Below are 47810 nucleotides of genomic sequence, written 5' to 3'. Positions count from 1 at the left end.
GAAGACCAGTTCCTTTTCGCGGGCAGACTCGAAGACATAATGCAAGACGGTTTCGGGAACAAAGTCGGTAATGCCGAGTTCTTCGCGTACCTCGCGTTTCAGCGCCATCTCTACACTTTCACCTAAATCGACGTGTCCGCCTACGGAGGTGTCCCACTTCCCCGGTTGTATGTCTTTCCATTCGGGACGTTTCTGTAGATACAACTCACCTTTGGAATTGAATACATGAAGATGGATTACCGGATGCAGCAGTTTGCTACCGTTATGGCATTCGCCACGGGTGGCGGCACCTATGATGTTGCCTTGTTCGTCGACAAGGGGGAACATCTCTTGATTGTTATCGTGGTTCATTGTGTTTAGGGTATTAATAATGATGAATCTCCATAGCTCAGAAAGCGGAAATCATGTGCCAGTGCATAGTTGTAAATCTTCGGCCAATCACCGTGTACGAAAGCTGATACGAGCAGCAGCAAGGTACTTTGCGGTTGGTGGAAATTAGTCACCATAGCCTTCACGATTTTGTATTCATATCCCGGGGCGATGATGATTTGAGTGCTGGTATGCAGAGTCTCCATACTATGCTTGTCAAGATAGGCGACAATGGCTTGCAGGGCTTCTACTGCAGGGGTGGTGGCGGCCTTGGCAGACATTTCATAAGGTTGCCATTGGTGGACGTGCAAGTCTTCCTCCGTGGCTTCGGGATTATTCAGTAAGGTGGCTCCGATGTGATAAAGGCTTTCCAATGTGCGCACCGAAGTTGTCCCTACGGCCACTGCCTTGCCGTCGTGCGCTATGAGTTTTTCCAATGTGTTGCGCGAGACGGAGATGTATTCCGTATGCATTTCATGCCCTTCTATTTCTTCACTTTTCACCGGTTTGAAGGTTCCGGCTCCCACATGGAGTGTCAGTTCTTCCAATTCTACTCCTTTATTGCGCAATGCGTCCAATACGCGTGGGGTGAAATGCAGTCCCGCTGTAGGGGCAGCCACCGAACCTTTGATTTTGGAATAGACAGTCTGGTAAGTCTCCTTGTCACTTTCCTGGGTTTCCCGGTTCAAGTAGGGAGGGATGGGCAATTCACCGAAGACCTCGAGAATGTCGGCAAAAGTCACTTCCGGATTATTCCAGCGGAAGTTTACCCAATGGCTGGTTCCGTGGCATTCGCCCCGTTCGGCGGTCAGGGTGAGTGGTTTGCCTTTCACGGTCATCTCACGTCTCAGCATGCCTTCTTTCCATTTTTTCAGGTTGCCGACCATGCAGAGCCAAGCGGTATGCTCGGTTTGCTGGAAGTTGAGGGCATAGTCGTTCGGCTGTATAGGTTCTAGGCAGAATACTTCAATCAGTGCTCCCGTTTCTTTCCGGAAATGCAGGCGTGCTTGGATGACTTTGGTATTGTTGAATATCATCAGGCTTCCCGATGGCAGATACTCCGGCAGTGAAGTGAATCTGTCTTCTGAAACTTCTCCGTGGCGATACAATAACAGTTTGGACTGGTCACGTACGGACAATGGGAACTTTGCAATGCGTTCGTCCGGCAACGGGTAGTTGAATTCGCTGATTCTGATATGTCTGGGGTCTTCTTTCATGATGGCTTTCTCTTTATTATATCGGCTGCAAAGGTACGGATATTTGGGAAGATTTGAAGAATAAGGGAAATAATTCCTAACTTTGCAGGAAGAAAGTAGGAAAAGACAAACTAAAAGATAAGTTACTATGAAGATAGGAGATAAAGTTCGTTTCCTCAGCGAAGTTGGGGGTGGTGTTGTGACAGGATTTCAAGGGAAAAACATCGTGTTGGTGGAAGATGCCGACGGTTTTGACATACCGATGCCCATAAACGAATGTGTGGTGATAGAGACCGATGATTATAATATCCCCACTCCGGCAGCCAAAGCGGCTGCCAAGAAGAAGCGGGAAGAAGAGCAACAATTGCGTACGACCGCTACTGCGGCAAGGCCGTCTGCTATGGAGTCTCAGGTTTCAGAGCCTCAAACGGTCCGTTTGGAGAAACCGCAGATATCTGTTTATCGTCAGCCCGAGATGAAAGGCGGAGATATCCTGAATGTTTTTCTGGCTTTTGTTCCGGAGGATATCAAGGCTGTCAGCACTACACCTTTCGAGGCATATTTGGTGAACGACAGTAATTATTATATGTATTATACCTATTCGAGTGCTGAAGGAAAGTCCTGGACAGTCCGTTCGCATGGTTTGATAGAGCCGAATACGAAACTTCTGCTGGAGGAGTTCGAAAAGTCCGAGTTGAACGACCGTGAACGTGTGATGGTACAGCTGGTGGCATTCAAAGATAACCGTGCGTTCACAATGAAACCGGCTGTCAGTGTGGAAGTCCGCATAGATATGGTAAAGTTCTATAAACTGCATACATTCCAGCAGACGGTTTTCTTTGAAACACCGGCCTTGGTGTATGATATTGTCCGGAATGACCAGCCTGCCAAGCAGGTGTATGTTTCGGCAGAGGAACTGAAGGAGGCTTTGATACAGAAAAAAACGGCAGATACTCCATCCAAACTGCAGACGGTCATCAAACGTGGGGGCAAGAATGGGATTGTCGAGATTGACCTGCATATCGGCGAGTTGCTGGATGACACCTGCGGCATGAGCAACAGTGAAATATTGAATTACCAGCTGGACAAGTTTCGTGAAGTGATGGAACAATACAAGAAAAAGCGCGAACAACGCATCGTCTTTATTCATGGCAAGGGGGATGGTGTACTTCGTAAAGCGTTATTGGATGAGTTGAAACGTAAATATTCCAATTGCCGCCACCAGGATGCTTCGTTCCAGGAGTATGGATTTGGGGCGACGATGGTGACGATTAAATAAAATCAAGTATTTGAATAGTGAATAGGGCAGTTCAAACGTTGGAATGCCCTATTCATTATTTTTGATGGCTTATATAGCTAAATATTGTACTATGATGTGATTTTTTTGTTTCATTTTAATAAAGCGGTAACGTATGCTCTTTTATGGCTGAGAAATACGCCTTATACTTGATGGTATTTCGCAAAAATATTTTAAGTTTGTAGATGTATTGAATAAATAATCTAATTACGGGAAACATGGGAGAGAGGATGGATAAGCGAATTCGATTTTACATTTATTGGATATTAGGGCTTGTGTTTCTAGGGGCTTGTGCGCCCGGAGATAAAGAGGACGTATACACAGAGATGAGAGCTTTTGAGGATTTTTCCCGTATAAATGGAGATTCTGTGGCCATTGTGCCCCGCAAGGTAAGGTTGAAGGCTCTTCAAAAGATGGAAGAGGCAAAGGATAGCTTGGTCAAATATAATTATCTGGCAATGACACTGAAAACATATTTGATTACTTCACAACTTGATTCGGCGCAAATTGTAATCCAACAGATACATGCCTTTATAGAAAGGCAGCATAGTTCCTCTCAAATGGCAGATTTGGAATCCGAATGTTTCAATATGAAGGGAAATATCTTTGCACGCGTTGGGAATATGGATTCTGCCGAAATTTGCTTCCGGAAGGCTTATGAATTACGGATGAGAGGGACTAGGATTGAAGTGGTGCCGGATATTTTGATGAATCTTGCTGATGCGAATAACCGTTTAGGAAAATTGGACATAGGGGCAGCTTGGTATAGGAGAGCTTTGTTGATGTGCGACTCTTTGCATATGGCTTCTACCAAGAAACCTCCCATTTATTATGGTTTGGCACAAGTATATGTTACCATGCGTGATTTTGAACAGTGTGATTACTATTACAATCTTGCAGGGGAAAGCTATGACAATATGCTGCCTTATGAAAAATATATTTATTTGAATAATAGAGGGACTTCTTACTATTATAGGGAGGATTACCAGACAGCGATAAAATATTTCCAAAAGGTTATTGATTTAGTCGAAGGATATGATGATATGAGTTTTGAACTTAATCTGGGGAGGTTGAATTTAGGAGACTGTTATCTTCAACTGAATAAGGTTGATTTGGCTGTTAAATATATAAATGAATGCCAACTTTTTTTTGAGGAAATGGGGGTGAGTACTGCACTATATTATATCGATACGCAGAAAATAGAATTGGCTCTGCTTCAGAAAGACTTTCAAGAGGCACGTCGTTTATTGTCCGAGAGTGTAGTCCCTCCGGGCATCGACCCTGATATGGTACATATCCGTAATAAATACCTTCAGCAGTTTTACGAGGAAACCGGCAACTACAAGAGGGCTTATCACTATCTGCAGAGGAACAACCTGCTTGATGATTCTATCAGGAATGAGCGTGTCCGGATGCGTACGGCAGACTTGACTTTGCGTTATCAGCAGGATTCTACCTTGATGGCACATCGGGTTTTGCTTCAGGAGCAGAAAAACGAGGTGCTGGTGCTGAGGCAGACACAGTTTGTCGTGTTTGCTGTAGCTGTTGTATCTATATTGACGGCGGTTTTCCTTTATCTGTACAGCAAAAAGAAACGTGCTTTGTTGCTTGCACGGAATCATCGCACAGTCTCTACACTTCGTCTGGAGAATATCCGTAACCGCTTGTCCCCTCATTTCATCTTCAATATGCTGAACCGGGAGATGGTGGAGCGGAATGTGGAAGAAAAGCAAGAGCTTTCGTCGCTGGTAAAACTGATGCGTCGCAATCTGGAATTGGCGGAACAACTGTGTGTAACCTTGGCAGAGGAGCTGGATTTTGTGAAAACATATATTAATCTGGAACGCCGTTCTTTAGGTCCGGATTTTCATTCGGAACTGAAGATAGAAAAGGATGTGCAGCCGGAGCAAATAAGGATTCCGTCTATGATGATTCAAATTCCGGTTGAAAATGCAGTGAAGCATGCGTTGCGCGAGAAGGAAGGTGAACGTAATCTTTGGGTTTCGGTCTGCCGCCGGGGAAATGGTATCTGTATAAAGATAACGGATAATGGTGGCGGTTATCGTCCGGACAGTCGGAACCGGGGCACGGGGACGGGAATGAAAGTCATTATGCAGACCATTCGGATTCTCAACAATAAGAACAAGGAGGCCATTGATGTTTTGGTGCACAATGTCTCTCTACAGAGTGGTGAGATGGGCTGTGAGGTGACTTTCTGGCTGCCTGACAACTACGATTACAGAATTTAAAAGAACCGTTTAATCTTATTTTTTGCAAGGATAGGCATATTTACAGACAAATAGTCCGTAAATGACCTTCTATTGCTTTGTATGGGAGTAGGATTATGTATATATTCGCGAGAAGAAAAACATAAAAGGAACATGGATAAATATAAGGTTGCAATAGTTGACGACGATGAGGTGGCTCTTGAGAATCTGAGTTTTGAATTGGGAAAGGATGCACGCTTCTTTTTGAAAGGAACTGCCCGTAATGGTAAACAAGGGAAAAAACTCATTGCCAAGGTACAGCCGGATTTGTTGTTCTTGGATGTGGAACTGCCGGACATGACTGGAATGGAATTACTGCAGGAAATACGTGACAGTGTTTCGTGGAATATGCGGATTGTTTTCTATACGGCTTATGATAAGTACATGATTCAGGCTATCCGGGAGGCTGCGTTCGACTATCTGCTGAAACCTTTTGAAGAGCAGGAGTTGCGGGATATTCTTGCGCGTTTTGTAGAGCAGGCAGAGGCTGGGCAGAGAATGTCATATCCCATTGGTGCACCGTTGCATACCGGACAGACATTTATCGTATTTACGCCAACTAATGATATGCGTGCGTTGCGTCCGGCTGAAATCGGCTTTTTTCGCTATTGTTCCGAGCGTAAACAATGGGAGGTGATACTAAACAACCAGCCGCCGTTGGTGTTGCGTCGCGGAATGACTGCTGAGCAGATTACTCAATATTCATCCAGTTTCGTGCAGATACATCAATCGTATATTATCAATATTGATTATCTGATGATTATAAAGGATAGCAAATGCATGCTTTATCCACCATTTGACAAAGTGACGGAACTGCTGGTTTCCAGAAAGTATAAGAAAGAGCTGCAAGACAGATTCTGCTTGTAAAGTGATAAGAATTATTTGGTTAGGGAGTTGACGCCGCAGGTTTTGGTGGCGTTGACGTAAAGAAAAGGCATTGAACCTCTAAAGTCCAATGCCTTTTTATTTATCAAATACTATTTTCGTATTTATCAGAAGCGAAGTTTATTTCACTTCGATACCTTTGTTCTGCAGTGTGACGTTCAATACTCTGGCATAATCAGCATACTGCTTTTCATTCAGAGTCTTTTTCATCAACTTCAGATTACCATAAACTGCATTACGGAGTAACTTCTCCTGATTCTTCTTGGAATTTGTAGCGCGTTCCATCTGTTCTGTAAAATATTCGCAGATGTTTGCCACTTCTTCATGCTGGTTGGAATCCAGATTCAAATACTTGCTCAACTTTGTTATGTTGATGTTACCTTCCCATTTTGCAGTTGTAGGTTGGTTTCCTGCTGCAAATGTTGTAGCAGTCAGGCAGACTGCTGCCACTAATGTTAATCCTAAACGTTTCATAATACCTACTTTTTAATTGTTATTCCTAAAAACTAATTTCAATCTAATACCTATTGAAAACTCTCTAAGCGCTTAGCTTTTTCTTTTACCTATGCAAATGTAGGTATATGTTTTATAACACAAAAATGAATAAGGGAAAAAGTGTAGTTTATACCTTCATTTCTTGACTTAAATCAATTTTATAGTGTGAAAATGCTTTGTTTAGATGCTTTTTGTAATACGAATGTAATGTGGACTAACTGAATTTATATTTGTAGTAATGGATAAAAGGATTTTTATTAGTCAAAATGTTATTGCCAAATAGTTTCGGGTAATTCTATGATTACTCTGCTTTCAGAGCAGACTCCCACAAAGCCTAATCCGCCTATGACGTTGCAAGGCAGACTGATAGGTTCCATTAAAGCATCGTCGTAATCCCCATCATCCAGGCAGTTTAAGGCTTTTAGATAGCGGTATTCGGCTTCAGTGATGCTAAGCAACCGTACGGTGATGGTTTGTTTGCGGGATATATGGTCGTAGTAGTGTCCCTCTATCGGATAATAATCTTGGTAGAGAGGGGTGTATACTTTCAATGTGGCATAAGAGTTACGGAAAGTGTTATCATTGAATATGTTGTATTTGTTATTTATGGTGGGAAACAATTCATTTTCTTCATCATCATAGTTGCCAGGGTGGCCGTCAGTCAGTATAACATCTTCCCGGTTGATGATTTCGTTCTGTCGGGGAGCAAGGATGGTAGTGTCTCTGGGTATGGAGGCCCAATGCCAAGAGCCGTCCTCGTCTTCCACTTTGATGAGGCTGCCGTTTTCATCTTCCAGGTATTCTTTCCATTTGCAATAGTAACTACGGTCATTCCAAATGTCCAGCCGGTAGTAGTTCTTCTCGTTGGGGCGGTCTTGCAATGTAATTTTGTATTGGCGGTAAAGGGTTTGTCCGCTGTACTCGCGCAGGTAGGCCAAGCAAGTGTCCACGTGCAGGCTCTCTATCGGTTGTGGCACGGTGACCTCGGCACTGGCATGGTATTTCCCGTTTTCGGCAGTGGCTTCCAGACGTATGTTGTCGCCGGGATGCAGTGTGCTGGTCAGACGATATTTCTTGAAACGTATACTTTTCAGTAATGATTCATAAATGTCCTTATCAAGTTCTCCTTCCAGATGCCCATAAATTTCTTCCGGGGAAACCGCTTTCGGAGTTTCTGCTATTTTGCCATTGATGTAGAGGAAAAGAGTTGCTTCGTTCAAATGTTCAATACTATAGCCCTCGCCTAAATGGAGATAGACATCATTCTCAGCTTGTCCGGTTTCGAGCAAGGCGTTCATGATGATTTGCGGATCTTGTTGTCCGGGATTGTAAGGAATCTCGTTTTCGCAGGCTGTTAGGAAGCCTACAATAGTTATGTATATAATAAGGTGTAATTTCATTTTTGTTTTCATATGCCGGATTTGTTTTTAAAATCTATAAGTATAGGTAACAGAAGGAATACAAGGCAGTATTGTTATTTTCTTGATGACAGTTTGAGCTTTCTTCTGCCCGGTATTTCCATGATAAATACTTTCGTAGAAATCATCGTAGTATACGTTGTATCCATTTTTGTATTTGCTGTAAACGATGTTCGGATTCATGGCATTGTATGCATTGTAGATACTGATATTCCAGGTACGCATACCATGTTTGGTCTTCTTGTTGAAGTTGACGCCGAGATTCAAACGATGGCTGGCGGGAAGGCGGTAATTGTTACGCCGGGAGATGTAACCGGTTTCCTCAATAGAGCCATCGGGCCGGATGATGATTGTTGCCTTTTCGGGGATAGTGATACATCCACCGGTATTGAATATCCAGGAAGCTCCTGCATCAATGCGGTCACTGAACTTATGGCTGAGATTGAGGCTGATGCTGTGGCGGCGGTCATATTTGTAGGGGAACCATCGGCCTTGGTTGATGGTACCGTTCTTAAAACGGTGATCGGTCTTGGATAGGGTATATGCCAGCCAGCCGGTAGTCTTGCCCAATGTTTTCTGTACCATCAGTTCCAGACCGAAGGAGCGGCCTTCGCCCATTTCCACTTTTTCTTCCCAGTTGGTAGAGGTGCCGAAGAAGGATACACCGTCTTGATATTCAAGTATGTGTTTCATCTGTTTATAATATCCCTCGACGGAGAACTCCCAACCCGGCAGTCCGGAATAGTAGCCTCCTATGGAGAACTGGTTGGCATACATCGGACTGATGTCTTTGGTAATGGGTACCCAGAGGTCGGTAGGCATAGACAGCGGAGTAGAGGACAGCAGATGCACATACTGTGCCATGCACGTATAGGATGCTTTGGCAGAATATCCTTGTCCGAGGTCATAGCGGGCGGAAAGGCGGGGCTGCAGCGAATAGTAGCTTTTCCCTTGTGTGTGGAACAGCGATGTGCGTACACCTGCATTCAGACTGAGCCTGGCGTTTACATTGAAATTGTCTTCGGCGTAAAGGGAGATTTCTTGTCCGCGCATGGCATGGCTGTTGCTGGTATTGTAAACCGTATCTTCCTGGAGGGCGCCATTATCTATATCTTGTATTTTCGAGGTAGCTATTCCCGGACGGAACGTATGGTGGATGTACTCTGCACCGAACTTGATGTGGTGCTGCGGCATGGGGGTGTAGTCAAAGTCCATACGCGCACTCCAGTCACGGATACCGGAGTTGAACTTGGAGGAGTAATAGTATCTGTCTTGTACTTTATTGGCGACAGTATAGGTATCTTCTATGTTTCCGTCCAGCCCCATCTCATATTTGTTGTATGAGACGGTGGTGTTGCAAAACAGCTTGCTGTTGAATACATAGTTCCAGCGGCCGTAGGCGATGGTGTTTCCCCAATTCAGATGGCTGTTGTCCTTGGAATAATTCTTAATGCTGTTGTCGTAATTGTCACCGTGGTAGTCACTGTCATAATGATAGTGGTCTTTCCCCTTGTAGAAACTGAGGAAGATGCGGCTACGGTCGCTGAACTTATGATTGACCTTTGCATTGACGTCGTAAAAATAGTAGTTGTATTTGTCGGAATAGGTGTCGTCTTTGTCTACAATGAGATTTTTGAAGAATAGGGTGGGGATGGCTCGTGCGCTGAAACTGAAGGAGGTCCGTTCTTTCCAGATAGGGCCTTCGATATGCAGTTTGTCCGTCAACAGGCCTATGCTGAATGCGCCGTGGTATTTATGCATGTCTCCGTCGTTGGTCCGTACATCTACTATAGACGAAAGACGCCCGCCGTAGCGGGCAGGAAAAGAACTTTTGAAGAGTGTGGTGTTCTTTACCGCTTCGGGCGTAAAGATGGAGAATACTCCCAGCAGGTGGTCTGCGTTGTAAACTGGAATTCCGTCCAGCATAACCAGGTTTTGGTCGGGACCTCCCCCTCGCACATACATGCCTGCAAAACCTTCCATACCGGCTTGCACACCCGGCATCAGCTGAATGGTCTTCAGCAGGTCGGCTTCTCCCAATATGGACGGGGTATGCCTGATTTGTGTCATCGGTATCTCATGCGCTCCCATGGCTGTGCTTTCTATGCCGGCCTCCCGCTTGTCCGAGAGCACCACGACCTCTGCCAGCTGGTTATTGCTGTCCAGCCTGACGTTGAGTAAGGTGTCTTTCGTCAGTTCGAACCGGCTATGCCGGCTTTCGTAGCCCAGGTAGGAGAAAACCAGTTCCGTTTCCCCTTCCGGCAGGGTGAGGGAATAGAAACCGAAAGGATTGGTGGCAGTACCTGTGGAACGACGACTCTCAAGGATATTGGCACCAATCAGCGTCTCGGAAGACGCTCCGTCGGTCACGTATCCGCTGATGGTGAACTTACGGCTAACGGGTTTCTGCGGCACGGGCCGCTTATGGAGTAGAATGTGCTTTCCGGATATTTCGAACGTGATGGGTTCGTTTTCAAAGGCACGTTGCAATATCTCACTGATGTTCTTTTGTTTCATCTCCAGTGTGATGCGGTGCGTGAGCTTTACTTCTTCCCCATAGATGAAGGAGAATCCGGTTGCATTTTCCAGTTGCTTCACGAAACTCTCTAAAGTTGCGTTACGGATATTCAGGTTTATACGTGTTTCCTTGTTTTGTGCCTGTGCATGGAGTGAGGCGCTTAAAAGAACCACACACATCAGAAGTACGGTTCTGATGCGGTGGTGCGAACAGATAGTAGAGCTGGTCATTGTCAGTTAAGTTTAGTAGTAAGTATAATAGTGTTGTTTTCTTTTTTATAGGTAAAGTTGCCGGCGTCCTTCAGTAGGTCGAGGATTTCTGTAAGACTCTCCCCTTCGCGGAAGGTAGCTGTCATATGATAGTTCTTCAGGCTGTCTCCTTCGATACGTATATCGGTACGGAACGTTTCGGAAAGTTGACGGACGATTTCCTGCAAGGGTTGCTGATCGAATGTCAGTACGCTATGGATTACTTGGGTTTCCTCGGTAGTATGTATGGCTTCTGTGGGAATGGCTTCCCGTTGTGGTGCTACGTATAAGAACTGATAGGCTGCCCAGCTCGTTACACAGAGCAGGACTACGGCTGCGGCACTGGCTGTACGCATCCAGAACCGCTTCATGCTGCGGCGCTTTAGCAAACGGCTTTCCAGCAGCCTCCAGCTGTTCTCTGCCGTAAAGCGTCCTCGTGGGGAACGGGTAGAAGCAACCAGTTTGTTCAGTACCTTGTCGAAATTCTCGTTATTCACTTTCATTTTTGGCAATTTATTAAGAGCCTATGACTCCTTTTCTGCATGTAAAGACAGCTCCTTTTCAGGAATTCCCTATGCCTATATCCTGAAATAATGTTAATCTAAAGCTCTTTGTCCGTGAAAGTCTGTCCTACCTACGTATGACTTCCTTGTTTCTCTGTTTCAATCAATAGGGAAGGTGTGCTCGAGATGTGCATCTCATGTTGTGCGAGATGTGTATCTCATGCAGCTCGAGATGTATATCTCATACATGCATACGCGGCTTCTTGCAAGGAAGATGAAGCAGAGTTCACTCCGTCAGCAATGCTTCCTTGAGTCTTGTGAGTGCTTTTTGCAGTTGCGCGTCTACTGTCTTTGTGCTGATGTTCAGCTCCTCCGCCACTTGTGCATAGCTTTGTTTCTCTTCGCGCAGGCGGATGAATACTTCACGGCAACGCTCCGGCAGGCGGTCGAGCGCCTTGACATATCGGGCAAACAGTTCTTCGCTGATAAGAGTGTCTTCGGGAGAATCGGCCTGGCCGGAAACTTCGGGAAGCTGTTCGGACGAGAGTGTAGGGTGCCGGTTCTCTTTTTCCAGGTAATTGAGGGAGGCGTTTTTGGTAAGGATAAAGCAGTAATCCTCTATGTTGTTCACTTCCGGCAGCCGGGCGCGTTGTTCCCAAAGCTTCATGAAGACGTCGAGCACAATTTCTTGCGCCCATTCTTCGTGCTTCACGAAATAGCAGGCAATACGGAACAAGCGGTCGTAGCACAGATTGTAGAAACTGTGAAAAGCCCGTTCCGAGTCTTCTTCCTTCATTTGGCGCAAGTAGCGTCTGACTTCTTGTTCGGTCATGCAGTCTCCCGGTTTTGCTGTTAATCAATGAACATCAGGTCGCTTATTATGCCGTCCGAAACAAAGATGCCTTCCCGGGTCAGGCGCAGGCGGTCTGCCTGCATCTCCAGTTTGTGGCTTTGGAGGTAGGGGGCTGCCATTTTCGTGCAATATTGGCACAACTCTGTGCCGAAGGCTTCTTCCGTATATGTCAGGGAGATTCCCCACATGGTACGCAGGGAAGTCATGATGTATTCATTGTAACGGGTCACTTTATCCAGAATTTCTGTTTCGGAGGAACGGTGCCCCTCTTCAATGGACTTTATGTATCCTTCCAGAGAAGCTGTGTTCCATTCCCTTGTCTCCGCATTGAAGGAGTGGGCGGAAGGGCCGCAGCCCAAATACGGAATGCCTTTCCAGTAAGCAGTGTTGTGGCGTGAGTACATGCCGGGCTTGCAGAAGTTGGATATTTCGTAATGCTCATACCCCGCGGCTCCCAGGGTGTCCATGAGCGCCGAGAAGAAGCGCAGGCTACTCTCTTCGTCCACTTCGCTGATACGATGGCTCTGCAGCATTTCGTAGATGCGGGTGCCTTTTTCGTAAGTCAGATGATAAGCGGAGATATGCTCCACATCAAGGCCGACGGCTTGTTGCAGGTCGCGTTCCCACCGTTGGTCTGTTTCATCCGGTAGTCCATAGATGAGGTCGATGCTGATATTCCGGAAGCCGGCTTGGCGGAGGCGGTGTATGGCTGCGATGGCTTGCGCGGCATTGTGCCGGCGGTTCAACAGTTTCAGGGTGGGGGCGTCGAATGTCTGTATCCCCATGCTTATGCGGTTGAAGGGGAGGGTGCGCAGCATGGACACATATTCTTCCGTCAGGTCGTCGGGATTGGCCTCGAGGGTAATTTCTTCGGCATGTTCTGTTCCATACACCTCTTTGATAGTCCGGAATATCTGCTCGAAATCTTCGTGAGCGAGCTGTGAGGGAGTTCCTCCGCCAAAGTAGATGGTCTCTATCGGTTCTTCCTTCAGATAACCCTTGCGGGTTTTCAGTTCAGTGCACAAGGCACGGATGTACTGCTGCTTCAATTCGCTGCGAGTGGTGGAATAAAAATCGCAATAGATACAGCGTGTCTTGCAAAAAGGTATATGAATATAGATGCCTGCCATGGTATGCTTATGGATATTTGTTGCAAAAATAGTCTTTTGGCAGGAGAATATATCGGTTTTCGGGACATTTAATGTAATATGGAAGTAGTCAGTGTCTTGGTGGATATTCTCAGTTTTGTCTGTAATCCGGAAAAATAGAACATTTTTTGAGTCGTATGGAAATTCATTATTCCGAATAAACTCCTTTCCTTTGTTATCAGAAAAAGGAATGGGTGTCTATTAAAATAATGAGTAATATGTTTGAAGGACTTGACTTTTGGTTTGAACAGATTATAGCTTATTGCATTGCCCTCGTACTGGTGCAGTTCATGAAGAAACAAATATAGCGGCAAATACTTTATTCACTTCCGTCGTAGCACGGCTTAATCTTAGGCTTTTTCTTGTGATTTCTGAGCTTTTGGGGTACTAATGACCGATATTTACCCCTTTTTGAAACAATAGTGCCCCCGAAATTACCGGGAATGGGGTAATTTTGCAGTATTGAAAAACAAACTTAAATAATATCATGAGAAAAAGTAACTACTTATGGCTGCTGCTGGTGGCAGTTTTATTGCTGCCCGCTCAGGAAATGGCTGCCAAGAAGAAAAAAGAGAAGGAAGTGACAGACCGCGAACTTTGGGCCGGGGTGTTGTATCAAATGGCTGCTCCGGTACTGAGCAATATGAGTGAAGGGAAGCTCCAGGAAAATATGCAGGTGGAGCTTAGCCCCACTTGGGATGGACGCGACAAACGGGTGACCTATATGGAATGTTTCGGACGTCTGATGGCGGGGTTGGCACCCTGGCTCTCTTTGCCGGACGATGACACTGCCGAAGGCAAGCAGCGCAGGCAGCTCCGCGAGTGGGCATTGAAAAGTTATGCGCAGGCGGTAGACCCGGAAAGTCAGGATTACCTACTTTGGCGGAAAGAGGGACAGCCGCTGGTCGATGCCGCTTATGTTGCTGAAAGCTTCCTGCGAGGATACGATGCTTTGTGGGTGCCTCTGGATAGTTTGACTAAACGGCGTTACATTGAAGAGTTCACCCAGTTGCGCCGTGTGGACCCTCCTTATACCAACTGGCTGCTGTTCTCGTCTACGGTAGAATGTTTCCTGCGCAAGGCTGGTGCCAAGAGTGATGCTTACCGTATTGTCTCCGCTCTGCGCAAGGTGGAAGAGTGGTATGTAGGTGACGGCTTCTATAGCGACGGACCGGGATTTGCCTTTGACTATTACAACAGCTTCGTACTCCATCCCATGTATGTGGAGTGTCTGGAAGTCTTTACGAACAGTGGAAAAAATAAGATATGGAATGCGCCGGATTGCAATTTCCAGCGTGCCCAGAAGCGCATGCAGCGTTTCGGCATGATTCTGGAACGTTTCATCTCTCCCGAGGGGGCCTTCCCCGTATTCGGGCGTTCCATTACCTACCGCACCGGTACCCTCCAACCATTGGCTTTGTTGGCATGGCGTGGATGGTTGCCCAAGGAATTGTCGAACGGACAGGTACGTGTTGCCATGACAGCTGTCATCAACCGTATGTTCGGTGACAACCGGAACTTCAACGAGAAAGGTTTTCTGACATTGGGATTCAATGGTTCCCAGCCTCATATCTCCGACTGGTATACTAACAACGGCAGCCTTTACATGGCTTCCCTGGCATTCTTGCCCCTGGGCTTGCCCGCCGACCATCCGTTCTGGACAGATGCTCCGCAGGCATGGACCTCGAAAAAGGCGTGGGGTGGTGAAGAATTCCCCAAAGACCATGCCTATTATGAGTAAGACTGATTCATTTTTTATAGTATTTATATTAATTGTTTGGGGGATTGGTGGATTTCCGGTGGCACTCTGTGCACAGGGTGCTGCCGGTGTCCTTCCCGAAACGCATCTGGTGGAAGTGGGGAAAGGATACAGCCAGACTTCCGTCAACACTGCCGTATTCCGTAATAATTCGCTGGTGACGCAAGGTGACGAGCAATACATCAGTTACTATGATGCGGAAGGGTTCCTGACTCTTGGAAAACGGAACCTCCATGCCGGACAGTGGACACTGCACCGCACACAGTATAAAGGGAATGTGAAGGATGCCCATAACGTCATCAGCATGATGCTGGATGGTGACGGGTATATTCATGTAGCCTTCGACCATCACGGACAGCCCTTGAACTACTGTCGCAGCATTGCACCCCATTCACTGGAATTGGGTGAGAAGGAGCCCATGACGGGCGTGGATGAAGGCAATGTAACCTATCCGGAGTTTTATCTGCTGTCCGGAGGCGACCTGCTGTTTGCATACCGTTCCGGTTCTTCCGGCCGGGGCAACCTGGTGATGAACCGCTATTCCTTGAAGGAGAAGAAATGGAGCCGTGTGCAGGATGTACTGATTGATGGCGAGAACAAGCGCAATGCTTACTGGCAGCTATATGTAGATGAGCTTGGAACCATCCATCTGTCGTGGGTCTGGCGCGAGACTTGGCATGTGGAAACCAACCATGACCTATGCTACGCCCGTTCCTTTGACAATGGCGTAACATGGTATAAGGCAAATGGCAAGAAATATGATTTGCCCATCCGTCTGGGTAATGCAGAGTATGCCTGCCGCATTCCTCAGAATTCGGAACTGATAAACCAGACCAGCATGAGTGCCGATGCAGGCGGCAATCCGTACATTGCTTCCTATTGGCGCGACCCGGACAGCGACGTCCCGCAATACCGGATTGTCTGGCATGACGGGCAGATGTGGCACAGCCGCCAGGTCTCCGGGCGTACCACTCCGTTTTCCCTGAAAGGTGGAGGCACGAAGATGATTCCGATGGCCCGTCCGCGCATCGTAGTAGATGGCGGGGAGATATTTTATGTATTCAGGGATGAAGAACGGGGGAGCAAAGTCTCTTTGGCGCACGCTACGGATGTGGCAAACAGTAAGTGGAGCATCAGCGATTTGACCGACTTCACTGTCGGTGCCTGGGAACCGTCTCATGACACGGAATTGTGGAAGAGCAGGAAGCGGCTGCATCTATTTGTGCAGCATGCCAAGCAAGGAGACGGAGAGCGGGTTGTGGAGTTTGCACCGCAATCGGTATATGTATTGGAAGTAATAAGATAAAAGAACAGTATTAGTATATGAAAACGACATGCTTATTTTTATTGGGTTTGGCTTTTTGCTGGGGACTGTTCTCATGCACCGCTCAGCAGCCGAAACCGGAAGAAGTGATTGAGATTATCAATCGGGTGAACAACTATTGGCAGGAGACCCATCCGCAACATGGGCGCTCTTTCTGGGACAATGCCGCCTATCATACGGGAAACATGGAGGTGTTCTTCCTGACCGGTAATCCGGAATGCTATGCCTATTCCGAGGCGTGGGCAGAACATAATGAATGGAAAGGCGCGAAGAGTGACAACAAGGAAGAGTGGAAGTACAGCTATGGGGAGAGTGATGATTATGTGCTTTTCGGTGATTATCAGATTTGTTTCCAGACTTATGCGGATTTGTATACCGTGAAGCCGGATTCCGGGAAGATAGCCCGTGCGCGCGAAGTGATGGAATACCAGATGAGTACGGACAAGAACGATTATTGGTGGTGGGCAGACGGACTTTACATGGTAATGCCCGTTATGACAAAGATGTACAAGCTGACCGGCAATCCGTTATATCTGGAGAAACTGCATGAATACTGGACCTATGCCAACAGCATCATGTACGATGCGGAGGAAGGCCTATACTATCGCGACGGCAAATATATTTATCCAAAACATAAAAGTGTGAATGGTAAGAAAGACTTCTGGGCGCGTGGCGACGGTTGGGTGCTGGCTGCCTTGGCAAAGGTACTGAAAGACCTGCCCGAAACAGACCAATACCGCCAGGAGTACATAGACCGCTTCCAGACGATGGCCAAATCCGTGGCTGCCTGCCAGCAGCCGGAAGGCTACTGGACACGCAGTATGCTCGACCCTGAGCATGCTCCCGGTCCTGAAACCAGCGGTACGGCTTTCTTTACCTATGGTCTGTTATGGGGGATGAACAACGGCTTGCTGGACAAGGCTACTTATCAACCCGTAGTGATGAAGGCGTGGAATTATCTGACTACTGTAGCCTTGCAGCCCGATGGCCGCATAGGGTATGTACAGCCGATTGGCGAGAAAGCCATTCCCGGACAAGTGGTTGATGCCAACTCTACTGCTAACTTTGGGGTAGGGGCATTTCTGCTGGCAGCTTGTGAGATGGTGCGTTTTTTGAATGCCGACTGATTGGAGAGATTAAATAAGTGTATATGTTACACAACATATACACTTTCTTTGTATTATAATGTATATAGTGTTAATTTTACACCCGTTAAAAGGTTTAATATAAAAAGATTATGATTGTACGGATGAAAAACACTTTCCGGATGCTTTTGGCGGCAATGTTATTGTCGTTGTTTGCACTTCCGGGATATTCCTGGCAAAAATCCTTTCCCGAAAAAGATTATGTAGCTTATTTGTTCACTTATTTCACTGGGAATAGTGGCGATGAAGAAGCTGTGCGCTATGCTGTAAGCATGGACGGTTATACCTACTGGGCATTGAATGATAATGAACCGGTAATCGACTCGAAAGTCATCAGCTCCACCGGGGGAGTCCGCGACCCGCATATCCTTCGTTGCGAGGATGGCAAGACTTTCTATATGGTAGTGACAGATATGGTTTCAGCCAATGGATGGAGTTCCAACCGTGCCATGGTTTTGCTGAAATCTACCGACTTGGTCAACTGGTCTCACTCCGTTATCAATATACAGAAGCGCTATTCAGGTCAGGAGGATTTGAAGCGTGTATGGGCTCCGCAGACTATCTACGACCCGGAGGTGGGAAAGTACATGGTGTATTGGTCTATGCTGCATGGCGATGGAGCCGATGTCATATATTATGCTTATGCCAATGCGGAGTTTACGGATTTGGAGGGAGAGCCCAAGCCATTGTTTCTGCCGGAGAACGGGAAATCGTGCATCGATGGAGACATTGTCTATAAGGATGGTGTTTTCCACCTTTTCTATAAGACGGAAGGGCATGGAAACGGCATAAAGGTGGCCACCACCCGTTCCCTGACCTCCGGGGCATGGACGGAAGAGCCCGATTACAAGCAACAGACTAAGGAAGCCGTAGAGGGTGCGGGCACTTTCAAACTGATAGGGCAGGATAAGTATATCCTGATGTACGACGTCTATATGAAAGGAAGCTATCAGTTTACGGAAACCACTGACTTGAAGAATTTTAAGGTGATAGACAGCGAGGTGAAGATGAACTTCCATCCCCGTCATGGGACCATTATCCCCATTACCCGCCATGAGCTGTTGCGCATTACCGATGAATGGGGCAAGCCGACAGAACTGGGCGCATTGCCCAACAATCCCGTATTGCCGGGTTTCCATGCCGACCCGGAAATCCTTTATTCCCATCAGACCCAAAAGTATTACATCTATTCTACTACGGACGGACAGCCGGGTTGGGGAGGCTGGTATTTCACCGTATTCTCCTCCACGGATTTGAAGACCTGGCAGGATGAAGGCGTCATGCTGGACTTGAAGTCGGAGCAAGTGCCCTGGGCAGATGGCAATGCTTGGGCGCCTTGCATTGAAGAGAAAAAAGTGGACGGTAAGTATAAATACTTCTTCTATTACAGTGGAAACCCCAAGAATGGCGGCGGCAAGCAGATTGGAGTGGCTACGAGCGATTCTCCGGCCGGCCCTTTCACCGATTTGGGACGCCCTGTCGTTACTGCTTCACCCGTCGGTGGCGGGCAACAGATTGATGTGGATGTGTTTACAGACCCTGTTTCGGGCAAATCCTATCTTTACTGGGGCAACGGCTACATGGCAGGTGCCGAGCTGAACGACGATATGGTGTCCATCAAGGAAAATACCGTTACGGTGATGACGCCGGAGGGAGGCACCTTGCAGGACTATGCTTTCCGCGAAGCAGCCTATGTCTTTTATCGCAACGGGCTCTACTATTTCATGTGGTCGGTAGACGATACCGGTTCGCCCAATTACCATGTGGCATACGGTACGTCCAAGTCGCCGCTCGGTCCTATCGAAGTTGCCAAGCAACCCGTTGTACTGATTCAGAATCCGGAAAAGGAGATTTACGGTCCGGCACACAACGCTGTATTGCAGATTCCCGGTACAGATGAGTGGAGAATCGTTTACCACCGTATCAATAAATGGTACTTGAAAGATGGTCCCGGCGTTCATCGTGAAGTCTGCATAGACCGGATGGAGTTCAATGAAGACGGAACCATCAAGCCGGTGGTGCCTACCCTTTGATTTAATGATGTAACATAATAATTTAATACCATGAAGAATAGATTGAAATTACTGGTTTGGCTGTTTGCCCTCTCAGGTCCGCTGGCAGCACAGAGTGTATCTGTCAATGGTCCGGATGGAAAATTGCAGCTTACGGTATCCTGCCCGTCAGCCAACGGCGAAGTGTCTTACGCCGTCACCTACAATGGAAAGCAAATGCTGGAATCTTCTCCCTTGGGGATGGAGACAAATGTGGGTGATTTCTATAGAGGATTGCAGTTGAAGGAACATAAAGTCACAGCTCTCGATACGGTTTATGAACAATCCCGGATCAAAGCTTCGCGCATCCATTACTGGGCAAACGAATTGCTTTGTTCATTCGTCAACGGTGAGGGGAAGAATGTGCAGATAACTTTCCGCGTCAGCAACAATGACGTGGCTTTCCGTTACACCCTGCCGAGGGAGCAGGGAAAAGGAAGCGTCACGGTGAACAGCGAACGGACCGGCTTCCGCTTCCCGTCGCAGACCACCACTTTCCTTTGTCCGCAGAGCGACGCCATGATAGGGTGGAAGCGTACCAAACCCAGTTACGAAGAAGAATATAAGGCAGATGCCCCGATGAACGAACGTTCGGGTTATGGACATGGATATACATTTCCCTGCTTGTTCAAGGTGGGGGATGACGGCTGGGTACTGCTCAGTGAAACCGGAGTGGACAGCCGTTATTGTGGCTCGCGTTTGAGTGATTGGGATAACGGCGTGTATCGCATTGCTTTCCCCATGCCGGAAGAGAACAACGGCAACGGAACGGTGTCACCTGCCTTTTCCCTGCCGGGCTCCACGCCGTGGCGTACTGTGACGGTGGGGGAAACCTTGAAGCCGATTGTGGAAACCACCGTCCCCTGGGATGTAGTGGAACCACGCTATACCACCACCCATGATTACAAGCCGGGCCGTGGCACATGGAGCTGGATTCTCTGGCAGGACGGCAGCATCAACTACGACGACCAGGTGCGCTATGTTGACTTGGCAGCCGCCATGGGATACGAATATGTATTGATTGACAACTGGTGGGACAACAACATCGGTCGCGACCGCATGGAACAGTTTATCAAGTATGCCCGTAGCAAGGGTGTGGAGGTATTCTTGTGGTATAGCTCCAGTGGTTACTGGAACGATATAGAGCAGAGTCCCGTCAACCGGATGGATAACTCCATTGCCCGCAAGCAAGAGATGCGCTGGTTGCAAAGTCTGGGTGTGAAGGGTATCAAAGTAGACTTCTTCGGCGGTGACAAGCAGGAGACCCTGCGTTTGTACGAGGAGATTCTGAGCGATGCCGACGACCACGGTCTGATGGTTATCTTCCACGGCTGTACCTTGCCTCGCGGCTGGGAACGGATGTATCCCAATTACGTAGGCAGCGAGGCGGTGCTGGCTTCCGAGAATCTGGTATTTAGCCAGCATTTCTGTGATAACGAGGCGTTCAATGCCACGCTGCACCCTTTCATCCGCAATGCTGTGGGATGCATGGAGTTTGGCGGTGTGTTCCTGAACAAGCGTTTGAACCGCAGCAACGATGGCGGAACTATTCGCCGCACCACGGACATCTTTCAGCTGGCAACGGCAGTGCTGTTCCAAAATCCTATCCAGAACTTCGCCTTGGCACCTAATAACTTGACGGATGCTCCGCAAATCTGCCTCGACTTTATGAAACAAGTGCCCACTACTTGGGACGAGACCCGTTTCATTGACGGCTATCCGGGGAGATATATTGTTCTTGCCCGTCGTCATGGCAACACGTGGTACATAGCCGCTGTCAATGCAACGGCGGAACCATTGAAACTGAAGCTTGACCTTCCTGTGCTGGCAGGACAAGAGGTGTCTCTGTATAGTGATGACAAGAAGATGCAGCCTCAATTAAAGCTGCAGAAGATAAAGACTGACGGCTCTCTGCAACTCACGGTTCAGCCGCAGGGAGGGGCGGTAATCGTGGAATAAAGAAGGCATGGAGCAACCCTTGTTTTGTAATGATATATCATAACGGATTACTCCTTTTGCAAATCTTTGATTATCAGAGGTTTATAATTGTCCTGATTCAGTCGTATACTGAATGGCATTCACTATACGACTGAACCCTATTCACTATACGACTGAATGGCATTCAGAATACGGCTGATTGTGACTATCGAACTAAATGTGAATGATTAATACCGACTTAATACCATGAATAGATTCTTGAAATTATTGTCCTTGTGTCTGTTCTTGACACTGACCGTTCCTTTGCAGGCTATAACGAATGGAGTGGCGAATGAACCCGATTCAGTCTATCTCTTTTCCTACTCCCATGCCGACGGCAGTGGCGGTCTGAAACTAGCCTGGAGTCCCAATGGCAACCGATGGTTCAGCGTGGCAGAGGGCAGCTCCTTTGTCAACTCGGACTTCGGCCCCTGGGGGCAAATGAAGCGGATGCTGAAACCGCACTTGATGCAGACCCGTGCCGACGACCGTTGGCACTGTATCTGGGAACTGACGGAAAGCGGAAACTCCCTTGCATACGTCGAGTCTCCCGACTTGCTGCAATGGAAAGCGCAGAAATACTTTGACCGTTCTCGCCTTGCCGAATACCGGCCGGCGGAGGTCTATCCTAACGTGCGGAAGGAGGTTCTGCTGAACGGTACCGTACAGCAGGGTTGGATGCAGCGTGTACCGTATGCCACGGTGCAGCGTGTCATCTCCTTTGCAGAGCATAAGAAGTACCGCCAGGCACTCCATGCCGAACGTACCGAGCAAGACCCCGTACGTTTTGCCGGACTGAAACCGGTGGAGGCGACTATCGAAGTGGAGACGGAATGTGCAAAAACCATCAGCAAGCATCTGATAGGTATTTTCTTCGAAGACATCAACTATGCTGCGGATGGAGGACTGTATGCCGAGCTGGTACAGAACCGCGACTTCGAGTATTCGTCTAAGGACGGTTCACACCAAGGTTGGGACGGCACATATGCCTGGGCGGTGAAAGAGGGGAATACTTCGGCTGCCGTTACCATTGCCGCTGCCGACCCCATGCAGCCCAATAACCCTCATTATGCCGTATTGGAGGCGCGTCCCGGAGTGACATTGCAGAACGACGGTTTCGACGGCATCAGCTTGAAGAAAGGGGAGAAGTACGATTTCTCTCTCTTCGCCCGCGTGGCACCGGGCAGCAAGGGAGGCAAGGTGGTTGTTTGCCTGCTCGACCAGACGGGCCGTGAGATTGCCCGCTCTTCCGTCAATGTGTCCTCCAAAGAGTGGAAGAAACAGCAGACGGTGCTGACGGCGAATGCCGACGTGCGTGCCGCCGTCCTCTCGCTCCAGCCGCAGACGGTGGGGACACTGCATCTCGATATGATTTCCCTTTTTCCGCAAAATACATTCAAGGGCCATAAGAACGGCTTGCGTGCCGACCTGGCGCAGACGCTTGCCGACCTGCATCCACGCTTCGTCCGCTTCCCCGGCGGCTGCGTGGCTCATGGCGACGGCATTGATAATATCTATGACTGGAAAGGCTCTATCGGACCGCTCGAAGCGCGTAAGCCGTTGCGCAATCTGTGGGGGTATCATCAGACACGCGGACTGGGCTACTTCGAGTACTTCCGCTTCTGCGAAGATATAGGTGCCGAACCTCTGCCGGTATTGGCAGCGGGCGTGCCGTGCCAGAATTCGGGCACACACTCGCACTATGCCGACAACTGTCCGCAGGGGGCCAACAAGGAACTGATGCGCTACGGCCAGCAGGGTGGCATCCCGATGGAAGAGATGCCTGCCTATATCCAGGATGTGCTCGACCTGATAGAGTATGCCAACGGCGATGCACGCCGCACCGTGTGGGGCAGGAAGCGTGCTGAGGCAGGCCATCCCAAGCCTTTCAATCTGAAGTATATCGGCATCGGCAACGAGGATATGATTACCGAAGTGTTTGAGGAGCGCTTTGCCATGATATACAAGGCTGTCAGGGAGAAGCATCCCGAGATTACGGTTGTCGGCACCGTAGGTCCCTTCTACGAAGGCACGGACTATGCGGAGGGCTGGCGCCTTGCCACGGAAATGGGCGTGCCCATGGTGGACGAACACTATTACGTGGATCCGGGCTGGATGATTCACAACCAGGACTACTACGACCGTTATGACCGTACCAAGTCCAAGGTCTATCTGGGCGAATATGCCGCCCACCTGCCCGGACGTCCCAACAACATAGAGACAGCGTTGGCAGAAGCCCTCTATCTGACTTCTGTGGAACGTAATGCCGATGTGGTGGAAATGACCTCATACGCTCCGTTGCTGGCAAAGGAAGGGCATACGCAGTGGAATCCCGACTTGATTTATTTCAATAACACGGAGGTGAAGCCTACCGTGGGCTACTACACACAGCAGATGTACGGACAGAATGCGGGTACGCAGTACATCACCTCGCACATCACACTGAGTAATGGGCAAGAGGCTGTCCGCAAGCGCGTCGGCGTTTCGGTGGTAAAGGATGAGGCCACGGGTGACCATATCGTAAAGCTGGTGAACCTGCTTCCGGTGGAGGTTTCCTCTACAGTGAAGCTGAAGGGCATCGACTTGCAGAATCCCTCGGCAGTGAAGACGCTCCTGACGGGTGACCCGAAAGACAAGCAGGCACGTTCCGTGACTTCCGCCTTCGTCGACATCGGCGGTACGGAGTTTCCTTATACCTTGCCTGCCTATTCGTTTACGGTGATACGTATCCATGAGAATAAGGGGAAATAAGGATAAATCCGTGTAATTCCGTGCGTGGGAACTTAAGAACTTAAAAACTTAAAAGATATGATACGATTATTGACTTTGGCACTTGTTGCAGCCATGACCGGCAGTGTGTCGGCACAAAAGCAACAGACTTTGCATTCCGGTTATCCCATCGACCCGGTTCCTTTCACTTCAGTGAAGGTGACGGACAGTTTCTGGGGACAACGCTTGAAGGCAAGCCGCGAGGTAACCATCCCGTTGGCTTTCAGTAAGTGTGAGGAAACGGGACGTTATGAAAACTTTGTGAAAGCTACTCATCCCAGTGATGAGTATAAGGTGGGAGGCTTCTCCTTTGACGATACGGATGTCTATAAGACGATTGAAGGTGCAAGTTACTCCTTGCAGACTTACCCGGACAAGAAACTGGAAGAATATATCGACAGCGTATTGGTCATAGTGGCCGCCGCCCAAGAACCGGACGGGTATCTTTACACCGCACGTACCATGAACCCCAAGCATCCGCACGATTGGTCGGGGCCGGAACGCTGGTCGGAGGTGGAGAATTTGAGCCACGAGTTCTATAATCTGGGTCACATGGTGGAAGGGGCTGTGGCTTATTATCAAGCTACAGGCAAGCGGAACTTCCTGGATATAGCTATCCGTTATGCCGACTGCGTATGCAAGAATATCGGTGAAGGCCCCGGACAGAAGCGTGTGATTCCCGGACATCAGATTGCCGAAATGGCATTGGTACGCCTCTATACCGTGACAGGAGATAAGAAATATCTCGACCAGGCCAAGTTCTTCCTCGACGCGCGTGGCACTACGGCACGCAAGGACATCTATTTGCAGTCGCACAAGCCTGTACTGGAGCAGGAAGAGGCAGTGGGACATGCCGTACGTGCCGGTTACATGTATTCCGGTATGGCTGATGTGGCTGCCATTACGGGTGACAGCTCCTACATCAAGGCTATCGACAAGATATGGGAGAATATCGTCGGCAAGAAGATATATATTACCGGCGGTATCGGTGCGCGTCACACGGGCGAAGCTTTCGGTGATAACTATGAATTGCCGAATCTGACTGCCTACAATGAGACCTGTGCCGCCATCGGCAATGTTTACATGAATTACCGCCTCTTTCTGCTGCATGGCGATTCCAAGTATTTCGACGTGCTGGAACGTACGCTTTACAACGGATTAATCTCCGGCGTTTCATTGGACGGAGGCAAGTTCTTCTATCCCAATCCGTTGTCTTGCGATGGTAAGTATCACTTTAATGCCGACCATACGATTACACGCCAGCCGTGGTTTGGTTGTGCCTGCTGTCCTAGCAACATCAGCCGGTTCATTCCTTCTTTGCCGGGATATGTGTATGCCGTGAAAGACAATCAGGTGTACGTCAACCTTTTCTTGTCCAACCGTGCCGAGCTGAAGTTGAATGAAAAGAAAGTGGTGCTGGAGCAGGAAACCGGATACCCCTGGAACGGAGATATTCGTGTGAAGGTGGCTCAGGGCAACCTGCCGTTTACGATGAATATCCGTATTCCGGGTTGGGTGCGCGGCAGTGTACTTCCGAGTGACCTTTATTCGTATGCCGACGACCTGAAGTTGGGCTATCGTGTATTGGTGAATGGCGAGGAGGTGACCGGTGAACTTCGTAAAGGCTATCTCCGGATAGACCGGAAGTGGAAGAAAGGGGATGTGGTAGAGGTGCATTTCGACATGCACCCCCGTGTGGTGAAAGCCAATGAAAAAGTGGTTGCCGACCGTGGACGGGTGGCCGTTGAGCGTGGTCCTATCGTTTATTGTGCCGAGTGGGCCGATAATGATTTTAATATACAGAATATCATCCTGAACCGTCATCCGAAATTCCAGGTGACGGAGAAGCCCGAACTGCTGTATGGCATCAACGAAATTACCACAGAAGTGCAGGCTCTTGGTTTTGATGCTGCCGGAAAGTTGGCAACCAGAGATGTGACGCTGACCCTGATACCTTATTATGCATGGGCACACCGGGGTGAGGGCAAGATGGATGTATGGTTGCCGGTAAATAGGATTGATGTAGAATAGCTAAGTATGTCGTCATAATTTAGCTTATGCTATCGTTATAAACAGATTAAAACCATGAAAAGACTTTTATTTCTATTGACATTGTTCGTTGTTCTTGGCATGCAGGCGCAACAGCATGTGATGACTGTTGATGTATCAAAACCGACGGCTCGGATAAATCCTGCCATGTATGGAATCTTCTTCGAAGACATTAATTTCGGTGCGGACGGTGGTTTGTATGCCGAACTGGTAAAGAACCGCTCTTTTGAGTTCCCGCAGCCGCTGGTGGGGTGGATACCTTTCGGCGAGGTGACGGTACAGGACGAGCGGCCCTGCTTCGACCGCAATCCGCATTATGTGCGCATTACCAATGACGGCTGTCTTTTGCGTGCCGGACTGGATAATGAAGGTTATCGTGGCATCGGCCTGAAAAAAGGAGAAGATTACCGTTTCTCCGCCTATGTCCGTACGCCGGATACCAAACCAATGAAGCTTTCCGTCGAACTGGTGAATTCCAACGGAGAGAATCTCCTGAAGAAGGAACTGGAAGTGAAAGGCAGTGAATGGCAGAAGCTGACGGCTGTGCTGAAAGCTCCTTTTACCGATGTTCGCTCGCGTCTGCGTGTTGTGTTGCAGACGGAGGGTACGGTAGATATGGACCACATCTCTCTCTTCCCGGTGAACACTTGGAAGAAGCGTGAGAATGGATTGCGTGCCGACTTGGTACAAGCCCTCTATGACCTCAATCCCGGAGTATTCCGTTTTCCCGGCGGTTGTATCATCGAAGGCAACAGCCTTGCCACCCGTTATCAATGGAAGAATTCCGTGGGTCCGGTAGAGAACCGTCCTTTGAACGAAAATCGCTGGAACTATACATTCAAGCATAAAGCTTTCCCGGATTATTTCCAGAGTTACGGACTTGGCTTTTACGAATATTTCCTGCTGAGTGAAGACCTCGGTGCAGAGCCTCTGCCGGTACTGAGCTGCGGGCTGTCCTGCCAATACGAAAGCAACGAAGTGGTTCCCCTTGGAGAACTCGGCCCGTACGTGCAGGATGCCCTCGACCTCATCGAGTTTGCCAACGGTGCTGCAACCTCCAAGTGGGGAAAGGTGCGTGCCGATATGGGACATCCCGAACCGTTCGGTCTGAAAATGATTGCCATCGGCAATGAACAGTGGGGGGAAGTCTATCCCGAGCGTCTGGAAGTGTTCACGAAAGCCATCCGTGCGGAATATCCCGATATGCAGATTGTAGGTTCTTCCGGTCCGAGTGCAGATGGGGACAAGTTCGATTACCTATGGCCCGAAATGAAACGCATCGGGGTGGATTTGGTGGACGAGCATTATTATATGGCTCCCGACTGGTTCTTTGCCAATGCTGCCCGCTATGATGACTATGACCGTAAAGGACCGAAAGTCTTTGCCGGTGAATATGCATCGCATGACCACCCCACCGGGAAAGCCAATAATTTCTTGGCGGCACTGTCCGAAGCAGCTTTTATGACGGGACTGGAACGTAATGCCGATGTGGTGCGCCTGGCTACCTATGCTCCGTTGTTTGCCCATGTGGATGCCTGGCAGTGGAATCCCGATTTGATTTGGTTCGACAATCTCCGTATGATGCGGACTCCCAACTATTACGTACAGCAGATGTACGGTATGAATGCCGGAACAGATGTGCTGAACCTGCAAATGGACGGAAAACCCGTGACGGGGCAGGACAGCCTTTATGCATCGGCAGTGCTGGATGCTCCTACGGGAGAAGTAATTCTGAAGCTTGTCAATGCGGGCAGCAGATCGGAGAAGGTACAGATAGAGTTCAGCGGATTGAAGAAGCGGCAGCTTGTCTCGGGTTCCTGCACCTATTTGCAAAGTGATGACTGGAAAGCCAAGAATACACTGGAGCAGGAGGCTATTGTTCCACGTATTCGTCCGGTGGAGGTGGCTTCCCGTTCTCTGAGCCTGGAGCTTCAGCCCCGTTCGTTCGGAGTCTATCGTTTGCGGATAAGTACTCAATCAAAATAAATTCCCATTTAGTCACCTATTTAATTATGTGAACTAGTTATGAACACTTATTTAAAGAATTAAATTCAGCCTTTTTTGAACGATTATTCTTCCTTTTAATTATAGGATAGGCGTATCTTTGTGACGGCATACCGGTTCTGCTTGTATGCCGTTGCTAATTTTTATAAACTATTTACCATGAAGAAACATTTCATTACCGGACTGCTTGCGACTTTTGCCATTGCCGCAAGCGCACAGTCTTTCACTGAATGGCAAAACCCTGAAGTAAATGCCGTGAACCGTGCTCCGATGCACACCAACTATTTTGCCTATGAGTCGGCAGATGCTGCGGCTCGTGGAGCAAAAGAACATTCTTCCAATTACATGACTCTGAACGGTATCTGGAAATTCTTCTGGGTGAAGAATGCCGATGCCCGTCCCACGGATTTCTGGAAAGTGGGGTTCAACGACAAGGGATGGAGCGATATGGCCGTTCCCGGTATGTGGGAACTGAACGGTTTCGGCGACCCTATCTACGTGAATACCGGATATGCCTGGCGCAATCAGTTCAAGAACAATTCACCGCAGGTGCCAACGGAGAATAACAATGTAGGTTCCTACCGTCGTGAGATTGTAATACCTGCCGACTGGAAGAGTAAGGACATCATTGCTCATTTCGGTTCCGTGACTTCCAATATGTATTTGTGGGTAAACGGCAAGTACGTAGGTTATAGTGAGGACAGCAAACTGGAGGCTGAATTCAACCTGACACCCTACTTGAAGCCGGGACAAAAGAATCTGATAGCCTTTCAGGTATTCCGCTGGTGTGACGGGACGTATCTGGAAGACCAGGACTTCTTCCGTTATAGCGGTGTAGGGCGCGATTGCTACTTGTATGCCCGTGACAAGAAGCGCATTCAGGACATCCGTGTCACTCCCGATTTGGATACTGCTTATAAGAACGGTTCCCTGAAAGTACAGCTTGATGTGAAGGGTGGCGGCAATATCAGTCTTGAACTGCTGGACGCTGCCGGAAAACAGGTGGCTACAGCTGTCGCCAAAGGTAACGCTACTGCCTTGATAAATGTGGAGAATCCTCATAAGTGGACGGCAGAAACGCCCTACTTGTATACCCTGCGTGCCACTTTGCAAGGCAGCAGTGAAGTGATTCCCGTAAAGGTGGGCTTCCGAAAGATAGAGCTGAAAGGAAGTCAGATACTTGTCAACGGCCAGCCCGTTCTCTTCAAGGGAGCCAACCGCCACGAGATGGATCCGGACGGTGGTTACGTCATTTCTCGCGAACGCATGATTCAGGATATTCAGGTGATGAAGCAGTTCAACCTGAATGCCGTGCGCACCTGCCACTATCCCGACAATAATCTCTGGTACGACCTCTGCGACCAATATGGTATTTACGTAGTGGCCGAAGCCAATATCGAATCCCACGGAATGGGTTATGGGGAAGAGACACTTGCCAAACGTGAGGACTATAGGAAAGCACATATGGAGCGTAACCAGCGCAATGTGCAGCGTAGCTTCAATCATCCCAGCATCATTTTCTGGTCTTTGGGCAACGAAGCCGGCTATGGCGCTAATTTCGAAGCTGCCTACGATTGGATAAAGGCTGAAGACCCGAGCCGTGCCGTACAATATGAACAAGCCGGTAAAACAGGCAAGACAGACATCTATTGCCCGATGTATTATGGCTATGACGGATGTAAGAAATACAGTGAGGATGATTCTATGACAAAGCCCCTGATTCAGTGCGAATATGCTCATGCGATGGGAAACTCGCAAGGAGGTTTTAAAGAATATTGGGATTTGGTGCGTAAATATTCCAAATTCCAAGGTGGCTTTATTTGGGATTTTGTTGATCAGTCTGTACGTTGGACAGGAAAAAACGGTAAGATGATTTATGCCTACGGCGGTGACTTTAACCGTTTTGATGCCAGCGACGGTAACTTCTGCGATAACGGTCTTATCAGCCCCGACCGTGTGCCCAATCCCCACATGTATGAGGTAGGCCGTATCTATCAGGACATCTGGACTACTCCGGCCGACTTGAAGAACGGCGAAATCAATGTGTTCAATGAATACTTCTTCCGTGATCTTTCTGCCTATTATATGGAGTGGGAGGTACTGAAAGGCGGTAAGGTGATACGGACCGGTCGTGTGGATAATCTGAATGTAGCTCCCCAACAGACAGCCAAAATCAAGTTGGACTTGGGCAAGACTTGCCAATGCACCGAGTGGTTGCTGAATGTTTCCTATAAGCTGAAGAACCGTGAAGGATTGCTTTCCGCCGGACATGTAGTGGCAAAAGACCAGTTGACGCTCAATCCTTACCAAGCTCCTTCCATGGAATTGAAGAACTGCGAACAGAGCAATATCGAGATGACGGCTCCCCAAGTACAGGATAACGATTGGAACTACCTCATCGTCTCCGGTGATGCTTTCCGTGTAGAAATCAACAAGCACAACGGTTATCTGACTAAGTACGAAGTGAATGGCCGGGATATGATTAAAGACGGCGAGGCTTTAAAACCAAACTTCTGGCGTGCGCCTGTTGACAACGACTACGGTGCCAATCTGCAACGCAAATATATCGCTTGGAAGAATCCGGAAATCAAACTGACCTCTTTCAAACAGCGCACGGAGAACAATCAGGTGATTGTAGAATCTGCTTACGACATGCCGGGTGTTTCAGCTAAGCTGAACCTTGTTTATGTCATCAACAATGCCGGTGCCGTCAAGGTGACCCAGAAGCTGACTGCCGACAAGAATGCCAAAGTATCGAACATGTTCCGTTTCGGTCTGCAGATGCCTATGCCGCGCAGCTTTGAAACCGTTGAATACTATGGACGCGGTCCGGTTGAAAACTATATTGACCGTAATCATTGCGCCGACTTAGGCATTTATCGCCAAAGTGTGGCTGAGCAGTTCTATCCCTACATCCGTCCGCAGGAAAATGGAACAAAGACCGATATTCGTTGGTGGAAGATGTTGGATCAGTCTGGTAATGGCATCAAGATTGTGGCGGCCGCTCCCTTCTCCGCATCTGCCTTGCACTATACCATCGAGTCTTTAGATGAAGGCTGGAGCAAAGAGCAAGGACACTCGCAAGAGGTGGATGAAGCTGATTTGACTAATCTCTGTATCGACAAGGTGCAAGCTGGTCTGGGTTGCGAAGACAGTTGGGGACGTATAGCCCGTCCGGAATACCTGGTGCCATACGCTGATTATGAGTTTACGTTCATCCTTTTTCCCGTATGCCATAGTATCGGAATAGAATAACATTTCTTCTCAGTGTATTACATACTGAGAAACAGATTTTATAACACTGAAGCGGTCGCCTTTCCGATGGGGGAGGGTGACCGCTTTGTGTTGATGTTTTGCTTGCTTCTGTATATTTCTTTGTTTTATTGTTTCTGATTTCGGCAAATGCAATCCGTCAGATGGTCGTTGATAAACCCCGAAGCTTGCAGATGGGCATAGCAAATGGTAGAGCCGAAGAACTTGAATCCCCGTTTTTTCATGTCTTTGCTCATGGCATCTGATTCGGGAGATGATACCGGAATCTCACTCAATGACTGAAAATGATTGATAATGGGGTTCCGGTCGGGGAAGAAGGATAGCGTATAGTTGTAAAAGCTGCCGAATTCTTTCTGTATGACAAGAAACTGCTTTGCATTGGTGATGGTCGACTTGATTTTCAGACAGTTTTTCACGATGCCGTCAAAGTGCATCAGCCGTTCCACGTCTTCGTCGGTCATTTGCGCCACTTGCGCGGCATCGAAATTGCAAAAGGCTTTGCGGTAGCCTTCCCGCTTTTTGAGGATGGTTATCCAGCTCAGTCCCGCCTGGGCACTTTCCAATACAAGAAACTCGAATAGTGTCTTGTCGTCTGTTACCGGTTTTCCCCACTCTTCATCGTGGTATTTCACATACAGCTCGTCGGTTCCGCACCAGCCGCAACGTCCGTTTATAATGTCTTGCATAAGCGTTATTTTTGTAATGAGGTGCTAAGGTAGTGCTTTCATTCCGAATAAACAAATCTATCTATTCTAAATGGATAGATTTGTTTATTCAGAATGGAATGTTTATATTTGTATCTGAATATAAATGACATAGCCCTATGATAAGCAAATCGGATATAGTAGAAGCCATACGTGTGCAACGTGAACGGTTGAGGAAATTTCAAAGTTTCCGACGTGACCTATTGTTGTCTTTACCTCCCTTGGTAGCAGACTATGCACTGATTATATCTGGTATTCGCCGTTGTGGTAAGAGTACATTGCTGGCACAATTATCGGTGGATAGATACAAGCCGGAAGAGGTGCTCTCCTTGAATTTTGATACCCCTTTACTGTATGGATTTGAATTCAGTGATTTCCGTATAGTGGATGAAGTTATTAAGGAACATGAAGGGTGTATCGCTCTTCTTTTTGACGAAATACAGATTGTTGATGGTTGGGAGGTGTATATTCGGGGCAAGTTGGATGAAGGGTTTTATGTGGGAATCACCGGCTCCAATGCTTCGATGTTGAGTCGTGAATTGGGCACGAAGTTGACAGGAAGACATATTACGAAAGAACTGTTCCCTTTTTCGTATGCTGAATATTGCGGTTTTACGGGTAAGACTATCGGTGACAGTTCCTTGTACGACTATCTGCATCAGGGTGGCTTCCCTCAATACTTGCAACTGGATGATCAGGATGTTCTGACGGATTTAGTCAATGATATAGTATATCGTGATATTGCCGTGAGATATAATATACGTGATGACCACTCTTTGAAAAGTCTCTTGGCCTATTTGATGGGGAATGTGGGCAATCTGGTGTCTGCTACAAAACTGAAACAGATACTGGGAATGAAAAGTACTTCTACTGTGTCTGATTATTTCTCTTATTTCGAACAGACTTACTTGATAAACTTTGTTCCGAAATTTTCATATTCATATAAAGCGCAACTGTTGAACCCGAAGAAAGTGTATTGTGTGGACAATGGTGTTGTATTTGTCACCTCTCCATCTTTCACCCGTGATGAGGGTCGGAGGCTGGAGAACATGGTTTTTGCGGAATTGCGTCGCCGTTATTCTGAGATATTCTATTATAATGAGAACCGGAAGGAATGCGACTTTATAGTTGTACGCAATTCTGTGCCCCAGCTTGCCATCCAGGTATGCTATGCCTTGACCGCAGAAAACCGGAAAAGGGAAGTAGATGGCTTACTGGATGCCTTGTCTTTCTTCAAGATGGGGCATGGACTGATACTCACTTATAACCAACATGACAAATTTTCCGTAGGAGATAAAACGATAGAAGCATTGCCGGTGTCTGAATATTTTAAAGACTAATCTTCTTGTCTCTTGCACTCCACCACATGATACAGCGTGCCGAACCGTGTTCTGCGGGACGGCACTTCATGTTTCTGCAGTATCCTTCCGAATACATTCACTCTCTTGGTGGACAGCGGGATGGCGCTGTACCGGCGCAGGCGGTTCAGTATTTCGGCAGACGACAGCCATTCTCCCTCCTCGTCATTTCCGGCAACGCGGAAATAGTGGTAGAACAGTTGCTCTTCGGGCGGTATCTGTTCGAAATCGTGGTTGTTTTCCGTCATAATCCGTTCGTCCGACTGGTCGAACCAATAGCGTTCGCCGTGGTCCAGTTCGTGCATGGCCTGGGCATAAAGCTGGTTGTAGTCTATCGGGCGGTTGGTGTCTATTGCTTCCGTCACTTCTATGCAGATGAACCGGCGACTGCCGCTGGGGTCGGTCAGCAAGTCCTTCTGGTTGCTGGTGGCGATGAACGAGGCATATCGGCGCATCTCGAGCACGGCATTGGCGTATGGCTTGCGCACGTTGACCACCGGCTTCTGGAGGATATGTTTCAGGAATCCTTGCTGGGTGCTGCTTATCTGGTCGAATTCATCGATGTTGATGAGCGCAAAACGGTTGAGGTAAAGTTCGGCGTCGCGCTTGCGCGAGAAGTCGATGCTGTCCGTATAATAGGCACGCAGCTCGGGCGGGACGATGCTTCGGCAAAAGGTGCTTTTGCGGGTGCCTTGTGCACCTACCAATAAGGGGGAGACGCTGTTGGCATATTTCTTGTCGGTATTGCCGCGCCAGTGTGCCACCATGTTGAGAAACCAGCGGTGGAACAGTTCGGCCCAGTACGGGTTGTTGCAGGGTACTGTCCGGGCGAGTGCCAGGATACGGTCTTTCCCGTCCCAGTGCGGAAGGTCGTACAGATAATCTTCCAGCGGATTGAATACCGGGATGCGGTTGGAGTAGATATATCGGCTGATGTCCCTATCCCACAGGGGAATGCCTTCGCTCTGTGCGTCGAGGGCAATGCTGTTCAGCGTGCGCTTGTCGATGGGGGAGAAGCGGAAACGGAACGAGTGGCGTTCACGGTATTCCACCTCACCCACTTGGGTGTTGTAGCGGAAGTCGTAGCGGCGTTTCATGAACTCGTCCGTCTGTATGGCAAGTCTTTGCTCTTTGCTGAGGCTGCTTTGGGTATTGAAGCCTTTGTTCTCTTGGTAAACGCTTCTTATAATCTGCCGGATGACAGTCTCTTTTTGGCGTAGATAATAATGGAAATAGGTACGCTTCACGGTCTCTTCTTCGGGGATGCCCGAACGGAAACAGTTCTCGGCAAGGCGCACGGTCAGGGAGTGCAGGCTGTTGTCGGCACCGGCACCCGTCGCTTCGGCGAAAGTCTTCTGCAAGGCGGCCTCAAACAGCATGATGATGGCTTCTTCGGCTTCATATCCCGGCACGGCGCGCGTCAGGGGTGACTTCTCGTCTTGCAGGGCTTCCCGATAGGTGGTTTCGTCGGGCATGGAGACGGGCTGTGCAAGATAGAACTGTATGGAGTCCGGGCGGTACATGGCTTCGGGGTCGAAGGAGAGGCGGGAGTACTGTTCCAGCTTGGGCTCTTTCAGCAGAATGTCGAAAGGCAGTTGGGGCTGGTAGCATTTCACGGCAAGGCGGTAGGCATGGGCGTGGAACACCTCGGCTTCTTCCCGTTTGCCCGGCAGCGAGTTGTTCGGACGGGTGAAGGTAGTCCAAATCTTTACAGTCCGTCCGCTGGAACCGGTGAATACGAGCCGCGTCTGGGGCTGTTCCCAGGCAAGACGTTTCACAAGGGCTATTTCGGACTTGCCGGAAAGCGGGCCTACGGTCAGTTCCACGATGCCGTTGTAGGTTTTCATCTGGCAAACACCGTTCGTCTTGCGGAATTCGGCTGCCGGGAGTACTTTGGGCAGTCGGTCTGCCTCGTTGCAGCGCTTGCCGGGCAAGCAGTATCGCAGTTGCTGGCGGAAAGTGGATACGGGCTGGGTTTTGGTCTCCGTTTTGATTTTCTGTAGGAAGGTGTCTAAGTCTGTCGTGCTCAGTGTCAGATTCCCGTCTTTTTCTCTCAGTTGGGTGATTTTCATTTCTATTTTTTGTTTTGTCACATGCAGGCAAAATGGTTTGCTTACAGTGTACTAAGGTACGACAATCAGGCTCTTTTTGCAAGTGATTCCATGCTTTTTTAGGTCGATTCCAGCGTTTTTCTGTGGAAAATCTGATGTTTTGAGTCGAAAAAGCAGGTGATTTGGGATGCTTTGTGCAGACTTCCACGCTGGTTTTGCTTGTCGGAACAATAGTTTCCGGCTATTGAAACAAAAGGTTTTACTTGTTGAAACCAATGGTTTTCCTAAGGGAAACTCTTAGTTTCTCTTGTTGAAACTTTTGTTTTAGAAGGTTGAAACCAATAGTATTTGCTTAAGAAACTAAAAGTTTCATACTGAGAACTAGGCATATAGCACTATTCTGTGGTGAATGAAGTAAGTATCGGATACTGCTTTTGTTATGGCGTGATGGATGGTTGTGAAGATTTTTATCTATCACGGGTATCTTTCACGCTTTAATCGGTTTATAATCAAAAGGATATCCCCCTCTGCGTGATAGCATGACAGATGTTTTTCAAAAATAAACTTTGTAAGAGCTGAGCTGTCCGGATGCTTCAATCGTTGTAGCTGTATTCTTCGCTGTATCTCTCGAATTTCGGTTCTTCGGCAATTCCGTATTGTTTGAAAACCTGACGGATATATGCTTGTGCCTTTGGAAACAAGCCTTGTTCCTGGCGGTAAAAGCGATAATAGGTGGTCTTGCCAAAGTGTCCTACAAGCTGGTTCCTCATCGGGGCTGCACATTTGTGGGGTACATTGTCCAGCAGGTGCCGGATGCCCCATGCAACCCGGCACTTCAGGGCTTTCCGGAAATGAGGGCAGTTGGTGGTATCGGCAGGGATACAGTTCGGATTGATGATGCTTAAAGTAGGACATTGCGAGGTGCAATTGGTAGCAGCCAAGTGGTGCAGGCATTCTTCCTTATGGACGCACTGGCTGTTGAAGCAATGTGCAAAGCCATAAGGCACAGACTGGTAGTCGAATTTATTTTCCATATGTTGTTTGCTTGTCTACGGTTAGGGTGTAGAACACGGCTGTAAAGGTAAGGAATAAAGCCTTGTTTGAAGTATTTGCAGACAAAAAAAGAGCATAATTCTTCTTTAAAGTGAGCTGAACTTGCTATATTTGTCATAATTCCTAATATCTGGTATATGAAAAATAGAGTAAGTTTTTTTTGTTTGCATACGTGTCTTCTCCTGTTCAGCTTTTGGACAATGTATCCTGCCTTGGGGCATGCGGCTGATGGGAATGTTATTTCCCGTTTGAAGTTCAAGCAGATTTCTACATTAGACGGATTACCGACGGATGAGGTCCAGAAAATATATCAGGATAAGGAAGGTTTTTTGTGGTTTGCTACCCGGTATGGTTTCTGTAAATACGACGGTTACCAGATTACTGTCTATAAATCGAGCTTGAATACTCCCGGTTTGTTGACCAGTAACAACATTTATTGTTTTGCCGATGACAATGACGGCTTCTTGTGGATTGGTACACAAGAGGGGTTGAACACACTCAATAAGAAAACCGGAGAAATCCGTCAATATACTGCGCCTGCCATTCCAAACAATGCGGTCTCATGCCTGTTGGTCACCCGGGAAAATGAGGTATGGATTGGTACGGATTCTGGCTTATGCCGGTATGTGGCAGAGAAGGACTCCTTCGTGATGTATGACGGCAAGTCCACCGATGGTATATTTCCCGCAGCTTCCATCAAATCGTTGTTCGAGGACTCGGATGGGGATTTGTGGGTCGGTACCTGGTCCAGTGGTCTTTTTCGTTATTCCCGGAAGGAGGATAAATTCTATGCATATCCCAAAATCAATGAACGGAACTCGGCACATGTTATCTATCAGGATTCAAACCGGAAAATGTGGGTCGGTGGCTGGGATTGCGGATTATTTCTCTTGAATCACCCAAAGGATATGGCAAACGTGTCTTATACGCATTATTCGCATAGGATAGGGGATGATGCCAGCTTGTCGGACAATATTGTTTATGATATTGTGGAGGATGTACACACCCATACCTTGTGGATAGGGACCCGGGTGGGGCTGAGCATTATGAAGCAGGAGAATCCCGGTACATTCATTAATTACAAGTCGTTGCATTCGGCATATCATATACCTTGTGATGAAATAAATTCACTGTTGCGCGACCGCTTCAATAATATCTGGCTGGGTTCCATTGGCGGCGGTGTCCTGATGATAGACACGAAACAATCTCCGTTTGCTTTCTATTCTTTGAATCTGGCAGAGGATGACGTGCCTACTACTGCCGTCCGCGCTTTGTTTGCCGATGCAGATAAAGACCTTTGGCTGGGTACCGGAAGTTATGGGCTGGCACGCAAGGATTATGAAACCGGTGTGTTGTCGTTCTTTTCCCATATCCCGGAATTCTCGGATATTCCCGGTGTACCCACGGTCAATTACATTATTCAGCGTAAGAATGGAGAAGTATGGTTCGCTACCTATGACGGTGGTATCTTGATTTATGAGAAAGGAGAGAAAGTGAAGGTGCTGACTGAATCCGACACGCCTTATCTCTATTCGGATTGCGTTTCGGCCTTGTGTGAGGACAGTAAGGGGAATTGTTGGGTAGGCTGTCGCGGCGGTATGGGAATCAGTTTGGCCGATGGAGGGCATTATAGGTTCGGAACACTTTCTTTTGCCGGAGGCGGGTTGGCGGATTGGTATCATGTGAAGGATATTGTGGAGGATGCGGATGGCAGCTTCTGGATTGCGACAGCCAACTATGGAATTATACATATTATGGGGGATGTGCAGCATCCCGAAACGCTGAAATATAGTAACTATAGTTATAACAACGGCCAGCTGGCAACGAACTCGGTGTTGTGTTTGCATGTGGATAAATCGGGAAGGCTATGGGCCGGAACTGAGGGAGGAGGGTTGTATCTATATGATTATAAGGAAAATGTATTTACGGAAAAGAATCAGGAATATCAGCTGTTTGCCGACATGATAGGGTCTATAGAGGAAGACAGGCAAGGGTGTCTATGGATGGGGACCAATATGGGGCTGGTACAGCTTTTTGTACCGATGGACGAGAATTTGGCTACGGTCCGTGTCTATACGACAGCAGACGGTCTGCAGGATAACTTCTTCATATCACAGTCTTCTTGTAGTAGGGAGGGCGAGTTATTCTTTGGAGGAAATAAGGGTTATAACAGTTTCTTTCCTGCATCTCTGGAGAAAGACAATGAAGCCGTGCCTTATCTGATTACGGATATAAAAATCTTCAACCGTTCTTTTGCGGTATTGGAACCGGAGGTCAGAGAACGGATTTCTTCTGTCATGCCTTCGTTTACACGGAAGTTAGATCTGCCTTACGGATATAATAATTTCAGTATTGAATTCGCATCCCTTACTTATAAGAATCCCGGTTTAAATCGGTATGCCTATCAGCTTGTAGGTTTTGACAAGGATTGGCAATATACGGATGCCAACCGCCGTTTTGCCTATTATAATAATTTGAAGAGCGGTACTTATCGGTTCCGTCTGAAAGCCACCAATGAAAATGGCATTTGGAGTCAGGAAATCCGTGAACTTGAGGTGGTGGTATTGCCACCGTTCTGGGCTACATGGTGGGCTTATATCATTTATGCACTGATAGGGGCAGCTATTGTCTGCTTCATTCTCCGGACAGCAAAGAACAGGATGCAGCTGCGTAATGAGCTGCATCTTCGGGAGATGGAGAAGTCCAAACTGGAAGAACTGAATCATGCCAAATTGCAGTTCTTTACAAATATCACGCATGAACTGCTGACTCCGCTGACCATTATCTCGGCTACCGTCGATGAGTTGAAGATGCGGTTTCCCGGGCATGACGACCTTTATACGGTAATGGGTAGCAATATCAGCAGGCTCATCCGTCTGTTGCAGCAGATTCTTGAATTTCGTAAAGCAGAAACCGGCAATCTGAAGTTGCGTGTCTCTCCAGGAGATGTGGCGGCGTTTGTGAAAAATGAAGCCGAATCTTTCCTGCCGCTTGTCAAAAAGCGCAAGATACATTTCTCCGTACTCTGTAATCCGGAGTCGATTATCGGTTATTTTGATACGGACAAGCTGGACAAGATTCTCTACAACCTGCTTTCCAATGCCGCCAAATATAATAAGGAGGGTGGCTATATACAAGTCACGCTGATGTATGCCGAAGACAGGGACTTCGTCCGGTTGCATGTAAAGGATAATGGCAGTGGCATTTCAAAGGACAAGCAGAAGAGCCTCTTCAAGCGGTTCTACGAGGGGGATTACCGGAAGTTCAACACCATTGGTACGGGCATCGGCCTTTCTTTGGTAAAGGACTTGGTGGAGCTGCATGGAGGAAGCATTGAAGTGGAGAGCGAGGAAGGCCGGGGAACGGAATTCATCGTGACCTTGCCCGTAGACCGCTCTTACTTTAAGGAAGAACAGATTGATGAGGAAGCTGTACTTCCGGTACAGAAAACCGTTACCTATCTTGAAGAGGAGAATGCGGAGAATGTGGTTGCTGAAAAGCCCAAAGCTCATACCATACTGGTGGTGGAGGACAATGAGGAGCTTTTGCAGTTAATGGTCCGGCTGCTGAAACGTGAATACAATGTCCATACGGCCGAAAACGGTCAGGAGGCTGTGACTGTGCTTGACAATGAGGATATTGACCTGATTGTTTCGGACGTGATGATGCCCGTAATGGACGGCATCGAGTTTTGCAGGTGTGTGAAGAACAAGTTGGAACTCAGTCATATTCCCGTGATTCTTCTGACAGCCAAGAACAAGGAGGAAGACCGTGCCGAAGCTTATGAAGTGGGGGCGGATGCCTTTATCAGTAAACCGTTCAACCTGGCCGTGCTGCATGCACGCATCCGCAATCTGCTGAAATACAAAGAACGCAAGGCGCATGACTTTAAGAACCAACTGGTGTTCGAAATCAAGGAACTGGACTATACCAGCATTGATGAGGACTTCATGCAGCGTGCCATTGACTGCGTAAACCGCCATCTGGAAGATTCAGATTTCGACCAGCCCCAGTTTGTGGAGGAGATGGGCACCAGCAAGTCCACCCTTTACAAGAAACTGAAATCCCTGACGGGACTGAATACTTCTGCCTTTATCCGTAACATCCGTCTGAAAGCGGCCTGCCGCATTATGGAGGAGAAGGGGAGTTCTGTGCGTGTTTCCGATCTGGCGTATGCCGTCGGTTTTAATGACCCGAAATATTTCAGTTCTTGTTTCAAAAAGGAATTCGGCATGTTGCCGACGGAATATCAGGAACGCTTCATACAGTCATAGATCAAGTCAAATTATGCTTCAATTAGGTCGAATAACTAAAATTCTACCTCGTAGAAGCATTATTGGAGGTCTTCCTATCAGCATTCGCCTACATTTGCCATTGTTTTCACGGTTAAAATGAAGAGTGAAAGTGAAACAATTAATGTTTAATCTTAAAGTTTATACAATGAAAAGACAGAGATTCTTTGAAGGACTCGGGCTGAAAGTGTATGTCACTTTGGCCATTTGTATGGCCCTTCTGTTGAATGTTCAGTTCTTGAACGCACAGAGTTCGACAATCAATGTAAAAGGTGTGGTTAATGATGCGATGGGACCGGTGATTGGCGCCAGTGTAGTGGAGAAAGGGAATGCGACGAATGGAACAATTACCGACATTGACGGTAATTTCTCTTTGAAAGTCCCTTCGGATGCCACTTTGACAATCAGCTTTATCGGTTATAAGACGGTAGAGCTGCCGGTGGCTGGAAAAACATCCTTTACTGTGACTCTGAAAGAAGACAGCGAAATGCTGGACGAGGTGGTAGTGGTAGGTTTCGGCACGCAGAAGAAGGTGAACCTGACAGGTTCTGTGGGGCTGGCTACGGCGAAGGAAATTGAAGCACGTCCGGTAGCGAATGCCACGCAGGCATTGCAGGGCTTGGTACCGGGCTTGCAGATTACGACCAATACCGGTGAACTGGACAAGAATATGTCCATCAATATCCGTGGCAACGGTACCATCGGTGACGGCTCAAGCGGAAGTCCGCTGATTTTGATTGACGGTATGGAAGGTGACATCAATACGGTGAATCCGCAGGACATCGAGAATATTTCTGTATTGAAGGATGCTGCCGCTTCCTCTATTTATGGGTCGCGTGCACCGTTCGGTGTTATCTTGGTGACTACCAAGAAAGGCAAATCGGGCAAGCCGACTATCAACTACAACAACAGCTTCCGCTTCAACAGTCCGGTGAATCTGCCGGAGATGATGGACTCCTATACCTTTGCCAACTACTTCAATGAGGCTGCACGCAACGGTCAGGACAATGCCCAGTTCTCTGATACAGTGATGCAGCAGATGCTTGACTTCCAGGCTGCGGGAGGTACTAATCGTGGCGGTTTGCCTACTGATGGCAATGTATGGGGTAAACCGGCAGGCGACCCGTTTACTACGGCGTATGCCAATACTGACTGGTTTTCCGAAATCTACAAGGGCTCTTCCTTCTCGCAAGAACATAATTTCAGTGTAAGCGGTGGTGGTGACAAGTTCAATTATTATGCTTCATTGGGCTATCTGGATCAGAATGGTTTGCTCCGTCATGGTTCCGATGACTTGAAGCGCTATAATGCTACTGCCAAATTTGGTGCCGAGCTGACCAAATGGTTGAAGTTCAATTACAGCTTGCGTTATGTCCGTCAAGACCTTGGCCGTCCTACCAATTTTGGTGGCGGTTTGTATGAGAGAATCGGCCGTCAGACTTGGCCTAATCTTCCGGTTTATGATGAAAACGGCTATTATTTTAATGGTAATGCCGATACGCCGGCGATGTCACTTGCATTGGGTGGTGAGCGCGATGTGCAGACAGATAAGGTTTATCATCAAGCAAGCTTGGTATTCGAACCCGTGAAGAATTGGATTACCAATGTTGAGTTCAACTATAGTACCAATTCTATAGATACACGTGAAACCGGACTTCCTTACTATAACCACGATGTGAGTGGAAATATTGTGGATACGCAAGGAACCTCAAGTCTCTATCAAGACTACAAGAAAGAGAGCTACATGAACTGGAATATTTACTCCACTTATTCTCTTGCTATCAATGATGATCATAATTTTAAGGTAATGGGTGGTTTTCAGTCCGAAGAAATGCGCCAGAAGTTTTTTAGTGCCAAAGGATATGGTTTGCAGGTGGAAGACCTTCCGGAACTGGACTTGATATCGAATATTGACGGCGCCGGTAAGGATAAGGTGCCCGAGGTGGGTGGCTATCGTAATGAGTGGGCCACAGCGGGTTTCTTTGGCCGCTTGAACTATGATTATAAAGGTCGTTATCTGGCAGAGGCCAATTTGCGCTATGATGGTACCTCCCGCTTCCGCCGTGGCAATCGTTGGCAGTTGTCTCCCTCCTTCTCTTTGGGTTGGAACATTGCCCAGGAAAACTTCTGGGAAGATTTTGCGGATGTTTGCAATCAGTTGAAGTTCCGTTTCTCTTATGGTGAACTGGGGAATATGAATACAAACGGCTGGTATCCTACTTATCGTGCCATGACATTGAAGCAGGCAAACGGAAGCTGGCTGCAGAATGGACTGAAACCAAACACTGCTTATGTAGGCGACCTTATCAGTACAGCCTTGACTTGGGAGAAAGTGCGTACCTGGAATATCGGTCTTGACTGGGGGCTGTTCAACAACCGTCTGACCGGGTCATTCGATGCTTATATCCGTTATACGGACAATATGGTAGGTCCGTCTGTAGAGTTGCCCGCTACATTGGGTATTGCGACTCCCAAGACCAATAACTGTGACTTGAAGACGAAGGGTTGGGAACTTACCATCGGATGGCAGGACCGCACCAACTTCGGTATGGGCTATGGCATTAAGTTCAATGTTTCTGATGCACGTACTTATATAGACAGATACCCGGGTAACCCGACAAACTCAATCAATACTTATATCGCAGGCCGCGAGATTGGTGAAATCTGGGGCTTTGAAACCGTGGGAATTGCTAAGACAGATGATGAGATGCAGGCGCATCTGAATAAAGTGGGCGGACAAAGTGCCATCGGTTCCGGCGTTTGGACTGCCGGTGACATCATGTATGCCGACCAGGATGGAAAACCGGGCATCACCAAAGGTGCACAGACTTTGGAGGACCACGGTGACTTGAAGGTGATAGGCAACAATACTCCCCGTTATCATTTCGGTCTTGACTTGAATGCCAATTACAAGGGATTTGATGTTCGCCTCTTCTTCCAGGGAGTGATGAAGCGTGACTACTGGCAGGGTTCCAATATCTTCTGGGGCGTTGGCCAATGGGGTATGTGGTGGTCAACCGGTTTGAAGGAACACGAAGATTACTTCCGTGATGAACCCGTCGGGCTGGCCGGTCATGAGATTGCCGCCAATGTCAATTCATACTATGCGCGTCCGAGATTTGACAGTACCCAGAACCAGGAAACCCAAACCCGCTATCTGCAGGATGCGTCTTATATCCGTTTGAAGAACTTCCAGCTTGGCTACACATTGCCTGCTTCCATGATTCGCAAAATCGGTATCACCAACTGCCGCATCTTCGTATCGGGCGAGAATCTGTGGACGGGAACCAAACTGAGCAAGTTGTTCGATCCCGAAACCATCAGCGGTGGTAACACGGACAGCAATGCTTCTGCACCTATCAAGAGTGCCGGTAATGCATACCCGCTTTCAAGAACTTGGTCTTTTGGACTTAGCGTATCACTTTAATCCCATAAATAATGAAGAATATTATGAAATCGAATTATAGATATATTGTAAAAGCGTTCATGGCAATGGCAGTGATTGCCGGAACGACTTCCTGCGATGATTTTCTGGACAGAGAGCCGATGTCAAGCATTTCTCCCGAAACCTATTACTCCACTGCGGCCCAGTTGGAAGCCAATCTGAATGATGAATATCCCAATGTCCTTCCGTCATTCGGCCAGTGGACTTATGGCATCTTCGGTGAAGACAAAGGAACCGATAACCAGATAGAGGTGAATGCCAATGACCGCTATACCCAGGATCGCTGGAAAGTACCTCATAGCGAAAGTGACAATTGGAAGTTCGAACGCATCTATCGTATTAATTTCTTTTTGTCTGAAGCACTTCCCAAATTCGGTGAGGACATGAGCGGTTCACAAAATACAATTTCCGGGAGTGTAGCCACCATCAAGCACTATATCGGAGAAATGTACTTCCTGCGTGCTTACGAGTACTTTAAGAAGCTCCAGTTGTTCGGCGACTTCCCGATTATCAACCAACCGCTTGCCGATGAGATGGAAGCTCTCCGTGAAGCCAGCAAACGTTTTCCGCGTAATGAAGTGGCACGTTTCATCATTTCCGATCTTGACAAGGCTTATGCCTATATGAGTGATGTCGATATGGCGACGACGCGTATCAATAAGGATGCTGCGATGCTGGTTAAGTCACGTGTGGCACTGTTCGAGGCTACTTGGTTGCAGAATTTCAAGGGTACGGCATTCGTACCTGGTGGAGAAGGCTGGCCGGGGGCATCTCTTCACAACAATTATCAGTATCCGAGCGGAAACATTGATAATGAAGTGAAGTACTTCTTGGAACAGGCCGTAGAGGCTTCCAAACTTGTAGCAGATAAATACAAAGGGAGTTTGACGGAGAATACCGGTGTGTTGCAACAATCAGCTGATGACCCGTCAAATCCTTACTTTGATATGTTTGCACAAGAAGACCTTTCGGATGTGAAGGAAGTACTGTTGTGGCGCCAGTATGCCCGCGGACTCTCTACTCATAACATCAATGCCGCTGCCGGACGTGGTAATTACCGTATCGGTCTGACCCGTGGATTCGTACAGAATTTCCTGATGAAGGATGGTACTCCGGTTTATGCTCACGGTTCTTATGCGGATGGTGACGGCTATTATATGGGCGACAAGACGGTTGCTGATGTACGTGTAAACCGTGACCCGCGTCTCAGTATCTTCCTGAAAGAACCGGGACAGAAGAACATCCTTTTTGAAGTTGATAATAATGAAGGTACGGAAGTTGTGATGGAAGAGCCCTATCCGGCCATTACGAGTGGTGACGGTGAGCGTGGCTATGCTACCGGCTATGCATTGCGCAAGGGTGGTTCATTCAACCGTAAGTATTATGCCAATGGCGGTGGTTATACGGCAGCTGTATGTTTCCGTGCAGCTGAGGCTCTGCTGAATTATATGGAAGCAAGTTATCTGCTCAATGGAACGCTGGATGCTACGGCTCGTGAATATTGGACTGTACTTCGTCAACGTGCCGGCATCAGTACTGATTTTGACAAGACTATCGCTGCAACGGACATGAGCAAGGAGGCTGAAAATGATTGGGGAGCCTATACGGGTGGAAGTGTCATCTCTGACAAGACTCTGTATAATATCCGTCGTGAACGTCGTTGCGAGTTCCTGGCTGAAGGTCTTCGCTACATGGACTTGTGCCGTTGGCGTTCTATGGACCAACTGATGACTGCTCCCAGCCATCTGGAAGGTATGCATTTGTGGAATACTCCGATGGAGGACTGGTATTTGGATGATAATGGAAAATCCATTTTGGTTGCTGACGGGACAGACAAAGCTAATGTCTCATCGAAAGACAAGAGTGAGTATCTCCGTCCGTTCGAGAGAAGCAGCAACCAGTCTGCCTATAACGGCTGTACTTGGAAGATGGCACACTATTTGAATCCTATCATGATCAAGCAGTTCCAGTTGACAGCCACTTCGGGAGCGGATGTATCGACTTCCATTCTTTACCAGAATCCTTATTGGCCGGTGGTAGCTGACCAGCCGGCTGAGAAATAAAGGCATTTTTCAATAGGTATTTGATTTAGGGGGTAGGATACACTTTCTGGTGAGAAGGCGTCCTGCTCCCTTCTTTATAAATAGAAACAAGACAGAGTATGACTAATTTTAATTTCAAGTTTTTAGGGGCATGGTTGGTTATCGTAGCGTCAATCACCGGTCTGCAGGCACAAAATGATTCCACCTTAAAGGGAAAGGACGAAATGGTTCCGGCCGGAGTGTGGAACGATGTAAACGGGGAGTATATTAATGCACACGGTGGTGGTATACTGTTATTTGACAGTAAATATTATTGGTTCGGTGAACACCGTCCGGCAAAGGGATTCTCTACGGAAGTGGGAGTAACTTGCTACTCTTCTACCGATTTATGTAACTGGAGATACGAGGGGGTGGCCTTGTCTGTATCGGAAGAAGCGGGCAATGAAATAGAGAAAGGCTGTATTATGGAACGTCCCAAGGTGATTTACAACAAAAGGACGAAGAAATTTGTCATGTGGTTTCATTTGGAGCTGAAGGGTAAAGGCTATGAGGCTGCCCGTGCGGGAGTGGCTGTCAGTGATTCTCCGACGGGACCTTATCGTTTTGTTTCTTCGAGTCGTGTCTGCCCTGGAATATTTCCGCTGAATATGACGGAGGAAGAACGGGACATGCAGTGGAATATGGAACAGTTTGAAGAATGGTGGACACCCGAGTGGAGAGAGGCTGTAAATAAGGGGTTGTTCGTGAAGCGTGACTTGGAGGGCGGACAGATGTCCCGTGACATGACATTGTATGTTGACGATGATGGGATAGCTTATCATATCTACTCTTCGGAAGAGAATCTGACCTTGCAAATAGCCGAACTGACAGATGACTATCAAGGACATTCCGGAAAATATGTCCGTCTCTTTCCGGGGGGACACAATGAGGCACCGGCTATCTTCAAGAAAGACGGCACTTACTGGATGATAACTTCCGGTTGTACCGGCTGGGCGCCCAATGCGGCGCGTCTGTTCTCGGCTCCTTCCATCTGGGGACCGTGGAAACAGCATCCCAATCCCTGCCAGGGCGAGGGAAGTGAGCGGACTTTCGGCGGTCAAAGCACTTACATTTTGCAGCTTCCCGGCAACCGCTACCTTTTCATGGCCGATATTTGGCGGCCCAAGAGCCTAATGTATTCGGGATATCTCTGGATTCCGGTCCGGTTTGATGAAGAGGGGATGCCTTATCTTACCCTTTCCGGCAAATGCAATCCGTCAGATGGTCGTTGATAAACCCCGAAGCTTGCAGATGGGCATAGCAAATGGTAGAGCCGAA

Annotated in this window: 29 protein-coding genes; 17 read left to right on the top strand and 12 right to left on the bottom strand. The window is 48.0% G+C overall.

Annotated elements, in window-relative coordinates:
• Positions 1 to 351 (bottom strand): NUDIX hydrolase (locus ABUA47_RS02085; RefSeq protein ID WP_349831399.1); only part of this gene is annotated, 351 nt, incomplete at its 3' end.
• Between the two features lie 5 nt (positions 352 to 356).
• Entirely contained in the window at positions 357 to 1586 is a 1230-nt protein-coding gene (locus ABUA47_RS02080; protein ID WP_035449180.1) for an S-adenosylmethionine:tRNA ribosyltransferase-isomerase, read from the bottom strand.
• Between the two features lie 127 nt (positions 1587 to 1713).
• On the opposite strand from ABUA47_RS02080, the gene ABUA47_RS02075 reads away from it, so the two are divergent.
• The 3 genes from ABUA47_RS02075 to ABUA47_RS02065 all read left to right on the top strand — a co-directional run bounded on the left by ABUA47_RS02075 (position 1714) and on the right by ABUA47_RS02065 (position 5996).
• Positions 1714 to 2844 (top strand): DUF2027 domain-containing protein, encoded by a 1131-nt coding sequence (locus ABUA47_RS02075; RefSeq protein ID WP_009037904.1) that lies wholly within the window; start codon positions 1714 to 1716, stop codon positions 2842 to 2844.
• Positions 2845 to 3080: 236 nt separating this feature from the next.
• On the top strand, positions 3081 to 5111 hold the full coding sequence (locus ABUA47_RS02070; RefSeq protein WP_035449177.1) for a histidine kinase: 2031 nt from the start codon (positions 3081 to 3083) through the stop codon (positions 5109 to 5111).
• Positions 5112 to 5243: 132 nt separating this feature from the next.
• Positions 5244 to 5996, top strand: a complete 753-nt coding sequence (locus tag ABUA47_RS02065; protein WP_005833286.1) for a LytR/AlgR family response regulator transcription factor — start codon at positions 5244 to 5246, stop codon at positions 5994 to 5996.
• Positions 5997 to 6134: 138 nt separating this feature from the next.
• Here ABUA47_RS02065 and ABUA47_RS02060 read toward each other — a convergent pair whose 3' ends face one another.
• From ABUA47_RS02060 to hemW, 6 genes are all read right to left on the bottom strand, one after another.
• Positions 6135 to 6488 carry a hypothetical protein gene (locus tag ABUA47_RS02060; protein ID WP_005830102.1) on the bottom strand — a complete coding sequence of 118 codons (354 nt, stop codon included), beginning with the start codon at positions 6486 to 6488 and terminating at the stop codon, positions 6135 to 6137.
• 290 nt (positions 6489 to 6778) lie between these two features.
• A complete protein-coding gene (locus tag ABUA47_RS02055) occupies positions 6779 to 7921 on the bottom strand; it encodes a DUF4249 domain-containing protein (protein WP_005830104.1) in 1143 nt (380 codons plus the stop codon).
• A 15-nt stretch (positions 7922 to 7936) separates the two neighbouring features.
• The gene (locus ABUA47_RS02050) at positions 7937 to 10675 is read right to left on the bottom strand and encodes a TonB-dependent receptor domain-containing protein (protein WP_034532840.1); all 2739 of its coding nucleotides are present in this window, start codon (positions 10673 to 10675) and stop codon (positions 7937 to 7939) included.
• A gap of 2 nt (positions 10676 to 10677) precedes the next feature.
• Positions 10678 to 11196, bottom strand: coding sequence for a DUF4974 domain-containing protein (locus ABUA47_RS02045; RefSeq protein ID WP_005830106.1), 519 nt, complete (start codon positions 11194 to 11196; stop codon positions 10678 to 10680).
• A 286-nt stretch (positions 11197 to 11482) separates the two neighbouring features.
• Complete coding sequence (locus ABUA47_RS02040; protein ID WP_008664140.1) at positions 11483 to 12028, bottom strand: RNA polymerase sigma-70 factor; 546 nt, start codon at positions 12026 to 12028, stop codon at positions 11483 to 11485.
• Between the two features lie 20 nt (positions 12029 to 12048).
• Positions 12049 to 13179 carry a radical SAM family heme chaperone HemW gene (hemW, locus tag ABUA47_RS02035; protein WP_008664138.1) on the bottom strand — a complete coding sequence of 377 codons (1131 nt, stop codon included), beginning with the start codon at positions 13177 to 13179 and terminating at the stop codon, positions 12049 to 12051.
• A gap of 505 nt (positions 13180 to 13684) precedes the next feature.
• On the opposite strand from hemW, the gene ABUA47_RS02030 reads away from it, so the two are divergent.
• From ABUA47_RS02030 to ABUA47_RS01990, 9 genes are all read left to right on the top strand, one after another.
• A complete protein-coding gene (locus ABUA47_RS02030) occupies positions 13685 to 14938 on the top strand; it encodes a DUF2264 domain-containing protein (protein WP_008664136.1) in 1254 nt (417 codons plus the stop codon).
• Complete coding sequence (locus ABUA47_RS02025) at positions 14931 to 16262, top strand: BNR repeat-containing protein (RefSeq protein ID WP_016273056.1); 1332 nt, start codon at positions 14931 to 14933, stop codon at positions 16260 to 16262. The genes ABUA47_RS02030 and ABUA47_RS02025 overlap by 8 nt, the downstream gene beginning before the upstream one ends.
• 17 nt (positions 16263 to 16279) lie before the next feature.
• The gene (locus ABUA47_RS02020; protein WP_005830120.1) at positions 16280 to 17407 is read left to right on the top strand and encodes a glycoside hydrolase family 88 protein; all 1128 of its coding nucleotides are present in this window, start codon (positions 16280 to 16282) and stop codon (positions 17405 to 17407) included.
• Between the two features lie 110 nt (positions 17408 to 17517).
• Complete coding sequence (locus ABUA47_RS02015; protein ID WP_005830122.1) at positions 17518 to 19458, top strand: family 43 glycosylhydrolase; 1941 nt, start codon at positions 17518 to 17520, stop codon at positions 19456 to 19458.
• A 30-nt stretch (positions 19459 to 19488) separates the two neighbouring features.
• Positions 19489 to 21435, top strand: a complete 1947-nt coding sequence (locus ABUA47_RS02010) for a glycoside hydrolase family 97 protein (RefSeq protein ID WP_005830125.1) — start codon at positions 19489 to 19491, stop codon at positions 21433 to 21435.
• Between the two features lie 225 nt (positions 21436 to 21660).
• Positions 21661 to 24204 carry an alpha-L-arabinofuranosidase C-terminal domain-containing protein gene (locus tag ABUA47_RS02005; RefSeq protein WP_349831397.1) on the top strand — a complete coding sequence of 848 codons (2544 nt, stop codon included), beginning with the start codon at positions 21661 to 21663 and terminating at the stop codon, positions 24202 to 24204.
• Positions 24205 to 24261: 57 nt separating this feature from the next.
• Positions 24262 to 26253: a glycoside hydrolase family 127 protein gene (locus ABUA47_RS02000; RefSeq protein WP_005830129.1), complete on the top strand. Its 1992-nt coding sequence runs from the start codon at positions 24262 to 24264 to the stop codon at positions 26251 to 26253.
• Positions 26254 to 26307: 54 nt separating this feature from the next.
• Positions 26308 to 28257, top strand: coding sequence for an alpha-L-arabinofuranosidase C-terminal domain-containing protein (locus ABUA47_RS01995; protein ID WP_005830131.1), 1950 nt, complete (start codon positions 26308 to 26310; stop codon positions 28255 to 28257).
• Between the two features lie 177 nt (positions 28258 to 28434).
• Positions 28435 to 31530 (top strand): glycoside hydrolase family 2 TIM barrel-domain containing protein, encoded by a 3096-nt coding sequence (locus ABUA47_RS01990; protein ID WP_347774354.1) that lies wholly within the window; start codon positions 28435 to 28437, stop codon positions 31528 to 31530.
• Between the two features lie 125 nt (positions 31531 to 31655).
• Here ABUA47_RS01990 and ABUA47_RS01985 read toward each other — a convergent pair whose 3' ends face one another.
• Positions 31656 to 32234 carry a DNA-3-methyladenine glycosylase I gene (locus ABUA47_RS01985; RefSeq protein ID WP_349831396.1) on the bottom strand — a complete coding sequence of 193 codons (579 nt, stop codon included), beginning with the start codon at positions 32232 to 32234 and terminating at the stop codon, positions 31656 to 31658.
• 137 nt (positions 32235 to 32371) lie between these two features.
• Here ABUA47_RS01985 and ABUA47_RS01980 point away from each other — a divergent pair, with 137 nt between their 5' ends.
• Positions 32372 to 33592 carry an ATP-binding protein gene (locus ABUA47_RS01980; RefSeq protein WP_005830138.1) on the top strand — a complete coding sequence of 407 codons (1221 nt, stop codon included), beginning with the start codon at positions 32372 to 32374 and terminating at the stop codon, positions 33590 to 33592.
• Here the strand turns inward: ABUA47_RS01980 and ABUA47_RS01975 are convergent.
• Together ABUA47_RS01975 and ABUA47_RS01970 are read right to left on the bottom strand one after the other, a co-directional pair.
• Entirely contained in the window at positions 33589 to 35682 is a 2094-nt protein-coding gene (locus tag ABUA47_RS01975; RefSeq protein WP_057255792.1) for a BT4734/BF3469 family protein, read from the bottom strand. The genes ABUA47_RS01980 and ABUA47_RS01975 overlap by 4 nt on opposite strands.
• Before the next feature lie 572 nt (positions 35683 to 36254).
• Positions 36255 to 36695 (bottom strand): DUF6078 family protein, encoded by a 441-nt coding sequence (locus ABUA47_RS01970; protein ID WP_005830148.1) that lies wholly within the window; start codon positions 36693 to 36695, stop codon positions 36255 to 36257.
• 156 nt (positions 36696 to 36851) lie between these two features.
• Here ABUA47_RS01970 and ABUA47_RS01965 point away from each other — a divergent pair, with 156 nt between their 5' ends.
• The 4 genes from ABUA47_RS01965 (at position 36852) to ABUA47_RS01950 (ending at position 47764) form a co-directional block, all read left to right on the top strand.
• Positions 36852 to 40988: a two-component regulator propeller domain-containing protein gene (locus tag ABUA47_RS01965; protein WP_349824379.1), complete on the top strand. Its 4137-nt coding sequence runs from the start codon at positions 36852 to 36854 to the stop codon at positions 40986 to 40988.
• A 166-nt stretch (positions 40989 to 41154) separates the two neighbouring features.
• Positions 41155 to 44433, top strand: a complete 3279-nt coding sequence (locus ABUA47_RS01960) for a SusC/RagA family TonB-linked outer membrane protein (protein ID WP_005833257.1) — start codon at positions 41155 to 41157, stop codon at positions 44431 to 44433.
• Positions 44434 to 44456: 23 nt separating this feature from the next.
• A complete protein-coding gene (locus tag ABUA47_RS01955) occupies positions 44457 to 46514 on the top strand; it encodes a RagB/SusD family nutrient uptake outer membrane protein (protein WP_035449347.1) in 2058 nt (685 codons plus the stop codon).
• Positions 46515 to 46612: 98 nt separating this feature from the next.
• Complete coding sequence (locus ABUA47_RS01950; protein WP_035449150.1) at positions 46613 to 47764, top strand: glycoside hydrolase family 43 protein; 1152 nt, start codon at positions 46613 to 46615, stop codon at positions 47762 to 47764.
• Here ABUA47_RS01950 and ABUA47_RS01945 read toward each other — a convergent pair.
• The coding region (locus ABUA47_RS01945; protein WP_195508250.1) for a DNA-3-methyladenine glycosylase I at positions 47724 to 47810 on the bottom strand (87 nt) is incomplete at its 5' end. The genes ABUA47_RS01950 and ABUA47_RS01945 overlap by 41 nt on opposite strands.

The sequence above is a fragment of the Bacteroides sp. RTP31139st1_H2_RTP31139_211217 genome (assembly GCF_040227615.1).
GTDB lineage: Bacteria > Bacteroidota > Bacteroidia > Bacteroidales > Bacteroidaceae > Bacteroides > Bacteroides uniformis.
Note: the sequence above shows the minus strand (reverse complement) of the source record. Positions and strands in the feature narration are given on the sequence as shown.

Bases quoted from the DNA above. Each gene is read 5' to 3' on its own strand.
- ABUA47_RS02045 (WP_005830106.1), bottom strand. From the start codon at position 11,196: ATGAAAGTGAATAACGAGAATTTCGACAAGGTACTGAACAAACTGGTT.
- ABUA47_RS02000 (WP_005830129.1), top strand. From the start codon at position 24,262: ATGATACGATTATTGACTTTGGCACTTGTTGCAGCCATGACCGGCAGT.
- ABUA47_RS01975 (WP_057255792.1), bottom strand. From the start codon at position 35,682: ATGAAAATCACCCAACTGAGAGAAAAAGACGGGAATCTGACACTGAGC.
- ABUA47_RS01950 (WP_035449150.1), top strand. From the start codon at position 46,613: ATGACTAATTTTAATTTCAAGTTTTTAGGGGCATGGTTGGTTATCGTA.
- ABUA47_RS01990 (WP_347774354.1), top strand. From the start codon at position 28,435: ATGAAGAAACATTTCATTACCGGACTGCTTGCGACTTTTGCCATTGCC.
- ABUA47_RS02050 (WP_034532840.1), bottom strand. From the start codon at position 10,675: ATGACCAGCTCTACTATCTGTTCGCACCACCGCATCAGAACCGTACTT.
- ABUA47_RS01995 (WP_005830131.1), top strand. From the start codon at position 26,308: ATGAAAAGACTTTTATTTCTATTGACATTGTTCGTTGTTCTTGGCATG.
- ABUA47_RS02025 (WP_016273056.1), top strand. From the start codon at position 14,931: ATGAGTAAGACTGATTCATTTTTTATAGTATTTATATTAATTGTTTGG.
- ABUA47_RS02020 (WP_005830120.1), top strand. From the start codon at position 16,280: ATGAAAACGACATGCTTATTTTTATTGGGTTTGGCTTTTTGCTGGGGA.
- ABUA47_RS01960 (WP_005833257.1), top strand. From the start codon at position 41,155: ATGAAAAGACAGAGATTCTTTGAAGGACTCGGGCTGAAAGTGTATGTC.
- ABUA47_RS01970 (WP_005830148.1), bottom strand. From the start codon at position 36,695: ATGGAAAATAAATTCGACTACCAGTCTGTGCCTTATGGCTTTGCACAT.
- ABUA47_RS02010 (WP_005830125.1), top strand. From the start codon at position 19,489: ATGAAGAATAGATTGAAATTACTGGTTTGGCTGTTTGCCCTCTCAGGT.
- ABUA47_RS02075 (WP_009037904.1), top strand. From the start codon at position 1,714: ATGAAGATAGGAGATAAAGTTCGTTTCCTCAGCGAAGTTGGGGGTGGT.
- ABUA47_RS02065 (WP_005833286.1), top strand. From the start codon at position 5,244: ATGGATAAATATAAGGTTGCAATAGTTGACGACGATGAGGTGGCTCTT.
- ABUA47_RS02055 (WP_005830104.1), bottom strand. From the start codon at position 7,921: ATGAAAACAAAAATGAAATTACACCTTATTATATACATAACTATTGTA.
- ABUA47_RS02030 (WP_008664136.1), top strand. From the start codon at position 13,685: ATGAGAAAAAGTAACTACTTATGGCTGCTGCTGGTGGCAGTTTTATTG.
- ABUA47_RS01985 (WP_349831396.1), bottom strand. From the start codon at position 32,234: ATGCAAGACATTATAAACGGACGTTGCGGCTGGTGCGGAACCGACGAG.
- ABUA47_RS02015 (WP_005830122.1), top strand. From the start codon at position 17,518: ATGATTGTACGGATGAAAAACACTTTCCGGATGCTTTTGGCGGCAATG.
- ABUA47_RS02005 (WP_349831397.1), top strand. From the start codon at position 21,661: ATGAATAGATTCTTGAAATTATTGTCCTTGTGTCTGTTCTTGACACTG.
- hemW (WP_008664138.1), bottom strand. From the start codon at position 13,179: ATGGCAGGCATCTATATTCATATACCTTTTTGCAAGACACGCTGTATC.
- ABUA47_RS02080 (WP_035449180.1), bottom strand. From the start codon at position 1,586: ATGAAAGAAGACCCCAGACATATCAGAATCAGCGAATTCAACTACCCG.
- ABUA47_RS01980 (WP_005830138.1), top strand. From the start codon at position 32,372: ATGATAAGCAAATCGGATATAGTAGAAGCCATACGTGTGCAACGTGAA.
- ABUA47_RS02040 (WP_008664140.1), bottom strand. From the start codon at position 12,028: ATGACCGAACAAGAAGTCAGACGCTACTTGCGCCAAATGAAGGAAGAA.
- ABUA47_RS01955 (WP_035449347.1), top strand. From the start codon at position 44,457: ATGAAATCGAATTATAGATATATTGTAAAAGCGTTCATGGCAATGGCA.
- ABUA47_RS01965 (WP_349824379.1), top strand. From the start codon at position 36,852: ATGAAAAATAGAGTAAGTTTTTTTTGTTTGCATACGTGTCTTCTCCTG.
- ABUA47_RS02070 (WP_035449177.1), top strand. From the start codon at position 3,081: ATGGGAGAGAGGATGGATAAGCGAATTCGATTTTACATTTATTGGATA.
- ABUA47_RS02060 (WP_005830102.1), bottom strand. From the start codon at position 6,488: ATGAAACGTTTAGGATTAACATTAGTGGCAGCAGTCTGCCTGACTGCT.